Here is a 57,671-nt window from a genome sequence, read left to right as displayed (position 1 = left end):
GCAACGCATTCCGGCAGTTTGCCGAGAGCAAGGGATGCCGCTTTCTGAGCATTGCACACCGTGGTGAAAGTTTCGAACTCCCCAACTTGTAGCCCATAATTCGTAAATTAATAATTAAAACACATACTATTATGAAAAATTTGACACAACTTCTTTTTACACTGTTTTGCCTTTGTCTGCCGGCCATGCTGCAGGCGCAGGATAGGGACGACAGTAAATATCTGGCCGGTGCTGTTCCCGAGGTGGACGGCAAAGTGGTATTCACCAAAGAATTCAGCATCCCCGGCATGTCTCAGGATGAAATCTACGAACGTCTGCTCGGCTGGATGGATGCCCGTCTGAAAGAGAATGAAAATACCAGCCGTGTAGTATTCTCAGACAAAGAGAAAGGACAAATTGTAGGTATCGGGGATGAATGGATTGTATTCAGTTCTACGGCTCTGTCATTAGACCGTACCAAAATCCTTTACCAGCTGACTGTGACCTGCCAACCCGAAAAGAGCGTGCTCGAAGTAGAGAAGATACGGTTTAACTACCGCGAAGGAAAAGAAAAATATACCGCCGAAGAGTGGATTGTAGACAAGTATGCCTTGAACAAGGCGAAGACCAAACTGGTACGCGGACTTGCCAAGTGGCGCAGAAAAACCGTAGACTTCGTTGATGACCTTTGCCTGGGAGCAGCAGAAGCATTGAGCGCCACCACTGCCAAAGCTCTGGTAGAAGAAAAGAAGGAAGAAAAGAAAGAGGTGAAGGCTGTCGTCAATTCCGGTCCGACGGTAATCACCCCGAAGAAACAAGTTACCGTGGAACCTGCCCAGGCTGCTGAAAAGGCATCCGAAGGCATCGTGAAAGATGCCCAAGTCATCGAAGTGCCCCAAGTCAAGAAACCTGCCGCACTGGTTCCTGCCCAAAAGAGCCAGCAGCAAGAATACAAAACCATAGCCCCCGAGCAATTGTCAGCCGATGCCATCCAGACCGGAGCAGGCAAATTGGTTATCGTCATCGGCCAAGAGCCTTTCAACATGACCATGATGACAGCAAACTCCGGAGGTTCTTTGGGCAAAGTCAACGGCAAACCAGTTGTATTCAGCATACTGTCGCCCGACCAGCCGTATGAACAAATGGAAAAAGCAGAAAGCTATACCATCCGTTTCTATCCTACGGGACAGACAGAGCCTACGGTCATTCTGGAATGTAAGAAGCTGCCTTCACCGGCAACGATGGAAGGTATGCCACGCACGTATGTAGGCGAAATTCTGAAAGCAATGGTCAAATGACCGCACACGCAGACTGTAAATTGTAAATAATCAAATCAGAAATAAACAAATGGAAATAAAAAGTAAATTCGACCATTTTAATATCAATGTCACCAACTTGGAACGTAGCATCGCATTCTACGAAAAGGCACTGGGGCTGAAAGAACATCATAGGAAAGAGTCGTCCGACGGCTCTTTCACTCTGGTCTATCTGACCGACAGCAGTACCGGCTTCCTGCTGGAACTGACCTGCTTGAAGGAGCATCCACAAGCCTACGAATTAGGGGAGAACGAGAGTCACCTCTGCTTCCGCGTATCCGGTGATTACGACGCCATACGCCAATACCATAAGGAAAACGGATGGGTATGTTTCGAAAACACAGCAATGGGACTGTACTTTATCAATGACCCGGATGACTATTGGATTGAGGTACTGCCGGAGAAATGATATTTTACATCACTAAAACAACGAAATATATGAGTATAGAAGAAGCGATGATGGGTGGTATTGTCTTCAAAGGCAAAAAGGACAAACCTAAAGAAGAAAACAAGATAAAGACCAAAGCCAAGAAGAAAACCTACATTACCGGGCAACACGGTTCCGCCTCAGCCAAAATGAAAGCAGAAATCCGCCGCAAACGCGCTAACAGACATAAGAAATGATAAATACAGCCTTATTGCCTGCCGACAAGGACCCGATGGGCGCAGCCATAGCCGATTACTTTAAACGGCATAAAGCCGACCGCCTACGCGTGTTCTCTTCACAATTCGATGAGGACGAAATTCCCGTCGAAGAGCTATTCCGCACAGAAAAGCAAATGCCCTTGCTGGAGCGTACTGCTCTGCAAATGGCGACCGGAAAGATTCTGGATGTGGGTGCCGGTAGCGGTTGCCATAGCCTTACCCTGCAAGAAGCCGGAAAAGAGGTCCATGCCATCGACATTTCCCCGCTTTCCGTGGAAGTGATGAAGCAGCGAGGTGTGCGTAGCGTATCACAAACCAATCTGTTCAATGAACAGTTTGCCGATGAATACGACACTATCCTGATGCTGATGAACGGTTCCGGCATTATCGGAAAGTTGGAGAATCTGCCTGATTTTTTCCGGAAGATGAAGCTACTGCTCCGGCCTGGAGGCTGTGTTTTAATGGATTCCAGCAACCTGAGCTATCTGTTCGAAGAGGAAGATGGCAGTATTGTTATCAACCTTGCCGGTGATTACTACGGAGAGGTAGACTTCCAGATGCAATACAAGAATGTCAAAGGCGACTCCTTTGACTGGCTCTATATCGACTTTCAGACCCTGAGCATCTATGCTGCCGAAAATGGCTTCAAAGCAGAGCTGGTGAAAGAGGGTACACATTATGACTATCTTGCCAAACTATCCCGACAAGCATAAAAGTGAAGTGCCCCCTAAAAGTTAGACAAAAACTTTTAGGGGGCACTTCCTTTTTTATATCTTGCCTATTCCTACTATTCAGAAAGCATTCCGTCAATCTCCTTCACCAGAGAAGCAAATTCTTCAGGGTTATACAGACGTGTCAGCTTCACAATACGCCCTTCCTTATCAATCAGGACATTGCGTGTGATACCTGCCTTGCGGAGCGCATACTTCGCAAATATATCCGCTCCCGGGTCCAGACCCAAAGGATAGGTCACTCCGGTTGACTTACCAAAAGCAATCACTTTCTCCAACGGCTCGTCACGGTCGATGCCAATCAGCATAAAATCCGGATTCGACTTATGCTTCAGCCATATATCCTTCTCAATGAAAGGCATCTCCTTACGGCATACCCCACACCAGCTCGCGGTAAACTGCAACATGACCACCTTCCCACGAAGTCCCGAAAGGGTAATGCTTTTCCCATCCGTCAGCTTCACTGTAAAATCTGGAGCCATCTCCCCTACCTTAACGATGTAGCCGGTACTGTCCGCCACTACATCCTGCGCCTTGCCTGCCATGCTGCACATAGCAAACAGACAGAAAATCAGAAATCCAACTTTTTTCATTTTATTCAATCTTTAATAAGTAAGCTGTAACTATTCAGCGAATGATATTTTATAGAATGGGCAAACAATTCCCTATAACAAAAAACTCCGAAACACTTTTAAAAAGCAGTTTCGGAGTTTTATTCTTCGAGGTACCTGGCAGATTCGAACTGCCGTACACGGTTTTGCAGACCGCTGACTAAGCCACTCATCCAAGGTACCGGTTCTTACAAGAACTCTTTATTTCTCGTTTGCGGATGCAAAGGTAGCACTTTTTTTGAAACTACCAACTATCCGCAACAACTTTTCTTCTTTTTTTTCGTCACTCCACTGCACTCCGCACGCTTCTTATCATACAAATTCTTTAGTTCACAGCCACTTGCACAACTATCACACGGATTACCATTTTCTTTGACCCGATGAGAAAAAGAATAAATACTCATGCCAATCCGCACAGCGCAGAGCAACAACAATAAGGCTACTACCCACTCCTGCCAACTATTCATCATAAAAACAGACCTCCTATCTGATAAATTGCGAAAGACATCAGCCAGGCCAGCGCAGTAGTATAAAGCCCCGCAAACACGGCCCACTTCCAACTGCCCGACTCCCCTTTAATGGCTGCCAACGTGGCGATGCACGGAAAATAAATCAGCACAAACACCATGTAACCGAAAGCCACCAGGGGCGTTATCGGAATGCGTTCACCCAAGCTTACGGCATCTGCCTCGGCATCGTCGGCATAAAGCACTCCGAGCGTGCTTACCACCAGTTCCTTGGCGCCCACGCCGGAAAGGATGCCGATGCCCAGCTTCCAGTCGAATCCCAACGGTTCAATGACCGGTTCCATGGCTTTACCAATCCGGCCGATGTAGGAATTCTCCTGCTGTTCCGTCACACTTTCATATTCATCGTGGTTGGGATAATATCCCAATGCCCAGATAACGATGGATGCCACCATAATGATGCCTCCCATCTTGCGGAGATACTGCGCCCCCTTCTCCCACGTATGGCGGAAGATGGCCTTGGACGTCGGCATACGATAAGGCGGCAGCTCCATGACAAACGGCGTATCGTCTCCTTTCACCAGAAAGCGGCAGAAAAGACGTGCCATGACCACTGCCAACAGAATGCCGATGGCATAGATTACTAACAGCACAAAGCTCGCATTGTTCGGGAAGAAGGCGCCTACCAGCAATAAATAGATGGGTAGACGAGCGCTGCACGACATCAGCGGATTGATGAGCATCGTCACCAGACGGCTCTTGCGGTTCTCAATGGTACGCGAAGCCATAATGGCGGGCACATTACACCCAAAGCCCATAATCAGCGGAATGAAAGACTTTCCATGCAGCCCCATTTTATGCATAATCTTATCCATAATGAAAGCGGCACGTGCCATATAGCCCGAGTCTTCCATCAAGGAAATAAAGAAATAGAGCAACAGAATATTCGGCAGGAAAACAATGACACCGCCCACACCTCCGATAATACCATCCACTAGAAGGTCCTTCAGCGGTCCTTCGGACATGTTGTTGCATATCAGGTCGCCCAATTCGCCTACCAGCCATTCAATCCCCTGCATAGGATAGTCGCCCAGCACAAAGGTGCCTTCGAACATCAGATAAAGGAAAAGGAAGAAAATGGGATAACCCCATACACGGTGAGTAACGATTGAGTCTATGATTTGAGTAGTGCGCGACGTATCCTGATGATTGTCCACATAGGTCTCGCGCAGGGCACCGGCTATAAAACCATACTTGGCATCGGTGATGGCCTGCTCGCTCTCCTCGTTCACCACCTCGGCAATCCGTGCCTCTTCCCGGTCGCGGACAGCAAGAATCTCCTTTCCATTGGGCAACTCCTCCACAATCTTTTTCAAGTCTTCGTCGTTCTCCAGCAACTTGATGGCAAGGAAACGCGTGGAATATTTGTGACGGATGTTCTCATTGACGCTGATGACGCGCTTCACCTCCTCAATGCTACGTTCCAGCTCGGGACCGTGATTGATGTGGATATGGCGGAAAAAGCCGCGCGGCTGTTCCACCTCTTCTTTATGGCTGCCGAAGTCATGGTCGGGAACATACTCCTGATGCCAGCTGCGAAGGTCACTCAATATCTCGCTGCGCATCCTGCCCTTATGGTCGAGGAAGTCGCCGCCTTCGTAAATATTGATAATCACATGGAACAGCTGTTCAATGCCTTTTCCGCTACGGCTGACCGTAGGCAACATCGGAACTCCGAACAACTGGCTGAGCTTTACATAGTCCAGCGTGTTTCCACTGGCTTCCAGCTCATCGTACATGTTCAGTGCAATCACCATGCGCACATTCATGTCAATCAGCTGGGTGGTGAGATAGAGATTGCGTTCCAGGTTGGAAGAGTCCACAACATTGATAATGATATCCGGCGTTTCATTGATGATGTGCTGGCGGACATAGATTTCTTCAGGGGAGTAGGCCGAGAGGGAATAGGTTCCGGGAAGGTCGACAATACGGAAATGGTAGCCCTGGAAGTCAAAATACCCCTCCTTGGCATCTACCGTAACGCCACTGTAATTGCCCACATGCTCGTGCGAACCGGAAGCGATGTTGAAAAGAGAAGTTTTACCACAGTTGGGATTTCCCACCAAAGCCACATTTATGGTGCGGCGTTTGCCGAGGGCCAGTTGCTTCAGCTCATCTTCGCCCAGATGCATGTTTTCGCCCAACCCCTCGTGGTAATCGGGCTGCACAGCCTGCTCCTTAGCTTCCTGCTCACTGATAATCTCTATCATCTCAGCCTCCTGCCGACGAAGAGAAATCTCATATCCCATTACTTTGTATTTGATAGGGTCGCGTAGTGGGGCATTCAGCAAGACCTCCACTGTTTTACCTTTAATAAATCCCATTTCCACAATCCGTTTGCGGAAACCACCGTGTCCCAGCACTTTTACGATTACACCTTTTTCACCGGTATTCAATTCGGACAAACGCATAGTCTTTCTGCCTTTCTTTTCTATTTTGGGGGCAAAGATAATACTTATGTCCGCAAGGCACAAATAATTTAGAATGTTTTTAAATAAGAAACACTAAACAATAATGCCCAGAAGGCAGAACACTACTTCCAGAGATACTAAATCGTAACTTCACCACACCTTTGTTCTTTTCTTACCACAGCTGTGGTAAGAAAAGAACAAAGGTGTGGTATGCATAAAACACAGCTGTGGTAAGATTAGCTTTTAGCAAATACGACCTTAGCCGATAGAGATTCTGAAAATAGATACTTGCAGATATGGCAATAAAAATCGTTTGCACTATCTTTGCACCACTCTATAGTTGAATATGCAGAAGGTAGTACAATACATCGAGCGCCACAAGCTCTTCTCGCTGGACGACAAGATACTTGTGGCACTGAGCGGCGGGGCGGACTCCGTGGCTTTGCTGCGCCTGCTCCTCAGCCTGGGATACACATGCGAAGCCGCCCATTGCAACTTCCATCTGCGCGGAGCGGAATCCGACCGCGACGAGCACTTTGTACGCCAACTCTGCCTGGAGCACCGGGTGACGCTGCACACCGTCCACTTCAACACGGAGCAGGAAGCAAAGGAACGGCATATCTCCATCGAAATGGCTGCAAGGGAATTGCGCTACGCGTGGTTCGAAAAAACAAGGGAAGCATGCAGTGCAGCTGTCATTGCCGTCGCCCACCATCAAGATGACAGTGTAGAGACATTGCTGCTCAATCTGATTCGCGGTACCGGCATCAACGGATTGCGGGGTATACGCCCCCGAAACGGACATATAGTCCGCCCCTTGCTCTGCCTGGACAGAAAGGAAATCGTCGGTTATCTGGAAAGTATCGGGCAAGCCTACGTGACGGACAGCACCAATCTGCAGGACGAATATACCCGCAACAAAATACGCTTGAACCTGCTTCCCATGATGCAGGAGATAAACCCCTCCGTCAAGGAAAGCATCCTCAAAACGGCAGAGCATCTGGACGATGCCGCCTCTATATATAATATAGGTATAGAAGAAGCCAAACTGCGAGTCAAGACACCGGAAGGCATAAGTATCGGCGCCCTGAGGCAAGAAGCGGCACCGGAAACGGTCTTATTTGAAATTCTGCATCCGCTTGGATTCAACGCCGCACAAGTAAGGGACATCTGCCGGACATTGGACGGACAGCCCGGCAAAGTCTTTGCCACCCCCGGCTGGCGTGTCATCAAAGACCGCGGCTCGTTGTTGATAGAACCCGTACAGGAAGCCGTAAAGCCCTTATTGGAAATAAAAGAACATCCTTATACACCGGATTTCATGATTCCACGCAACAAAGCCACCGCCTGCTTTGATGCCGACAAACTCCAGCATCCCCTCTCGCTACGCCTTTGCAGGCAGGGAGACAGCTTCGTGCCCTTCGGCATGAAAGGCCGGAAGAAGGTAAGCGACTACCTGACCGACCGCAAGTTCTCCCTTCTGCGCAAAGAACGGCAATGGGTGCTTTGCTGCGGAGATGACATCATCTGGCTGGTGGGAGAACGGGTGGACAACCGTTTCAGAATAGACGAAAAAACCCGGAAAGTGCTGGTCGTATCAACCATCGACCAGTAGCCATCACAGAATGATTCTGTCCTCCTTCTGTTTCTTGAAGCAATCGGAAAGCAATACGGCAAACGGCATGTCATACGTGCGCGCCTTCTGCGGACAGCCTTTCACACAAGCACAACATTTGATGCATTTCTCTGCAACCGTATTGCACTCGTCTCCTTTTATAATGGCTCCTGCAGGACAATGCTTCACGCAATATCCGCAATGCGTACAACGTTCCGCATCCACTTGCGGAGTACGGGGCATAGGCACCCCACTCTTACGCAACTTGACGACTCTGCGCAAAAAGCGGAGCAACGGGAAGAAAGGCTGGCGCGGACGCTGGATACGGGTCACATCCACCCCATACAGTTTCTCCATATCTTCGGCCGCCGCAATTTTAGCACGTATTTTTTCACCAAAAAGCTTTGCATACTCCAAGTCGTCCGCATCCGGACGTCCGGCTGCCACCGGATATTTCTCACTGCTATAAGAGTGCTCTCCTACAAACGTAGCACCTGCAATTACCTTGAAGCCCAACTTCGTGACAAAAGCATCCAATTCCACCAAAGCCTTCTCATAGGCCCGGTTGCCGTACACCACCACAACCACGGCAGGTGCACCGTCAGCATGAAGCTCCTTCATCCGCTCCAATGCCAAAGGAGCCACATGGCCGCCATATACGGGCACCGTGATGACCGCCAAAGCATGGGAAGGTACCTCCCTTTTACCCGCCGCCTCCAAGGTGAGGTCCACTTTGGAGACAGACGAAATTCCCGTTCCGTGAACAATTGCCTCTCCCACTTGTTTAGAGGTACAAGTAGGTGAAAAAGTTATCAACTGTACTTCATCTATATTCATAAACCAATCCTTCATGTTGTTGTTAATACAGCAAAGATAAAGTTTTAAATTTAAAAAAAAGATGATTTGTTTATGAAACCAAAAATATTTATTACCTTTGCACCGTTGAAACATTCTGCGACTTCTTGCTGTGGCAAGAATTGTTTATCAGATTTCCGGTTCAATAATAAATATCCCATATAAATCATATATCACAAGGTAAACTTGCCCAAGTTGCTTCCTACAACAACTGCAACTGTGCACTTATGCCTTTCAATAAAAGTAAATTTTAAACCATTCACATATATACTGTATGTATAACATCATTCAACTGAACGACAAAAATTTGTCGGAACTACAAACTATTGCCCAAGAACTGGGTATAAAAAAAACAGACTCACTCAAAAAAGAAGAACTTGTTTACAAGATACTTGACGAACAAGCTATCGCAGGCGCTACCAAGAAAGTTGCCGCCGACAAGCTGAAGGAAGAGCGTAAAGGGGAAAAGCAAAAACGCTCGCGCGTCACTGTAAAGACCGTAAAAAAGGAAGGTGCCGACAAAGTGTTCTCAGCCAATAAAAACGGAGACCTCACCAAAGCCAAAACAGAGGAAGCACCGGCTGCGAAAGAACAACCCAAAACTGTGGAAGCACCCCAAGAACCGACCATAGAAGCTGCAACGCCGGCGCCAGCCAAAGAAGCCGCCGTACCCAAACGCAAACCGGGACGCCCCCGCAAGGTAAAGGAAGAGACTGCTGCACCCCAAGCAACGGAAACCCCGAAGGTTGCCGAACCGGAATTGAACTTCGAGGCTAAAGCTCCGAAAACAGAACCTCAGGCAGAAGCCAAAGCAGAAAAGAATATCGTACCGGACGAAAGCCCTATCCTGGCCGAAGCGGCAGATGACTTCATCCCCATTGAAGACCTCCCTACGGAAAAAATAGAATTGCCATCCGAACTTATCGGCAAATTCGAAGCGACCAAAGCGGAAACTCCCGCCACTCCCACTCCTGCCGCTGCCCCAGCCGAACCGCAACAGCCACAACGCCCGCGCCTCCGCGCCCGCGACAACAACAACCCATACAATAACAACAACAATAACAACCGCAACGGTGGCTATAACCAACAGCGCCCCGTGCAGCAGCGCCCTGCACAACCGTATAACAACGGAGAGAACTATCCCGCCGCTCCGGAACGCAAACCCGTAATAGAACGCGAGAAGACGTACGAATTCGATGACATCCTCACCGGAACCGGTGTACTGGAAATCATGCAGGATGGCTACGGCTTCCTCCGTTCCTCCGATTACAACTATTTGTCCTCGCCGGACGATATTTACGTATCACAATCACAAATCAAATTGTTCGGCCTGAAAACCGGTGATGTGGTAGAAGGCGTAATCCGTCCCCCGAAAGAAGGCGAAAAGTACTTCCCGCTGGTAAAAGTATCCAAAATAAACGGACGTGACCCGGCTTTCGTACGCGACCGCGTACCGTTCGAGCACCTCACCCCCCTCTTCCCGGACGAGAAGTTCAAGCTTTGCAAAGGTGGATACTCCGACTCTATGTCGGCCCGTGTCGTAGACTTGTTTGCCCCCATCGGTAAGGGCCAGCGTGCCTTGATTGTGGCACAGCCCAAAACCGGTAAGACCATCTTGATGAAAGACATTGCCAACGCCATTGCCGCCAATCATCCGGAAGTCTACATGATTATGCTGCTCATCGACGAACGCCCGGAGGAAGTTACCGACATGGCGCGTACCGTCAATGCGGAAGTAATCGCCTCTACCTTCGACGAACCGGCAGAACGCCACGTGAAGATTGCCGGCATCGTCCTTGAAAAAGCAAAACGCATGGTGGAATGCGGACACGATGTTGTCATCTTCCTCGACTCCATCACCCGTCTGGCACGTGCCTACAACACCGTATCCCCGGCTTCCGGCAAAGTGCTTTCCGGTGGTGTGGATGCCAACGCATTGCATAAGCCCAAACGCTTCTTCGGTGCAGCACGTAACATCGAGGGCGGCGGTTCACTGACCATCCTTGCCACTGCCTTGATTGACACCGGCTCGAAGATGGACGAGGTTATCTTCGAAGAATTCAAGGGTACGGGTAATATGGAGTTGCAGCTCGACCGCAACTTGTCCAACAAGCGTATCTTCCCGGCTGTCAACATCGTTGCCTCCAGCACCCGCCGCGACGACCTGCTGCAAGACAAGCAGACACTGGACCGCATGTGGATTCTCCGCAAGTACCTTGCCGACATGAATCCGATAGAAGCCATGGACTTCGTAAAAGACCGTCTGGAGAAGACCAAAGACAACGACGAATTCCTGATGAGCATGAACAGTTAACAGCAACTGCATACAGATATTGTACAAAAGCTTCCATTTACGTTCATAAACGTAGGTGGAAGCTTTTTTTATATCCGTTTTTTCATACATTTGCCACCATACAATAACCTTGAACAAATAAAATCCAAATCTGATGAAAACGATTCACTCTTTTATGGGAATGGCATTGTGCAGCTTTCCGGTAATGGCACAGCAATCGCCCAATTTTCTTATTATCCAATGCGACCATCTGACCCAGCGGGTAGTAGGCGCATACGGTGCCGACCCCAGCTGCACTCCACCTATAGACCGAATTGCCTCCCAAGGTGTAACATTTGCCAACGCATACGTGGGATGCCCCCTCAGCCAACCGTCACGCGCTGCCTTATGGAGCGGACTGATGCCGCATCAAACCAATGTACGTTCCAACTCGGCCGAACACATCAATCCTCCGCTACCCGACAGCATTCCGACCCTGGGAAGCCTCTTCACCGCCAACGGTTATGAGGCCGTCCACTTTGGCAAAACCCATGACATGGGTTCTCTAAGGGGATTCCGCCACAAGGAACCGGTTGCCAAGCCCTTCACCGACCCCGAATTTCCCGTCAACAATGACAGCTTTCTGGATGTAGGAACCTGCGAGGATGCCGTGGCCTATCTCAGCAATCCGCCGCAAGAACCTTTCATCTGCATAGCCGATTTCCAAAACCCGCACAATATCTGCGGATATGTAGGCGAAAATAAAGGGGAGCACATAGATAGCCCCATCAGTACCCCACTCCCGCTACTACCCGAAAACTTTGAAGTGGAAGACTGGGAAAAACTTCCGTTGCCCATTCAGTACATCTGCTGCAGCCACCGGAGGATGATGCAAGCCGCCCACTGGAACGAGGACAATTACCGGCACTACGTCGCCGCCTTCCAGCATTACACGCGGATAGTGGCCAGACAGATAGAGAGTGTACTAGAAGCCCTCTACTCCACTCCCGCCGGCAAAAATACAATTGTCATTGTACTGGCAGACCACGGAGACGGAATGGGGTCACACCGCATGGTAACCAAGCAGGTCAGCTTTTACGAAGAAATGACAAATGTGCCCTTCATCATAGCCGGTCCCGGCATTCATCCCCGTCAAAAACCAGTGGAAGATTTACTGACCCAACCCACTATCGACCTGCTGCCCACTCTCTGTGAACTGGCAGGCATTCCGGTGCCTTCCTCCAAGCCCGGCATCAGCCTTGCCCCTTTTCTGAAAGGCGAGAAGCAAAAGAGACAGCACCCCTATGCAGCCTCCGAATGGCACAGTGAATACGAAGTGACCGTCAGCCCGGGACGGATGATACGCAGTCCCAGATACAAATACACACACTATCTGGAAGGCAACGGGGAAGAACTGTATGATATGCTGAAGGATAAAGGAGAAAGACGAGACCTTGCCCATGACCCCAAATACTCAAAGATTCTGGCCGAGCACCGGGCACTGCTGGACGACTACATCCGCCGCACACAGGACGACTACCGAAGCCTGAAAGTTGAAGCCGACAAGAGATGGCGCAGCCACGCACCGGGATATCCCAACCACGAAGGACCCTGCGCCAGAGACATTATCAATAGAAAGTAAGCAAAAAGAACTAAAAAAAACAGAATAATATAGATGATTATCAGTGCCTTGACCGGCACTTCCATTCTTTTCGCCCATCCCGCTGCAAGTCTTCAATAATATTCTGCTTCAAAAGAAGGCAGTTAAAGGGATTTTTTGTACTTTTGCGCCTCAATAAGAGTAATTTGTAATTTAGTAATTGTAATTAGATACTATGTTCGATAATTTAAGCGAGAGACTTGAAAGGTCGTTTAAAATTTTGAAAGGTGAGGGCAAAATCACCGAAATCAATGTTGCGGAAACCCTGAAAGACGTACGTAAGGCACTTTTGGATGCCGACGTGAACTATAAGGTAGCCAAAAACTTCACCGATACCGTTAAGGAAAAAGCCTTGGGACAAAACGTGCTGACAGCCGTTAAGCCCAGCCAGCTGATGGTAAAAATCGTACACGATGAACTGACCCAGCTCATGGGCGGCGAGACTTCTGAAATAAACCTCGACTCCAAGCCTGCCATTATCCTAATGTCCGGTTTGCAAGGCTCCGGTAAAACAACTTTCTCCGGAAAGCTGGCCCGCATGCTGAAGAGCAAGAAGAACAAAAAGCCGTTATTGGTGGCTTGTGACGTGTACCGTCCTGCCGCTATCGAGCAGTTGCGTGTACTGGCTGAACAGATTGACGTACCGATGTACTCGGAACCGGACAGCAAAAATCCGGTAGCCATTGCCCAAAATGCCATCCAAGAAGCCAAAGCCAAAGGTTACGACCTTGTAATTGTCGATACAGCCGGTCGTCTGGCAGTGGATGAGGAGATGATGAACGAGATTGCCGCCATCAAGAAGGCCATCAATCCGGACGAGATTCTGTTCGTAGTGGATTCAATGACCGGTCAGGATGCAGTGAATACCGCTAAGGAATTCAACGAACGGCTCGACTTCAATGGTGTAGTATTGACCAAACTGGATGGTGATACCCGCGGTGGTGCCGCCCTTTCTATCCGTTCGGTGGTAAACAAGCCCATCAAGTTTGTAGGTACCGGTGAAAAGCTGGATGCCATCGACCAGTTCCATCCCTCACGTATGGCCGACCGTATTCTCGGTATGGGTGACATCGTATCTTTGGTGGAACGTGCGCAGGAACAATATGACGAGGAAGAAGCCAAACGCCTGCAAAAGAAGATTGCCAAGAACCAGTTCGACTTCAACGACTTCCTGAGCCAGATTGCACAAATCAAGAAAATGGGTAACTTGAAGGAACTTGCCTCCATGATACCGGGCGTAGGCAAAGCCATCAAGGATATAGACATTGACGACAATGCCTTCAAGAGCATTGAAGCCATCATCTACTCCATGACTCCGGAAGAACGCAGCAATCCGGCCATTCTGAACGGTTCACGCCGCCAGCGCATTGCCAAAGGTAGCGGTACGAATATTCAGGAAGTAAACCGCCTGCTGAAACAGTTTGACCAGACCCGCAAGATGATGAAGATGGTCACTGGCAGCAAGATGGGTAAGATGATGCCGAAACTTAAAAGATAAGATAACAGCCTATGACACTGATTGATGGAAAAGCAATTTCAGAGCAAGTAAAGCAAGAGATTGCAGCAGAAGTAGCCGAGATAGTGGCTCGTGGGGGTAAACGCCCGCATCTGGCCGCTATTCTTGTAGGACACGATGGAGGTAGCGAAACCTACGTTGCCGCCAAAGTAAAGGCATGCGAAGTTTGCGGATTCAAGTCCTCACTTATCCGCTACGAGGCAGACGTTACCGAAGAGGAGCTGCTTGCCAAGGTACGCGAATTGAACGAGGATGCGGATGTGGACGGTTTCATCGTACAGCTTCCCTTGCCCAAGCATATCTCCGAGCAGAAAGTGATTGAAACCATCGACTACCGCAAGGATGTGGACGGCTTTCATCCCATCAATGTGGGACGGATGTCCATTGGCCTTCCCTGCTATGTATCCGCTACTCCCAACGGTATCCTCGAACTGCTGAAGCGCTATCAGATAGAGACTTCAGGCAAGAAGTGCGTGGTGTTGGGACGCAGCAACATTGTAGGCAAGCCCATGGCTGCCCTGATGATGCAGAAGGCTTATCCCGGCGATGCCACAGTGACCGTATGCCACAGCCGCAGCAAAGACCTGGTAAAGGAATGCCAGGAAGCGGACATCATCATTGCTGCGTTGGGACAACCGAACTTTGTTAAGGCGGAAATGGTCAAGGAAGGTGCTGTCGTTATTGATGTAGGTACTACCCGTGTGCCCGATGCCTCCAAGAAATCCGGGTTCAAGTTGACCGGTGATGTGAAATTCGATGAAGTAGCTCCTAAATGTTCATTCATTACCCCCGTACCAGGAGGCGTAGGTCCGATGACTATCGTTTCCCTTATGAAGAATACATTGCTCGCCGGCAAGAAAGCAATCTACCAATAACAACGTAATGAAAACGCTCGCCGTCTTCATGGCTGTCTTACTGTATAGCGTAACCCTTTCCTCCCAGGAAAGGATTACGCTATTATTTGTCGGTGACCTGATGCAGCACCAGGCACAAATAGACGCAGCACGTGTATCTGAAGGAAAATATGACTACTCCTCCTGCTTCTCCCTCATAAAAGAGCAAATATCCCAGGCAGACCTCGCCATAGGAAATCTGGAAGTCACATTGGGGGGCAGGCCCTATCGGGGCTATCCTATGTTCAGCGCCCCCGATGAATATCTTCAGGCCATAAAGGACGCCGGATTCGATATTTTACTGACAGCCAACAACCACTGTCTGGACCGTGGAAAAAAGGGAATGGAGCGTACCATACAATTACTTGACTCCTCCGGTATTCGTTACGCAGGCACCTACAAGAATCTGTCGGAGCGCAGGCAACGCTATCCCCTGTTCATCAACAGAAACGGCTTTCGCATTGCCCTACTCAACTATACTTACGGCACCAATGGTATCAAGGCTACCTCTCCCAATATCGTAAACTATATTGATAAGAATACCATCCTGCAAGATATCCAAAGTGCCAAGGCACGCCAACCGGATGCCATTATTGCCTGCATGCATTGGGGAGAGGAATATCAGTCCCTTCCCAACCGTGAGCAACGCGAACTGGCCAACTGGTTGCTCCAACAAGGCGTAACACATATTATCGGTTCACACCCTCACGTCATTCAACCGATGGAACTACGTACCAATGGTACCGAACAGCACATCATAGTCTACTCCTTGGGAAACTTCATTTCCAATATGAGCAAGGCCAACACTGACGGCGGCCTCATCTTCACTTTGCAGTTGGAGAAACATCCTCTCCCCCAACCCATCCGTCCCTCTTACACCGGTCAGAGTCAGACGCCTCTACCAGACTCCAATCCTCTGCCTTTTCCATACTGTCGTGTTTCCTATTGTGGATATAATCTGGTCTGGACCGGCCGGCCGGAACTTACTAAAGAAAAAAATTACATTCTTTATCCTGCCAGTTTTCCTACAGAACATTTAACGCCGGAAGCTCGTAAACACCTGGAAATCTTTGTCAAAAGCTCTCGAAAGCTGCTCCAGCAGCACAATATAGGTATCTACGAGAAGAAAAAATAATGCAGAAATCTCAAAAATTTTCGTCTCATTCTTTGCAATATTAAAGATTATCCCTATCTTTGCACCGCATTTAAGAAATGCACTAACATGGTGGCTGTAGTTCAGTTGGTTAGAGCGTCAGATTGTGGTTCTGAATGTCGTGGGTTCGAGTCCCATCTGCCACCCGCAAAGAAGAGGAAATTCGAAAGAATATTCCTCTTCTTTTGTTATTGTCCAAACAATCCCCCAAAGGGAGGCAACGTGGAATCAATGTAAAAAATTGTAGGGATACTCCTCACAGAGTATCCCTACATCATAGGAAGGAATCAATTACCTAAACCAGTCCTTGTACAAAAGAGTTTACTTTCTCAAAATGTTCAAAATAGCTGGAAACTTATTCCGATATTTTGCATTCTGTATCAATCACACTTAATAGTACTTCCTTCCTTACTTTATCAAGCCAGTGATAAGACAACCCGTTATCACCTTATAGAAATAAGAATACAAAAGAAATATTTCATCTTTCAAAGAACATTCTATACCAACACTTTACTATTTTCGATTTCCGTCATGCAAATATAACCCTTTTTGTTTATACGAAAAGCAAAATCAGTTATCTTTGCAAAGATGAAACTCAATTAAACATGAAAATTCTTTGGATAGACCTCAATAGCTCGTATGCACACTCTTCGTTGGCACTCCCTGCACTGCACGCACAAATAGCAAAAAACAATTCCGTAAAATGGGAAATCGTATCTGCCACCATCAATGAAAACGTAGGAATGATTGTCGACGAAATATACCGGCACCAACCCGACATCATTGCCGCAACAACATGGTTGTTCAACCACGAACAACTGTTGCACATAACAGCGAGATTAAAAGCATTGCTTCCCAATAGCTGCTTCATCTTGGGCGGACCTGAATTCTTAGGAAACAATGAAGACTTTCTGCATAAAAACCCTTTCATCGACTGCGTATTCAGGGGAGAGGGAGAAGAAGCATTCCCCCAATGGCTGTCTTGCTGGAACCAGCCGGAAAAATGGAACAGTATTCCGGGACTCTGCTATATGAATCCTCAAAAGCAATATATAGACAACGGCATAGCCCGTGTACTTAACTTTTCCCGGCTCGTACCACCGGAAAACAGCAGTTTCTTCAATTGGAGCAAACCATTCGTACAACTGGAGACTACCCGAGGCTGTTTCAACACATGCGCATTCTGCGTCAGCGGTGAAGAAAAACCGGTGCGCACACTGTCCATTGAAAGTATCCGTGAACGCCTTCAAATTATCCACAGTCATGGAATAAAAAACGTACGCGTCCTCGACCGGACCTTTAATTATAATCCGCGCCGTGCTAAAGAATTACTGCAACTTTTCCTGGAATTCAACCCGGACATATGCTTTCACTTAGAAATACACCCTGCACTATTATCCGAAGAGCTGAAAAATGAATTGAAAAAGCTACCTAAAGGATTGCTCCATCTCGAGGCCGGTATTCAAAGCCTGCGCGAACCGGTCCTCCAGAAAAGCCGTCGGATGGGAAGCCTGGAGGACTCACTGCAAGGTCTTCGTTTCCTATGTTCCCTACCCAATATGGAAACACACGCCGACCTCATTGCCGGCTTGCCTCTATACCGCCTATCCGAAATATTTGAAGATGTGCGTACACTTGCCGGATACAATGCCGGCGAGATACAGCTTGAATCCCTGAAGTTACTTCCCGGCACAGAAATGAGAAGAAGGGCGGAAGAACTAGGCATCCGATATTCTCCTCTCCCCCCTTATGAAGTGCTTCAAACAAATGAAATCAGTGTCAACGAGCTTCAAACAGCCCGGCAACTGTCACGTCTTCTGGATGGATTCTATAACACAACTGCTTGGCAAGCCATCACCCGCAAGCTGATTCTGGATGACAACGACTTCCTACGTCGCTTTCTGGAATTTTTAATCGATAAAAATCTTATAGACCAGCCCATGAGCCTGGAAAAGCGAGGCCTCGTACTCTATGAATTCTGCAGTATGCATTATCCGGCCTATAAAATCATGGTCACCATTGCCTGGATAGAGGCAGGCATGTCATTAAAGAAAAAACCAGCAGAGAAAGTCAAGACCAAGCGCCAGATGCCACCGGAATATTGGGAAGTCATCTATGGAAACTACAAAGAAAGCCTCCGCTTATGTTTTCTACCCATTGACGACAATACCCAAAATGGTTATTGGTTCGGCTTCGAATCGGAAATACAAAAAGCAGAACCAGTATTCAAAGCCAAAGAAATAATGGAGAGGTGTCAAAATACACAATCACCGCAGATTAACACAGATAAAAGTTCTTGATTATCAGAAATTCTATAGCAATCTGTGTAACCTGCGGTGAGTTATGCCCTCATTTCTTCTCCTATCCGCAGTGGAAATACTTCTCGACCAGTTTCAGCATCTCCTCCGGACTGTCTTGTATCTCTGCACGCAAGGTTCTATCCTCGTAAGAACGCAGTTTGGAAATAACCCCATCAACCATTGCAGGACTGAACACATGATATTGCTCAAAGACAGCACGCTGTCTTTCCAAACAATCGGCAGAAGCGGCACAACTATCAGGAAGCTGTTCCAGTTGTTTCAACTTATCTTCATTTTCTTTCTTGTGGATATTTACATTGACATATGTTTTTTCTGCAATTCCTAAAGCATCGTCTATCTCAAATCCATAACGGCAAGCTACAGCAAGTCCGGCAATCAATTGATACAAATCGGCCGAACCGTCAGGCGAACGCATTTCCACCGTCTGTTTCTGTGTAGTATCATAATGACTTGGGGTCTCCAACGGATTTGCCAACATGCACATATCCGTTTTTGCCGACCAGCCCAACGGAACGCGTACCAATACCGAACGGTTGCGGTCGCCCCAGCAAATGTTGGTCGGTGCTTCCTGATGAGGAACCAGACGAAAATAGGAAGTAGGATTTGTATTACCGAAAGCTGTAATGGAAGAAGCCAGCTTCATCATGCCCGCAATGGCCTTACGGGCTGTTTCAGAAAGTGCCCCATCTTTCAGCATCTGGTTCTGCCCGTCCTTCATGATACGCATATGTATATGTAATCCGGAACCGGCTTTTCCTGCCGTGATTTTCGGTGCAAAAGTAATGTTATATCCATACTGGCTAGCCAGATTACGAATAACCCATTTTGCTATCACCAGTTGGTCAGCAGCCTCCTCGGCACGCACCGGCAGGAATTCTATTTCATTCTGCTCATAAATCTTATCGTCCAGCGTAAAATTACCGACTTCAGAATGCCCATACTTTATCTGTCCGCCTGCCTGCGCAATATATGACATACATTCCGTACGGAAATCATTGAACTTGGCATAAGGGGCCGATTCGTGATAACCACGCTGGTCGGTAGCCGGGAACAATCCGTCATTTTCAGAAATGACATAATATTCCAATTCTCCCATAGCCTGAAATTCCATCCCCGTAACCGTAGTGAATGCCTGACATGCCTTACGCAGGGTATATTCCGGAGAACTTTCCAGCGGTTCACCATCCTTATTGAAATAAGAACAGAGCATTGACAGTGTGGGCAATTCAGAAAAAGGGTCTATAAAAGCGGTCCGGAAACGCGGCACTACATACAAATCACTGCTACCGGCCTCTATAAACGGAAACAAGCTGGAACCATCTACGCGTTCACCACATGTAAGTATGGCATCAAGGTATGCTTCATTATTGATGACAAAGTTCAGTGTCTTCAGTCTCCCGTCTGCCGCAGGATACATGAAGTTCACCATACGAATGTCGTTCTCCTTTATATAGGAAACAATGTCTGCTTTCGTAAATTCGGAAGCCGGTTTTTGAAGGGCAGCCACCAATAGATTGGGGCTCATGGATAATTCCTGGTTCATAATACGCTGATTGTTTTTAGTTTTCTATATGGTTAACAAAACACATGCAATTTTCTGTCACAATAAAAAACTGCTGTTTCGCAAAGATACTAAAAGTTGTATCAGAAAAAAAACAAACAACCTAAATCTTATCAGAGAGCCTCAACCTTTTCCGTCGTATCCCCACTTCACGTAAATAGCCCCCCAAGCAAATCCTGCTCCGAATGCTGTAAAAATCAGTTTATCCCCCTTTTTCAGCTTATCCTCGAAATCCCATACACACAATGGAAGCGTGCCGGCACTTGTATTTCCATACCGTTCTATATTGACCATTACCTTTTCAGGAGATACTCCCAAGCGTTGCGAAACAGCAGTAATTATACGCATGTTTGCCTGATGGGGAATCACCCAGTCAATGTCCTCCTTCGCCAAGTGATTCCTCTCCATGACCGCCTCACAAGCATCCGCCATATTGGCCACAGCATATTTAAAGACTGTACGTCCTTCCTGATAAATATAATGCATCCGATTGTCCAGTGTATAGTAAGATGGAGCACATACGGAGCCTCCCGCTTTGATATGTAAAAAGGGCAGACCTTTCCCGTCTGTTCTCAATACGGCATCCATTACTCCCATATCCTCCCGGGTGGGTTCCAGCATGAAAGCGGCAGCACCGTCACCAAAAATAGGACAGGTAGCGCGGTCTGTATAATCAATCACCGATGACATCTTATCAGCTCCTACTATGACAACCTTCTTATATTTTCCGGAACGTATGAAATTCGCCCCTGCCTCCATTGCATACAGAAATCCACTGCAAACAGCCTGCATATCAAAAGCAAAAGCATTGTTCAGGCCCAATTTGTCACATAAGATGGATGCGGTAGAAGGAAAGTGATAATCGGGAGTAGTAGTAGCTACGATAACCAAGTCAATGTCATTCGGGCTGGTCTTTGTGCGCTGCATCAGTTGTTTCACAGCCTTACGAGCCATATATGAAGTTCCAAGCCCCTCCTCATGCAAAATGCGTCTTTCCTTTATACCAATGCGCCCCATAATCCATTCATCATTGGTATCCACCATTTTAGATATTTCATCATTAGTCAAGACATAGTCCGGAACATATCCTCCAACTCCCGTAATCACTGCATTCAAATTCTCCATTAATCCTATCCAGTTTAGTGTAAAATCAGGAATAACCCTATTTAAATATGTTATCAGAATATCACACTTTTTTCAGAACAGTCGTGTGACAATCTTTAATTAATGGGCGCAAATATACGAAAAGAGAATAGAAATCAATGAATCTGACAACAAAAAGACATTAACTGTCTACAAATAATAACACTTTAAAACACAACGGGATTCACTACTATCCGAACCCTGCAGGAGTACTTCCGTATAACCTTTCTGCAAACAAGAAGAATGAATACGTCTTTCCTTATTCTTTGATGCATATACAATAAACAAAGCTATAAAGAACAAAAAATCCGCTGCCTGCAACGATGGCGCACGATTGGCCGCACAACCGGCCACATTTCCTTTTCCAGCGAATGGAGCATCGCAGGATGCGGTTTATGCATTATATACGATTTCTTTTTCATCTGAACTAACAAACTCACCCCCTACCCCAATTCCTCCCTCTCCCTCTTGAAGTAGCCCAGCACCGTGGCTAGCGTGAGACGGCAGCGTTCCACGCTTTTCAGGTGGCCCTAAAAGGTGTAGCGAGAGCACAGCACGAGGTAGAACCTATAGTTCAAGCTACGGTGCAAGCGGTGCTGAAGGCAGGCTCTGACATCTTCGGCGGAGAGTTTCATTCCTTTGTTTGGGGTTACTTTCATTGTAATGGTTATTTTAGAATTGACTGTTGATGTGACGGATTTGCAAAACGCATCATCCATCTGTGCCGGATGCATGATGCACACCGAGCAAACGGATGATGCGTTGGGAGCAAATGCACGATGCGTTTTCGCTGATAAAGCCTTAATGACCATTAAGGGTTGTTATATAATATGATATTAATCGCTGCCGGTTTGGAGGTTAGCGGAAAACATGTACATTTGCAATGTGTTTTTCATAGTATTAGATTTAAGGTTAACAAAAGATTGGCTGTCTGGGATAGATAGCCTTTTTTTATGTTGTTTTCTGACCTGCTTCGTGGAATTAAGTTTTTAATAGAAAATACTTTAAGACAGACACAAGGGGATAAAAAAAACATAAATCATTGAATTTGTGGGACTTGTCTGCTTACTGTTCGGTTTTGTCCGGTTAGTTCAGCGGAAAGGGAGGGTATTGAGTCCAGACATCTAACCGCCTATAAATCAACTTTTTATTTTCCAAAATTTCAAATAGGTAACGAAACAGTAACGATTTTTGCAGGGTTATTTGTCCGGCTTTGTCCACTGTTTGTCTGCCTATCTCACGGGTTCAAAGATACAACACATTTTTTTAATTACGCAAATCTCTGTATATAAATGTTTCAGTGACTTGTCCTAAAATAGCTTTACACAGTAATAACTATAAAAAGTGTACAAGTTATGATTAGACGAGAAAGGAAATTCTATTCAGAAGAATTCCGTGAGCGTGTTTTGACTGCTTACTACAACAGTAATGAATCAGTCGACATGATAGCCCGACGCTTTCAGGTAAAGAGAGATACGGTCAGTAGTTGGGTTCATCGTAAAAGAGTTGCTTCCAATCCCAAAGAAAGTAGTAAATTCGTGGTATCAAGTATAATACCTATGAAAGAAGAAAAGCTACCTATTGAAGCAATGGAAGAACGTATCCGTGAACTAGAGCAACAACTGGCGAAAGAAAAAATGCGTTCCACTTGTTTAGATACTATGATTGATATTGCGGAACGTGAGCTAAAGGTTGATATAAGAAAAAAATCTGGTGCCAAACAGTCCAAGAAGTAAGGCAAAAGCATCCATCATATAAGATAGATGTTTTATGCCGGCTGTTTGGCAAAACCCGTCAGGCTTACTATGAAAAGTCTCATTATGTTGCCAATAAGAATGTGGAAGAAGATGTAATCTTGTCTCTGGTACACAATGCTCGAAAAGATTTTCCACGTATGGGTGCGAAGAAGTTATTAATCTATCTTCAACCTACATTCCAAGTGATGGGTATACACATAGGTCGAGATGCTTTCATTGAATTACTGTATCGTAATTATTTATTGGTCAGAAGGGTGAGAAATAAGAGGAAAACGACTTTTTCCAATCATTGGATGCGTAAATACCCCAATTTGATAAGGGATTATATACCAACGGCTCCCAATCAATTATGGGTAAGCGACATTACTTATATTGAGATGGCAGGGCGTTTTGCTTATCTAGCACTTGTAACAGATGCCTATTCTCATAAGATCGTTGGTTGGGAGCTTGCTCCATCACTTCGTGCTTGCAATGCTCTTGCTGCCTTGAAAATGGCTTTAAATAGTTTACCGGAAGGATATTCCGGGCTTATTCATCATTCAGACAGAGGAAGCCAATATTGCAGCGCCAGTTATGTTAATTTGCTAACGCAGCATAAGGTACAAATTAGCATGACGGAAAGTGGCGATCCACTTGAAAATGCAATAGCAGAAAGAATAAATGGCATTCTGAAAACAGAATGGATATACGATGTTAAGCTAAAATCATGGCAGGAAACTATTAACTTCATTAGTCGAATTATTGATTTATATAATAATCAAAGACCACATCAGAGTATCAGTTATATGGTTCCTGCCTTGGTTCATCAAGCAAATATTAAAACAGAACGTAGATGGAAGAATTATTATCGAAAGAAGAATGTACTTAATGAAGAAGTTCCTATCTTTGGTCCGAAGTGTAAAGGCATAGCAGGACTAAAACACTCAATTCCTGATAATGTCAAGCTAAGATAGGACAAAGTAATATAATCTGTAAAGTTTTTCTAGGACAAGATAAAGATACAGCTTAGGTGCAAGGTGCAAGCTATATATATAGATATATACTTGCACCTTGCACCTATCCGAAAAAAATATGCCATAAAATTTGGCTACTAAAAATAATGTTCGTAGTTTTGCGAACAACAAATAAGAAAGGAGAATTGAAGTGAAAGAGAAACAGTACACAACAGAGCAGGAACAGATTGCTCGTTTTGCCAAAGCAATGGGGCATCCGGCACGGATGGCTATTCTTGCTTTCTTGGCAAAACAAGATAGTTGTTTCTTCGGTGATATTCACGAAGAACTGCCTATCGCTAAAGCAACCGTTTCGCAGCATTTGAAAGAACTGAAAGAAGCAGGGTTAATTCAGGGGGAAATAGAAACGCCAAAAGTCCGGTATTGTATAAACCGTGAGAATTGGGAACTTGCCCGAAAATTGTTTGCAGCTTTTTTAGGGGACTGTAAATGTAAAGGTACATCGTGCTGTAAATAGCAGTACCTTTTTTTGGAATAATTGTTCGTAGTTCTACGAACTACGATTATTATATTAACTTTAAAGTAGAATGACAATGGAAATTAAAGTATTAGGAACTGGGTGTTCAAGCTGTAAAGCCTTGTACGAAACTACCAAACAAGCTATTTCAGAATTAGGTTGCGATGCAACCCTTATCAAAGAGGAAGATTTATTGAAAATCATGGAGTATAACATTTTAGGGCTTCCGGCTTTGGTGATTGACGAGAAAGTCGTATCAGCCGGGAAAAAGTTATCCCTTGCAGAAGTGAAAGAGTTGATAACCCAATAAAAATGAACTATGAGAAAATTATTTTATCTACTGATTGCAACGCTGGTCTTAGTTTCCTGTGGTAATGGTTCAAAGAAAAAGACCGGAGAAAACCAAGCGGAAGAAATACAGTCTAACCGCATAGAGGTTCTTTATTTTCATGGAGCGCAACGGTGTATCACTTGCCGGGCGATAGAAACAAATACAGTAGCCCTTTTGGATAGCCTTTATTCAAAGGAAAAAGCAGACGGTAAAATTATCTACAAAATGATAGATATTTCAAAGAAAGAAAATGAAGCAATTGCAGACAGGTACGAAGTTACATGGTCGTCTTTGTTTGTGAATGGTTGGAAAGACGGCAAAGAGAATGTAAACAACATGACAGAGTTTAGTTTTTCCAATGCGAAAAATGCACCGGACAAGTTTAAAGAGGGAATTAAAAGCAAGATTGACGAATTGTTAAAACAGTTGTAAGATGGATTTTCTTCAATCGCTATTAGATAACAGTTCTATTCCTGCTATTACAGCTTTTATCTTGGGGATTTTAACAGCGGTCAGCCCGTGTCCGTTAGCGACCAACATAACGGCAATAGGATTTATTAGTAAGGACATAGAAAACCATCACCGAATATTTATAAACGGATTGCTATATACTTTCGGCAGAATAGTAAGCTATACGGTTCTTGGCTTTATCCTTATCCCTATTCTCCGTGAGGGGGCAAGTATGTTTATGGTTCAAAAAGCCGTAAGCAAGTACGGGGAAATGCTGATTGCTCCGGCGTTAATCATCATTGGAATATTTATACTTGATATGATAAAACTCAATCTGCCGAAAATCAATATCAGCGATGAAAGTTTGAAAAAGAGGACGAAAGGCGGTTTGGGGGCTATGCTATTGGGTATTTTATTCGCCCTTGCTTTTTGTCCTACCAGTGGAGTATTTTATTTCGGTATGCTTATGCCTTTGTCAGCAGCAGAAACGGGCGGGTATCTCTTACCTGTAATTTACGCTATTGCTACGGGATTGCCCGTAATCCTTGTTGCATGGATTTTAGCGTACAGTGTTGCCGGACTGGGTAAGTTTTATAACCGGATGCAAATATTCGAGAAATGGTTTCGTAAAATAGTTGCCATCCTCTTTATTGCGGTAGGAATTTATTATGCAGTAGTCTTTTATCTATAAATAAACATAGAGTATCATTTTAAATAAAAACAGTATGAAAAAGATAGAAATTTTCGACCCGGCAATGTGTTGCCCTACGGGTCTTTGTGGAACAAATATTGACCCTGAATTAATGCGTATTGCGGTTGTTATTGAAACATTGAAGAAACAGGGTGTCATCGTTACCCGTCACAATTTACGTGACGAACCGCAAGTGTATGTAAGTAATAAAACTGTAAATGAGCATCTGCAAAAACATGGGGCGGATGCACTGCCTATTACTTTAGTGGACGGTGAAATCGCTGTTTCAAAAACCTATCCTACCACCAGACAAATGAGTGAATGGACAGGTGTCAATTTGGATTTTATGCCAGTAAAATGAGTATTCATCAGCTAATTATATAAAAATGAAGACATTCAATTTATCAGATATAGATTTGACGAAATACCTTTTCTTCACCGGAAAGGGCGGTGTAGGAAAAACTTCGATTGCCTGTGCTACTGCGGTAGGCTTGGCAGATAATGGAAAGAAAATACTTCTTATCAGTACAGACCCGGCTTCAAACCTGCAAGATGTGTTTAATCAAACACTGAACGGACACGGCACGGATATTCAAGAAGTACCCGGCTTAACGGTCGTTAATCTCGACCCGGAACAAGCCGCAGCCGAATACAGGGAAAGCGTTATTGCCCCTTTCCGGGGACAACTGCCCGAAAGTGTTATTCAGAATATGGAAGAACAACTTTCAGGCTCTTGTACGGTAGAAATCGCGGCTTTCAACCAGTTTTCCGATTTTATCACGGATGCCGATAAAGCAAAAGAATACGACCATATTATCTTTGATACAGCCCCCACGGGACACACGTTACGAATGTTACAACTACCATCAGCGTGGAGTACATTTATTAGTGAGAGTACGCACGGGGCATCTTGCTTAGGTCAATTATCCGGTTTGGAAGAACGGAAAGGTATCTATAAGCAGGCAGTTGAAACACTTTCGGATGTAAACGCAACTCGCTTAGTATTGGTTAGCCGTCCTGAAATCGCACCATTAAAAGAAGCCTCCCGTTCTTCACATGAATTACAACTACTGGGAATTAAAAACCAGCTATTGGTAATCAACGGGCTTTTGCTGCAATTAGATGAAGTCGACAGCGTATCGAAACAGATATATGACAGGCAGCAAAATGCCCTGAAACAGACTCCTGCGGAACTGCTGGAATATCCGTCTTATTATGTTCCTTTACGGTCATACAATTTATCTAATATTGCGAATATCCGCCGGATGCTTTACAATGATAATTTAACAAATGATGCGAACTATCAGCGGATTACCGATGCCAAAGGGATGGATGAACTGGTAAACGACCTCTATCAATCAGGAAAAAGGGTTGTTTTTACTATGGGAAAAGGCGGCGTGGGAAAAACCACTTTAGCTACTGAAATAGCCCTGAAATTAACAAAACAGGGTGCAAAGGTGCATCTTACCACCACTGACCCGGCAAACCATCTGAATTATAACCTTGCTGTTCAGGCTGGTATTACGGTAAGCCGGATTGATGAAGCGGAAGTATTGGAAGCCTATAAAAACGAGGTTCGCAGTAAGGCTGCGGAAACAATGACTGCCGAAGATATGGAATATATAGAGGAAGATTTACGTTCACCGTGTACGCAGGAAATCGCAGTATTCCGGGCTTTTGCTGAAATTGTCGATAAAGCGGAAAATGAAGTCGTAGTAATTGATACCGCACCCACCGGACACACTTTGTTATTGCTGGATGCAACGGAAAGTTACCATAAAGAAGTGCAACGCACACATGGCGATACCCCCGCTTCGGTAAGAAAGCTGTTGCCACGTTTGAGAAACCAGCAGGAAACAGAAGTCGTTATTGTGACCCTGCCCGAAGCAACACCCGTATTTGAAGCCGAACGTTTACAAATGGATTTACAACGTGCCGGGATTAATAATAAATGGTGGGTCGTGAATGCTTGCTTGTCATTAACTGACACCGAAAATTCTTTCTTGCGAGCAAAGGCGCAAAATGAATTGGTTTGGATTAAGAAAGTAGAAGAATTGTCAAGGGGAAATGCTGCCCTGATAGCTTGGAAAAATAACTAAAAACATGAAGATTTTAATTCTTTGTACAGGGAATAGCTGCCGCAGCCAAATGGCACATGGCTTTCTACAATCATTTGACAATAAACTGGATGTCTTTTCAGCAGGAACAAAACCTGCTGAAAAGGTCAATCCGATGGCGGTAAAGGTTATGGATGAAATGGGTATAGATTTAACCCACCATACCCCTGAAAGTGTAAATCTATATATAGGGCAGGAATGGGACTATGTTATTACGGTCTGCAGTGGGGCAAACAAAAGCTGCCCGATGTTTACGGGTGAAGTAAGAAACAGGCTGCATATAGGATTTGACGACCCCTCGGAAGCAACCGGAACGCCGGAGTTTATAAACAGTGAATTTCATCGGGTACGGGATGAAATAAAAGCCCGTTTCTATGACTTCTACCTGAACGAATTAAAACCACAATTAAGCTAAATAGTTGTTGTTATGGAAAAGAAACAAGGAATTGGATTTTTTGAAAAATACCTGACTATCTGGGTTGCCTTGTGCATCATTATTGGAATTGCTGTGGGACAATGGCTTCCGGCAATTCCGCAAACATTAAGCAAATTTGAATATGCCAACGTGTCTATACCCGTGGCAATCCTGATTTGGTTAATGATTTATCCGATGATGCTAAAAGTGGATTTTCAAAGTGTTAAGAATGTAGGCAAGCGTCCGAAAGGAATAATAGTCACTTGCGTTACAAATTGGCTGATAAAGCCGTTTACCATGTTCGGAATAGCTTATTTGTTCTTCTATGTGGTTTTCAAAGCCTTTATACCTGCCGGATTAGCCGAAGAATATTTAGCCGGGGCGGTATTATTGGGGGCTGCACCTTGTACAGCTATGGTGTTCGTGTGGAGTTACCTTACTAAAGGGGATGCCGCTTATACATTGGTACAAGTGGCAGTGAACGATTTAATCATATTGGTAGCGTTTGCCCCTATCGTTGCTTTCCTGCTGGGAGTTGGCGGCGTATCTATCCCGTGGGACACTCTGTTGCTATCCGTAGGGCTGTTTGTTGTGATACCACTTGCTGCCGGGGTCATTACCCGAATAATGGTTATCCGCCGCAAAGGTGTGGAATATTTCAATAACGTATTTATTAAGAAATTTAATAATTATACGGTAGGTGGGTTGCTATTGACGCTTATTATCCTGTTTTCATTTCAAGGAGAAACGATACTGAACAATCCCTTGCATATCTTATTGATTGCAGTTCCGCTTGTGTTGCAAACGGTTCTGATATTCTTCATTGCTTACGGTTGGGCGAAATGGTGGAAATTACCCCATGATGTTGCCGCACCTGCCGGAATGATTGGGGCAAGTAATTTCTTTGAATTGGCGGTTGCTGTGGCTATTTCTCTTTTTGGTTTACAATCCGGGGCTGCATTGGCTACGGTGGTGGGTGTGCTGGTCGAAGTTCCGGTGATGTTGATGTTAGTAAGGATTGCCAATAACACACGAAGCTGGTTTCCGGCTACAAAATAACAATAGGGCAAAAGTCCTAATCTAACTTTATCGTAAAAAGGCTTGGTGCTGGAAATGTTTGTTCCTAACGTTTCCGGCATTCTGCCTTTTACAAAAGTCAGAATAAAGATACATTTTTCGGCATTAAGACGACCGTAATAATATGAACAATGAAATTAATTTTGAAGAATTTATAAAAAACATAGACTGTACTATCTATGAAAAAATAGATGTTGATAACTGGAATATTTCAATAAAGGTAGTTCTCGATGTCGTAGAGTTTCTGCAACGGTCACTCGAAGATATGAGAACTTGTATTGTCAATCATCCTTTCAGTAACAAGGAAGAAGAAATTTATTTCTTCAAACGCTCCAACTTTGCGGCGAATCAATTAGTTAGCAATATGGAGATAATAACATTCGAGTCAAAAGCCTACAAGGAATTAGACAACAAAATTACCGCTATTGTGGATTATATTTTCAACCACATGGAAGCGGAAAGCACTAATGAGGATGAAATTGGGGTGGACAGTTACGAAGTCTGCACTTTCCTGAAAATCAGCGAAGTAAAACGGATGCTGGAAGAACGCCTGATAAGAAGTAACAAAGAGAACATTCAAGACCTGATAACCAACCATCAACTACATGTTAAGGAAAGAAGAAATCTTAGAAAGAACAAATAACGGGCTGGCATTGAAGACAATCAGGTACACCGAATAGTACACCGAAAGAATGCTTTGATATGCTTATTTTTGCTATGCACCAAAAACAAAAAATCCCCGTAAAGTATTAATTTACAGGGATTTTCTTTGTTTTGCAATTCTTTCCAGCGGAGAGACAGGGATTCGAACCCCGGGTGCCTCGCAGCACAACGGTTTTCAAGACCGCCGCAATCGACCACTCTGCCACCTCTCCAAAACTTCTTTTTCAGAAGTGCTTTTCTTTTAAAGCGGTGCAAAGATACAAATCATTTTTTATTCTACAAACTTTTCTGCACAAAAACAGAGCAATTATACCAAAATTCTTGTTTATACCCACTACGGAACGAACATAACGGCATTTAGGCTATTTGTTGAAATTTATCAAGGGCAAGACAGAGTTTTATAACTTACTGGCTATCAGTATATTTACAAAGAGCCACATTCAGTATACGATTGAACCCTATTCAGTATACGACTGAATGGCATTCACTATACGACTGAATTAGGTTCAGAATACGACTGTTCCTTAAACCTACATCATTTGTAAATAATGCAGATTATTATTCGGTTCTTGTTTCAATTCATAAACCACATATAAAGAAAGTATTAACATCTCTACTCCCCCGGACATTCACTACCTAATAATAGTTATTTTATGCTGTTCAACATAAAAAGAGAAGTATCTCTTATAAAATTACGGAATTTATTCAGTATTTTTGCGCGCTCTAAAGGATAACATTATCTAACCTACTAACAAAAACAAATTTTATGGAATTGAACAAAACCTTTACCAATGGGCTTTGGAATAAAGAAATCAATGTCAGTGATTTCGTCAGTAAAAACATCGCACCCTATACCGGGGATGCATCTTTCTTGCAGGGACCTACCGAACGTACCAAACGTATCTGGGACATCTGTCTGAAGGCTCTCGAAGAAGAAAGGAACAACAATGGCGTCCGTTCACTGGACAATACCACCGTATCTACCATCACTTCTCATAAAGCCGGGTATATTGATAAGGACAATGAACTTATTGTCGGTTTGCAGACTGATGAACTGTTGAAACGATCCATCAAACCTTTCGGAGGCATCAACGTGGTAGCAAAAGCATGCCGTGAAAACGGAGTGGAAGTGGACGATAAAGTAAAAGACATCTTCACCCATTACCGCAAAACACATAACGACGGCGTATTCGATGTATATACCGAAGAAATCCGTTCCTTCCGCTCACTGGGATTCCTTACCGGATTGCCCGACAACTATGCCCGCGGACGTATCATCGGCGACTACCGCCGATTGGCTCTCTACGGCATCGACCGTCTGATTGAAGCCAAGCAGGAGGACTTGCGCAACCTCACCGGCCCGATGACCGAAGCACGCATCCGTCTACGCGAAGAAGTGGCGGAACAAATCAAAGCTTTGAAGGACATCAAGGTTATGGGCGAATATTACGGACTCGACCTCAGCCATCCGGCTACATCAGCTCAAGAGGCCGTGCAATGGGTATACATGGCATATCTTGCTGCCATCAAAGAGCAGGACGGAGCAGCCATGTCACTGGGTAACGTATCTTCGTTCCTCGACATTTTCATCGAATACGATTTGGCTCACGGCAAGATTGACGAGACGTTTGCACAGGAACTGATAGACCAGTTCGTCATCAAACTACGTATGGTACGCCATCTGCGCATGCAGTCGTACAATGATATCTTTGCCGGCGACCCGACTTGGGTGACCGAAGCCATCGGCGGACGCTTCAACGACGGACGCGTGAAGGTCACCAAGACTTCTTTCCGCTTCTTGCAGACGCTATACAACCTCGGTCCTTCTCCGGAACCAAACTTGACCGTACTGTGGAGTCCCGAACTGCCGGAAGGCTTCAAAGACTTCTGCGCCAAGGTTTCCGTAGATACCAGCTCCATTCAGTACGAAAACGACAACCTGATGCGCGAAGTGCGCAACTGCGACGATTACGGCATTGCCTGCTGTGTATCCTACCAAGCCATCGGCAAGCAAATCCAGTTCTTCGGCGCACGTGCCAACCTTGCCAAGGCCCTGCTGCTTGCCATCAACGGTGGCCGTTGCGAAAACACCGGAACTGTCATGGTGAAAGGTATTCCCGTATTGACCGGCGAGACACTGAAGTTTGAGGAAGTTATGGCCAACTACAAGAAGGTACTGACTGAAATAGCCCGTGTCTACAACGAGGCCATGAATATCATCCACTACATGCATGATAAGTATTATTATGAGAAAGCCCAGATGGCATTCATCGATACCGACCCACGCATCAATCTGGCATACGGTGTTGCCGGCCTTTCCATCGCCATAGACTCACTGTCTGCCATCAAATATGCCAAAGTCACTGCACGCCGCAACGAAATCGGCCTGACCGAAGGTTTCGACACCGAAGGCTCATTCCCCTGCTTCGGCAATAATGACGACCGTGTGGACCACCTGGGAGTAGACCTCGTTTACTATTTCAGCGAAGAACTGAAAAAGCTGCCTGTCTACAAGAATGCCCGTCCCACCCTTTCCTTGCTGACTATCACCTCCAACGTGATGTACGGCAAGAAGACCGGTGCCACTCCGGACGGACGCGCCAAAGGTGTTGCCTTTGCTCCGGGTGCCAACCCAATGCACGGACGTGACAAGAACGGTGCCATCGCTTCCTTGAGCTCCGTAGCCAAATTGCGCTACCGCGACTCGCAGGACGGCATCAGCAATACGTTCTCCATTGTTCCCAAATCACTGGGCCCGACACCGGAAGAACGTGTAGAGAACCTGGTAACCATGATGGACGGCTACTTCACCAAAGGTGCCCACCATTTGAACGTAAACGTACTGAACCGCGAAATGCTGGAAGATGCCATGGAACATCCTGAAAAGTATCCGCAACTCACCATCCGCGTTTCCGGCTATGCCGTGAACTTCGTGAAGTTGAGCCGCGAGCATCAGTTGGAAGTCATCAGCCGTTCATTCCACGAAAGAATGTAATATGATAAATGTACACTCCTACGAAAGTATGGGAACATTCGACGGGCCGGGTCTCCGGCTCGTCGTTTTCCTGCAAGGATGTCCGTTCCGTTGTCTGTATTGTGCCAATCCGGATACGATTGATGTAAAAGGAGGCACCCCCACCCCCCCGGAAGAAATCCTGCACATGGCTGTCAGCCAAAAAGTATTCTTCGGAAAAAAAGGAGGCATTACCTTCTCCGGCGGCGAGCCTACCCTGCAAGCAGAAGCGCTGATTCCTCTTTTCAAGGAGCTGAAGGCGAACGGCATCCATATCTGCCTGGACAGTAACGGAGGCATCTGGAATGAAAAGGTGGAAGAGCTCTTCAGCCTGACTGACCTCGTGCTGCTGGACATCAAGCAATTCAATCCCGAACGCCACCGTACGCTGACGGGACGGAGCAACGAACAGACACTCCGCACCGCTGCCTGGCTCGAAGAACATGAACACCCCTTCTGGCTGCGCTATGTACTGGTCCCCGGTTACAGCGATTCGGAAGAAGACATCCGCCTGCTGGGTGAAAGTCTCGGCAAATACCGGCAGATACAACGGGTGGAAATACTTCCTTACCACCGTCTGGGTGTTCACAAATACGAAGCCATGGGATGGGATTACAAATTGAAAGAAGTGAAGGAAAATGCTCCGGAACAACTGGAACGGGCAGAAAAACTGTTCAAAGAGTATTTCACGAATGTGATAACCAACTAAAACAGAAAAGCAAGGCTGTCCGGAATCATATCCGGACAGCCTTGCTTTTCATTTATAGGACAAGAATCCTATTCTTTCAAGTTATAGGTAATCTGCTGTACATCATCACTACTGCCACCCACCATAAAGACGAAATCACCAGGTTCTACCATATAATTCATCTCATTGTCATAGAATCCCAGTGCATCGTCAGTTATCTGAAAAGCTACAGTTTTGCTTTCACCCACATTCAGATGAATTTTCCTAAAGCCCTTCAATTCCTTTATCGGACGCGTAACAGAGGCTACCTTATCCTGCACATACAATTGAACTACTTCCTCTCCTGCACACTTACCGGTATTAGTCACTTTTACCGACACCTCCGTATGGACGCCTGCAGCCTTGCCCGGCAGCAGTTTCAAATCAGAATATCCAAAATCCGTGTACGAAAGCCCATATCCGAAAGGATAGGCAGGCTCAGTGGAAGCATCGATATAAGATGCCTTATAGGTCTGTTTCAATGCGGTAGGGCGGCCGGTGCTCTTATTCTGATAATAAATGGGAATCTGTCCTACGTGTGCAGGAAATGTCATGGGCAATTTAGCCGAAGGATTATACTCTCCCCACAGCACATTGCATATGGCATTGCCGGCCTCACTTCCCAGCCACCAAGTACACAGTACCGCATCAGCATGTTCCCTTATCTCATTGAAGATTACCGGACGCCCACACATGACAAGAGCAATGACAGGTTTTCCAGTCTTTGCCAGTTCCGACACCAGCTTCTGCTGCCCCTCGGGTATGGCTATATTCACTTTGGAAGCCTTCTCGCCACTCTGACCGAATCTCTCGCCTACCGCCACAACAATGACATCCGAAGCCTCAGCAGCCTGTAATGCTTCCTGCAATCCGGTCAACTGATTGCTATTCATATCATAGCCTTCAGCATAGCTCACCTCCAGTCCTTTCCGGACCAATGCATCATATAAGGTCACCACTTTGTTCCGGTCCGTAGTGGCAGCCCAAGCACCTGCCATATCGTACTGGGATTTTGAGAGTCCTCCTATCAAGGCTATCTTCCTCGTCTGTGCCGTCAACGGAAGCACAGATTCCCTATTCTCCAGCAATACAACGGAACGCTCGGCCATACGGAGCGAAGCATTACGGACTTCGGGCGCATTGAGTATTCTGGCCGCTCTTTCCGGATTACAGTAGCGAAAAGGGTCCTCAAACAATCCCAACTCATATTTCTTCTCCAATATACGCCGTACTGCATCATCAAGCACACTCTCCTTTACTTTCCCTTCTTGAACAAGCTCCTTCAGATAAGTCAAGTAGCAGGTACTTACCATCTCCATGTCCAGACCAGCATTCAGCGCTTTGGCTGCGGCATCTTTCTTGTCAGCAGCATAACGGTGGTTCACCAATTCCTCTACCGAATTATAATCGGACACAACAAATCCCTTAAATCCCCACTGCTCTCTCAATAGCCGGTTGAGCAAGAAATCATTGGCAGTACAAGGAATATTATTAAAATCATTGAAAGCACTCATCACGGTAGCTGCTCCTGCCTTTATGGCCGCCTTATAGGGAGGCATATAAAAATTGGCAAAGTGGCCCATTGACATATCCACACTATTATACTCCTTTCCTGCTATCGGTGCACCATATCCGGCAAAATGTTTCATACATGCCATGACAGTCGTCGTGTCTGCCAAATCGTCTCCTTGCAAGCCTCTGACACGCGCCTCCGCTACCCGAGAACCATAATAAGGGTCCTCACCGGCCCCTTCCATGACGCGTCCCCAACGTGCGTCCCACGAAATATCCACCATCGGGGCAAAAACCCAGTTCAAACCATCGGCGGCACTTTCCAAAGCATTGTAGCGTGCAGCTTCCTCAATCATGGCCAAATCGAAACTTGCAGCCTCGGCAAGCGGAAGCGGAAATCCGGTACGATAGCCGTGGATAACATCCAGTCCGAAAATTAAAGGAATGCGCAAACGCGATTGCAAAGCAAGCTCTTGATAACGGCGTATATCCTTTACTCCTATCACATTCAGCATAGAGCCTATTCTGCCTTGCCGGACATACTCTTCTTTAGGAATATTTCCACCGTCGGGTCCGGTAAAATTCCCCCGGTAGGTGCATTGTGCAAGCTGGCCTATCTTTTCATCCAGCGTCATCTGCTTCATCAAGCTTGAGATGAATTTCTCCTTCTCCGTAGTTTGTGCCGAGGTAAAGGTGTTACCAAGTCCCCACAGACAAACCATCAGTATTATTATCTTTTTCATACTGCCATTCTTGTTTTGATATTTATTTTATCATAAAACAACAGTTGCCTTCAATGGTAAATCAGCTGAAGAAGGACCTGCCAGAATCTCAAAAGTCCCCTTTTCCACTACAAACCGATGTGATTCCACATCATAGTAGGCAAAGGCTTCCTCATCCAGCAATATCCGAACGCGCTTGGTTTCACCCTTCTTCAAGTAAACCTTATCGTAGCCTTTCAACTCCTTCAATGGACGCGGAACAGAACATTCCACATCCCGCACATATACCTGAGCCGCTTCCGCAGCATCCATCTTTCCGGTATTCTTGATGTCAAAGCTTACCGTAACCCGGCTTCCACCCGTCTTCTCAACACTCAGATTACTATATTCAAAACTACTGTATGACAGTCCATACCCGAAAGGATAGAGCGGCTGCTTTCCGTTCCGGTCATATCCCCTATAACCTACGAAAACACCTTCGGCATACTGCACCCGTTTATGAGGTACATTGCGATTGTCATAATAATTACCATATACCGGATTATCTTCCCATTTTTCCTCGATGCTGACTGGTAGTTTGCCACTTGGCGAAAGCTTGCCCGTAATGATTTCGGCAAGGGCCTTTCCACCCTCCTGCCCCGGATACCATGCCATCAAAATAGCTTGTACATTCTGCCCCCAATTGCGGAAATCTATTCCACCTCCGGTATTCACCACCACAGTCACATTATCATGAAGTGAAGCCACTTTATTAATGAGATATTCCTGCCCGTATGACAATGCAAACGGACGGTCGAACCCTTCACCTTCTGTACTGCTGTTGAACCCGGCACATACAATAACATTCCTGGCATGCTTCAGTGAAGAGGCCAAACGCTCCTCATCCATCATTCCTGCCTGGAAACTGACAGTCGCCTCACCCACATTATCAAAATATTCAATACGCAGCCGGTATATCTCCCCTGCACTGACCTGCATAAATGCACTACGGGTACTGAATGAATGATTCCCCCAATCTCCGGTAATCAGTTTATCGTTTACAAACAGACGGTATCCGTCATCGCCAGCCAGCTGGAACTTGACAGTTCCATCCTTGTCAGCCTTGTAAACTCCCGTCCAACGGGCAGAAAACTGATCTACCGGCATGCCGTCGAACGGTGCACCGTATTTCCAGGCATAGTCTATGGCAGGCTCTATGGCAGCCTGAAAGAGCTCTCCGGTAAGATTACGAGTATTATAATATTCGCTCTTAAAACCGTTTTGCGTAAAACTGTCATCCGTATAAATCTGTTGGGACATATCCTTATAAAGAAGGCTGTCAGACAGCAGCTCTATCTGTCTGCCGCCCTTCAACTGAACCATACCGTCATAGAGCGACACTACCGAATAAGGAGTGACAAATCCGCTTCCTCCTCCTGTGGGAATAATATCGGCATTAGGCCCGATTACCAATGTTCTACCGTTCCGGTAAGGCAACGTACTGTTGTCATTTTTCAATAACACTACTCCTTCTCTCGCCAAGTCAAGTGCAATTTCCTTAGACTGTGCATTGTCTTTATCGATAGATTTATCTTCTCTCGGAGTATCAAGTGCTCCAAAAGCAATCAATGTCTGGAGTATATGCCGGACTTTGGCGTCAATGGTCTCTTCCTTCACGATACCATTCTCTATTGCCGGAATAAGAATTTCCCTGGTCATGAATTTACCGACGGGCATTTCCAAATCCAACCCTCCATTAGCGGCTCCCACACCGGAATATACAGATGTCCAGTCAGACATCAGGATACCTTTAAATCCCCACTGTTTGCGCAGTACATCAATGTTCAGCCAGCTGTTTTCGGTGGCATGTACCCCGTTCAGCGGATTATAGCTATCCATAACCGCCCCTACTCCTGCTTCCTGCACAGCTTTTCGGAACGCGGGAAAATAAATTTCCTGCAGCGTGCGTTCATCCACATCTGAGCTGGCATGATGTCTGCTCCACTCCTGGTTATTGGCCGCAAAATGCTTCACCGTAGCCATAACTCCCTCTTCCTGCACTCCCAAGATATATTCTTTAGCAGTTTCGCCCGTCAAATAAGGGTCTTCACCAAAATACTCATAGTTTCGCCCGCATAGAGGAGAGCGGTAGATATTGACTCCAGGCCCCAACAGAATACTTACCCCACGGGCCTTTGCATCCCGGGCCAAACCATGTCCCAGCTCTCTAGCCAACTTACGGTTCCATGTCGAAGCCGACAAGATGCCACAAGGATACAAGGTACTTTGAGTATTGTTACGTATGCCTTGCGGACCATCGGCCATCCTGATTTCGGGTATGCCAAGCCGGGGTACAGCCCGGATATAAAAAGATTTGGGACCGGAAATGTAATCGATTTTTTCTTCCAGCGTCATTTGAGAAACCAACTCCCTGGCACGCTGCTCCACCTGGGGAGTAATACACACTTGTGCTTTTGCCGTGATTGCACAACAAAGCAATAGCCCGCTTAAGGCTACTTTCTTTTTAATCTTCATTTTGTCTATTTTACTACGTGTTTGTTATATTGCCGGGCATGTCCCGACCTACTTTCTTTCTTCTCAATCAATAAAAAACCGTGTCCCTTCATCCACCAACGAAGAAACACGGCCGAAAGTTATTAAGAAAATTCTGAATCTACAAGAAAGTGGACAAAAACATGTCTGTCCTGCTATCAATAAGTAAGACGTATACCGGCCTGCAACGTAAAGTTACACGGGTTCTCCTTGCGTATAGTCTGTATCGACGAACCGTCATCAAAGAAATAAGATACTCCCGGTTCCACATACAGGCCCACCCTATTGCTTATGTTATACTGGGCACCGACAGCACCCATGACAGAAAGCTGTACCGGTTTCACAGTCTCACTCTCAGTACCAATCTTGCCATACACACATTTTTCAATGGCACCCCCCGCCGAAACGTACATCGTAAAGTTCTTTGCATCCACAAAGTTCCAGTTGGCCCGTACCGGAATGCCAATATAATGCAGCTTCTGGCTTATCTTTTCCGAGCTGCCCTCATACCTTACGTCAGAAGCAAGATAGGTATACGTCAGCCCGCTTTCCACAGAGAAACCCTTCGCCAAGTTTTTCCGCACCGAAACACCGAAACTGAGCGGTTGTTTATGGTCTATATCCGCAATTTTCTTTTCGCGTCTTTGCAGATAGGGCATACCATCCTTAAAAACCAGTTCCTGCCCGTCGGGAATAGTAACAATGCCATTGGCCGTAGAGGATAAATCTACGTTACCGCCATAAATAGGACTTCCAGGCATGTAGTCCGACATCACATTCGCTTCCCCTTCATTCGCCAATGAAAAACCTCCCGTATTTCCTACGGACAAGCCAACCGCCCATCCTTTAGCATCCCTACCAGAACTGTTTTTTTCCGGAAGATGCAGTTTGTCCCGGCCTGACGGACGATAGCGGTCTTCCCTTGTCTCCGGTTCCTCGGCCTGCATTGTAGTTTCATGGTCCGTATCTTCCACTACCGGTTCTTCCGCCTGCTGTCCAATACCGACAACCTCATCTGCAGTTTCAACCGGCAGCATTTCCTCCTGCTGTTCTTCGCCAACCGATATTCTGATATGTTGTGCAACCAAAGGGTGACTTGCCTCCTTATTGGGCGCCGATGCATTTCCATGTGCCCGATAAGCAGGCTCTATGGAATTAGTCCGTATGGCAGGTACTGTCTGTTCCGGCAAGACGTCCGGAGCCACAGCCAAAGCGGGCACTGACGTATGCCGCATTTCATTCCCTACCGGACTCTGCAACAGCCACAGACTGACGGACGAAACCGCCACCAGCAACACAGCTGCCGCGGCCACCGCCCAGCGACGGAAAGGTATCATCCTATGCGGTCCGGTTATCGGAGCTCCGGAAACGGACAATTCCTTCTCCAACCGCTCCCATCCGGCAACCGGCAGCGGTTCGGAATAGTCTTCCAGCTTGTCCTTTATCTTTTTCAACCACAATTCATCTTCCATACGTTCCTTCATTTAATCATTTCTTTTCATCCACTCACGTACTTTTGCCGCTAAAGTCGCTTTAGCACGCGTCAACTGCGAGGCAGAGGATTTTTCATTAATTCCCAATAGTCGAGCAATCTCCTTATGGGATTTCTCTTCAAAAATATATAAGTTGAATACGGTACGATAGCCGGCAGGCAATTCACTGATAAACTGCATCAGTACCTTTTGAGGAATGACATCTATTGACGAACCTTCCGGTTCCTCATAAGCTTCGGGTGCATTCTCCAAGGCCGATGACTGATTCATCACATCATTTTTCCGCAAATACTGCAACACCGTATTCACCATTACGCGTTCCATCCATGCCCGCAGAGAACCCTCTCCCCGCCAAGTGAACTTATCGAAAGAATCAAAAAGTTTCAGAAAACCGTCATGCATCAGGTCTTGGGCAGTCTCCCGGTCACCTGCATAACGGAGGCATACGCTGAGCATGCGTCCCGCATAGCGCTCATACAGTTCTTTGCGGGCAAGATTGTCTCCTTGCCTACAGCGTTCTGCCAATTCCTGTTCTTCCATTCTCTCTTTTAACACGTGTTTACCCTATAAATGCAATCGGCGCAAAAATACTGCATCAGGCAGAGAAGAAAATCATACTTTCATTTCTTTAACAGTATACTACGCAGTATTTAGCTTTTCACCGCATTTTCTGAATACAAAAATAAGTTTTAAACAGAAAAGAGCTAAAACCTACCACTTATGAAGAAACTGAGAATGACATTGGCAGCATCCATGCTTTTATTCCTGACTGCCATTGTATTGCAATCATGCCTGGACGATTGGGATGACAAATATGACACTTTGTTCGCCGTAGGTACGGTAAAGGTCATCGAAGGAAAAGACTACTATTTCTCACTGGACGAAGGCAGTAAACTATATCCCAGTGACACAACCTATGTTCACGACTATGCCGTAATAGACGGCCAGAGGGCTTTCATCTACTTCCGCGAACTGGAAGAGAAACTTCCAGGCTACGAATACAATGCCCAAATAAAGCACATCGAAAACATTCTGACCAAAGACATCTACTCCATGCCTGCCGAAAAGGCAGACAGTATCGGAGACGACAACATCAACGCCACGGATTTATGGATTACGGGCGAGTATCTGAACATCAAATATCAATTCTACCACAGCAACAACGAAGACAAGAAGCACATGCTGAACCTGGTCATCAATGAAGCATCCACCGGCGAAAACGACAAACCGGATTACGTCAATCTCGAATTCCGCCACAATGCCTACAATGACAGCCAGCTCACGCTGGGCACCGGACTGGCCTCCTTCAAGCTGGACAATATAGCGGAACAGCTGAAAGAGAAAAAAGGACTGAACATCCGTGTCAAAAGTCTATATGACGGTGAACGGTTCATGACCATAGACATTAAAAAAGAAAACAACTAAATCTCCTGAAAACACATCTTTCAACATCTCAATGAGAAGCGGAGTGACATTGCAATATGTTGCTCCGCTTTATTTTTCCATATCCCGCTTAAATTCATCTTTTTCTTTGTCTATCCACCGGGAAACCCCTACATTTGTAAGAATTTTCACAATAGCAAACATTAAAAACGGTCCAAAGGATATGAAATACATACTGGGAGCGGTAATTGCAATACTCTGCTCGTTCACCTGCACAGACACCCTATATGGAAAATCTCTCGCAACAGACGTCGACGATATTCTGATAATCAACACTTATACAGAAGCCAATCCCTGGAGTAATGATTTCATCACCTCCATTGTGAACATGGCATCACAGAACAGCCACATCGGAGTATACACCGCACACATGAAAATGCTGACACTTGACGAGGAAAATAAACTGGAGACATTCAAAGAGAGCTTGTTCAAGAGTTACAAGAACCCTAAACTTATCGTGCTTATCGGATGCGGAAGTTTCATCATGTGCGATGAACTGAACCGGCAGTGGCCCGATATCCCCATGATATTATGTGGTGAGAGGGATTATACCGGTCCTAAGGAAACAATGATACGCGAGCACGCCCTGCCCCGCACAGAGCGTATTCCCATCAGTGACCTACAGAAGAAGTACAATCTGACCTTAATGCAATCCAGTGTATACCTGAACGAGAACCTGCAACTCATGAAGCAACTCATCCCCAAAATGGATAAGGTCATGTATATAGGGGATGAAACATACATCTGCCAGCAGAACGACTATGACTTGTCCGAGATTATCCGTGAAAAGTACCCGGAGTTGGATTACCAGTTCTTGAGTGCGAAGGACATCCGGACGGACAGCCTTTTCAATATACTGAACCACGTGAGTCCCCATACTACCGGAGTCATCTTTTCATCCTGGCTGTACAAGAGCTCTCCCCATGACAATATCATGAGGAGTAACTCCCACCGGGTCATCTCTACCGCCCCCATCCCTTTGTTTTCGCTAAGGGCCATCGGTATTGAAGAAGAAGGGGGGATTGTAGGCGGATACATTTACAACAAAGAGAATTATAATGCCCGGCTACTGGAAACCATCCACAAGATATTGAACGGTACCCCGGCACGCAACATCCCGTTATACTATCCCGACGACGGAGCCCCCGTATTCAACTATAAATCCCTTCTGCAGCGTGACCTGAATCCGAAGCTATGCCCCAAGGGTACCATATTCTACAACATGCCTCCCACCTTCTGGGAGAAGTACGAATATGTCATTATCAGTATCACTGCCGCAATCATAACTCTGCTGTTCTTTTTCCAATATCTCCGCCTACAGTCACTGAGTAGAATCAAAAGATTACAACAGCAACAACTGGACAGCAATCTCAAATACCGAAATCTGATAAACAACATGCCCATCCTATACATGTATGAGAAACTTATAAAAGATGAAAAAGGGCGCATTACTGACACCTTATATATAGATGTCAACAATTTCTTCGAAGACAGATTTATCATGCGCAAAGAGGCTGTCGGCAAGCGGGGAAGCGAATTATTTCCCGAATCCATGAACGAGTTCCTCCATTTCATGAATATTGCATTGAAGGAGAAACGTTCCGTAACTTTCCCCTATTATTACAAGAAGATAGACACTTTCTACGACATTGTAGTCAAGGCAAGCGACAATGGCGAATACATGCACGTCTTCTGCGTTGACAGCACCGAGTTGCACCACACCCAAATACAGTTGAGGTCGACAAACCGGAAACTTTCCATGGCACTCGACGTTGCCAACATCGTACCATGGAAATGGAACCTCCGGACACACACCATACTCTGCGATGTCAACAAGCCGATAGAGCTCAGCAATAATGCCGGTATCATGGACGATGAACAGCTGTCCGTACCCGACAGCCAGTATTTCTCCAAAATACACAAGGAAGACCTGGAAAAAGTGAAACAAGCCTATACAGACCTGATTGAGGGACGTATCCAGAAAGTCAAGGAGGAATACCGCGTCATCAATCATGCCGACGGACACAAACACTTCGACTGGGTGGAGGCCCAGGCCGCCGTAGAAACCTACGACGAGAACAATAAGCCGCTGACCCTGGTGGGCTCTTCGCTGGTTATCACCGAACGGAAAAAGATGGAGACGGAACTGGTTTCCGCCAAGAACCGTGCGGAAGAGTCGAATAAACTGAAATCCGCATTCCTCGCCAACATGAGCCATGAAATCCGTACGCCGCTCAATGCCATTGTGGGATTCTCCGGAATATTGGCTTCCACCGAAGAGGAGGAAGAAAAACAAGAATACGTCAGCATCATTGAGAACAACAATACTTTGCTGCTGCAACTCATCAGTGACATTCTGGACTTGTCAAAGATAGAAGCAGGCACAATGGAATTCATTGATACGGATTTTGAATTGAACAAAGTGATGAGAGAGCTGGAAAGTTCGCTCTGCCTGAAGCTATCGCCCGAAAAGAATGTCACCCTCTCCTTTGAGCCCGGACTGCCCGAATGCCACATTCATTCCGAGCGTAACCGCTTGTCTCAACTCGTCATCAATCTGGTGACCAATGCCATCAAGTTTACCCAAGAAGGCAGTATCCGTTTTGGCTACAAGCTGCAAGACGACAAGATGCTTTATTTCTACGTATCCGATACGGGATGCGGTATCCCCGAAGGCAAACAAGAGAGCATATTCGGCCGCTTTGTCAAGCTCAACAATTTTGCCCAAGGCACCGGACTGGGATTATCCATCTGCCAGATGTTGGTACAGCACATGGGAGGCAATATCGGACTGACTTCCAAGCCCGGCGAAGGCTCTACCTTCTGGTTCACCCTCCCCTATGTGCCGGCAAGCCGCATCCGGCAGGCAGAAAGCAAGACCGAACCTATAAAAGTAAAAAAGCAGAAAATCACCGTCTTGGTTGCCGAAGACCATGACAGCAACTTCCGGTTGATTGAGTCCATCCTACGAAAAGACTACAATCTGATACATGCGTGGAATGGTCAGGAAGCCGTGAATATGTTCAGGGAATACGACCCGCAGCTTATTTTGATGGACATCAACATGCCGGTGATGAATGGTTACGAAGCGACCAGGGAAATACGCAAATACTCTACACAAGTCCCCATCATAGCCGTCACCGCCTTTGCCTATGCTTCTGATGAACAGCAGGTCATGGAAAACGGCTTCGACGCATATATGGCTAAACCTATCAATGCCAATCAGCTGAGGACACAAATATCAGCTATACTGAAGCAGCATATTATCTTTATGTAAAAAACATCCGGACGGAAGAAGCATGCCAACGTCCGGATGGCGAGTATCAGAATTCATTGTTCAGGCAAGTCAGCCTCAACGAACCGTTGAACGCTTCGGCAGACAATCGCGTCCTGACCTGCACCTGCACGCTGCTCTTCGGCTGGACATCAAAATAATTGTCGCTATACACACTTTCATTGTCAGCAACGGACAAGCATACAGCACGGGCAAACTTGTCTGCCGATACCGTCACTTCATATCCGCCTTCAATGGAACGGACTTCAGTCTGCAAATCCACCTTCGGATAATCCATATCCTTCTGCTTGCCCAGACAGTAGTTATTATGGTACACCCTGCCCGATTTGTCCGTATAGTCTACGCGGACATATACTGTTCCTCTATTCGCCCCCTCCAGCAGCTTGGCAAGCGGTGCGGAAAAACAGACACGGCTGTCATTACCGGAGATGCCGACAGACTTGCCCCAGTGATGAACCACGGTTCCGTCGAACTGGCAGACCTGGAGTTGCAGCCGGCCGGAAGTATTCTCCAAGCGGTCGGACACTGCATATACTTTCAAATCATCCCCCTCCACTACCGGAGAAATCAAGATGTCATCATAGGCCTTGCGGACATAATAGTGCTGCGCCTTCCAGCGTCCGTAATAGTCACGGCTCGCCCAGGAAGCTACGGGCCAACAGTCATTGTGCTGCCAGAAAAGTGTCCCCATATTATACGGCATCTGGCGGCGGTGCGACTCGATGGCCGTCTTGATGGCATCTCCCTGCAGCACATGATTCATATAAAGGAATGCCCGGAAATCACGCGGTTTTTTATATTCATTCAACAGGTAAGTCTCAATCAGCCCGTTGGCATGGTCGCCACCACGCTGATGGGACATCATCACCTCGGAACGTATATCCCAGTCTTCGGGGTAAGGAGCATAGCGCTTGACGGACTCGAACTCTGGAAAAGACTGAAAGCCGTACTCGCTGAAAAAGCGGGATTTCTCGCTGTCATAATCAGAAATGGGTGCTTTACCATGCCAGACACTCCAATAGTGACGGTCCCCGTCAGTAGTACCGGACATCTCTCCCTCGAATGCGAACGGAGAAGAAGGCCAATAGAAGGTTCCGGGTGCATACTCCCTGACCACCCCGGGTAAGGTGACATGATACTGCTGCCGGTACTGTGCCCAAATCTTGTCGGCATATTCCTTGTTCTGCCGTTCTATCTCACGCTTCCAGCCCCAGCCCAGCCAGGCATCCTGGCATTCATTATTTCCACACCACAAAGCAATGCAAGCATGATTGCGCAAACGTTTCACATTGTCCACCGCCTCCTGATGGATATTATCGAGCAGGGCGCCTTCTGCCGGATACATGCTGCAGGCAAACATAAAGTCCTGCCAAATCATAATTCCATGCTCATCACACAAATCATAGAAGACATCGTTCTCATAGATACCTCCGCCCCAGACACGCAACATATTCATGTTTACACCGGCGGCATCGAGAATCGTCCTTTTATAATTCTCGGGAGTGACGCGCGGCAGGAAGTTATCCAAAGGGATGTAATTGGCTCCTTTGGCAAAAACCGGACGCCCGTTCAGCTCTATATAGAAAGTATGCCCGTCCTTATCCGGCTGATGCACCACCTTCAAAGAGCGTATGCCCACCCTTTCGGTTTTAGAGTCCAACAATTCCCCGCCTGCAATGATATCCGTACGGAAACGGTAAAGGAAAGGCTCCCCCAGTCCATTACTCCACCACAGCTTCGGCTTGTGAAGGACAAAATCAACGGTCACCCGATTGGTGCCTCGCTTCAAATCCGCTTGCCACTCGCCAAGCACTCTTCCGGTAGCCTCGTCTGTTATCGTGACCAGCACTCCGTCCATATCCTTATCGGCATCCAGCTCCACATGTCCGGCAATCACGGCCCTGCCTGCACCGACTTCCTTCTGCTCGATAAACACATCGTTGATTCTCAAATCGCTCCAAGCCCTGATATACACCGGACGCCAGATGCCGGAGGTAACCAGACGCGGCCCCCAGTCCCAGCCATAATGATAACCTGCCTTACGGGCAAAAATGCTTATCTTCTTGTTGAACAAGCCCCCGTTTTCAGACTGGTCATTGGATGCCGGATACTGGTAGGGAAGTGCATCCCATTTGGGGACGTCTATCTTTACCGGCGAATGGAAGTACACCTTCAATATATTATTCTCCTCCCTGATGTACTGCCTGACGGGGATAGACCAGCGGCGAAACATATTGTTCGCTTTCAGTATACATTCATCATTCAAATAAACGTCAGCGTAAGTATCCAGCCCCTCGAACACAAGCTCCATATTCTCTTTCCGCATCATGTCGGCAGCAAGAGTAAAGCAAGTTTCATAAACCCAGTCTTCCTTGTCAATCCATTGCAATCCCCGTTCGTTCAACCGGAAAAACGGGTCTTCAATAATCTTGTTCTGCAGTAAGTCCGTGTGGACTACTCCCGGAACTGTAGCCGGATACCAATTGGTCAGTCTCGCCTGCCGGAATTTCCAGCCTTCATGAAGGTTCTTTACCGCTGTTTTTAGTTTCATACGAGTGTGTTTCATAGTTTTCTTTGACTACTCTAAATTACGGATAGACAAAAATACGACATTCAAAGGATACTTTATAATATCTTCTTAACGAAACATGATACAATCCCGTACACACCTACCGGGTCAGCGTCGCTGCACATCTGCTGCAGTGTGACTGCAAACGTGTTGCAGCGCTACTGCATATATGCTGCAGTGACACTGCATATGTGTTGCAGCGCCACTGCAAAGCTGAATGCAGTAGCACTGCAAAAAGCATGCACTTGCTTTGCAGTGGCAATGCATTATCCCATCGCCTTATTATGAAAGGAGATGTCATCCAGCTTTCATTATCTATAATTAATTTACAAAGACATAGTTTCCAAGTCTTTCAAAGCAAACGGAGTACAAGCAAAAAAGGTCTACAAATCATAGATTTGTAGACCTTTACCCGCTAGTTTTCCATCTTATTCAGAACTGTTGCGGAGAGAGGGGGATTCGAACCCCCGATACCCTTTAGGGGTATACACGCTTTCCAGGCGTGCCTCTTCAACCACTCGAGCACCTCTCCTTGTTCGGGGCGCAAAAGTAAGGGAAGTTTTTGGAATTACCAAATGTTCGGGCAAATAATATTAAAAGTCCGTTCAAGCAACCAATGCCGGAACGGACTTTCAACACTCAATAAAACATACTTATCATTACCGTGATCTGACTTCCCGTCTCATAAATATGACATACGAAAGAGCAAAACAGATGACAGTAGCTGCAATCAGTCCGGTGAGCTGCGGCCACACCACCAAAAGACTCTGTCCCAATGGCAGCGGACTGGGAATGGCCCCCTGAACCTGCTCCATAGTAAGCGGCCCCAAACTTCTGACGGAAGGCATCAGCAGCGTTGTGGTCGCCTCATTGAACAGTTCGCTAGGTGCCAGACGCATCAGACCGAGAATAAATTTCTGGTAACTGACTATCTGATAAGGAGATGCCAGCTGCGAAGGGCTCAATGCCTTGGCAACCAGATTGACAATCATCGTATAGAACACGCTGAAAAACAACCATACCGCCACCGAAGCCAATGCCGAGGTGGCCGCCTGACGGAAGCAAAGCGAAAACAGAATGGCCAGATTCAGCCAGAATGCCACATAGAACACACTGATTATGAGAAAGAATACAATCCTCCAAAATTCTTCTGCTGTGGGAGGAATGCCTATCGCTATCAACCCGCAGCCCATTACGAGGAATCCCAGTACAAACAGCATGATACCTATCACAATCAATGCAGCCACGAACTTGGCATTGATAATGCAATCACGATGAACAGGCTGTGACAGCATACGGCTCAACGTCCCCTTGTTCTGTTCCGAATTTATAGCATCGAATCCCAGCGCAATCCCCAACAACGGCCCCAGAAAGTTGATAAACTGCACAAAAGAAGGCAATGTGCCATCCGAGGCTGTGAACAACTTCAAGAAAAGGAACGAACCGTCCGGGTCATTGGGCTTGATGGCGGCACCTATGTTGGTAAGCGAGGTATAGAGTGAGCCCATGCACGTAAGCAAAATGATTCCCATCAAGATAATGAACCGCCAACTTTTCACATGGTCGGATATTTCCTTGTTGACGACTACCCGAAAAGGATAATTGACTTTATTCATGCCTTTCTCCTCCTTCCTCCATATAATGGTTATAAATATCAGATAATTCCTGATGCTTGTCCTTCAAATCAGACATATCAATCAAGGTGACCAGCTTCCCACTGTTGAACAGTCCCACGCGGTCGCAAACTTTCTGCACCTGGTCCAGGTGGTGGGAAGAGAACAAGACGGTCAGTCCCTCCTTCCGGCTCAACTGCCTAATGAGCTCGATGAACTCCTGAACACCGGCAGGGTCTATTCCCGAAGTAGGTTCATCCAGGATTATAATTTCCGGATTTTTGATAAGCACGTCTGCCAGCCCCAATCGCTGGCGCATACCGCGCGAATATTTCCCGGTCTTCTTTTTCATCTGTCCGGCAAGCCCCACATGCTCCATCAGCTCCAGCGCCTTGACTTTCGCTTCGGCATCCGAAATGCCATTGAGACGCGCAGTATATATAAGGTTTTCCGGACCGGTCATGTCATCATAAAACCCCACATCTTCGGGCAGATAGCCTATTTTCCGCTTTACCTCGATAGGATGCCTGGTAGAGTCGATACCGCAAATCTCCACAGAGCCGGAAGTGGGTTCCGTCAGTCCCAGCATCATCAGGATGGTAGTTGACTTGCCGGCGCCGTTTGGCCCCAATAATCCGAAAATCTCCCCTTTACGGATAGTCAGGCAAATGCGGTCTACGGCAGTGAAGCGCCCATACTGCTTGGTCAAGTCTGTCAATGCAATCACTCGCTCGTCCATGCTCACCTCCTTCCATATTTACGGAACAGATAGCATACGGCACCTATGGCAACGATTATTATCAAAACGCCCACCCATCCCCATATCATCGGGGTTTTCACGGCAATGCGGAATTGGGCGTCTGTATTCACTTCAGGAGTTTTGGCCGTCATGGTAGCCACATAATCTCCGGGCAATGCCTTTTTGGATGCTTTCATGGTAGCTACGACATTGGCCGTTTCCCCCGCCTTCAGCATATCAATCTTCGAAGGCTCAAAAGACACTTCCCAGTCCACGGGCTTATTGGCAGAAAGCTGGATATCTTTCAACAATGAAGAACCGGTATTCCGGACCACCAACTCGATACGCTTCACATCTCCTGCTGTGATTTCGGTACTCAACAATCCTCTGGGCGTGGACAATTCCATCTCGTAGGAACCCGTGACAACAACTTCCAGCTCCAAGTCGGCAGAAGTCGTACCAGTAGCCGCACGTACCGGAATCTTGTAATTGCCGGCTTCCACATTGGCGGGAGGGACAATCTCTATACTCACATTCTGGCTGCTGTTCGCTTCCACCTGGGCAGAAGTGGCCTGCTTATAGTTAGGCTTGAACACGACACTCCAGCCTCTGGGGGCATTGGCCATCAGCGCATACAGCTGCTGGTCGGCCGTCTGGTTTTTCAAAGTGGCATTGAAGGTAAAGGTGGACTTGGAATTGCCCTGCATATTGGGCTGGTCGGTAGTGAACTCGGTCTGGTAAGTTCCTTTCTGGGCCACGATCACCTCCAGCGGCAGTTTGGTTTCTCCGGCAAATACTGTGAAATGATAACTTCCTTTATTTACTTTTAGAGGAACTTCCACTTTCAAATTGAACGTTTTCTTTTCCTTGGACAGTACAGAAAGCTGGCTGAGGGTCCAGCCGCCTGACTTGATTTCATGCTTCCAACTGCCCGGCAATCCGCTGACCGAGAGATTTGCATTTGTAACCCCGTCCGTGTTGTTAATCAAATCAATGCTGTAATCAATGGACGCTCCGGGCGTCACGGAAATTTTTGTGTAAGGAGTGTACAGAATTATGCTTCCAGATTCATCGGCATGTACACGATTTAAGGGAAAGGCTCCCAACAAAATAACTAACAATAAAATACAATTTGTTCTCATAGTCATAAAAAAGTTCTTATGGTTGTTTAATTATGAATATTTTCCAAATTTGTGTGTTGCAAAAATAAAAGATAGCTATATTAGTAGCTGTTAAAAGAAACAAAAGAATATAATTGCGGACACGATATACCCTGCGATGACCTGCTTTTCTTATCTTTGCGATTCCTATTGATACAAACGAATACCATACCGACATGAGAATCCCTGAAATACGCTTACAGAACCAGCAACTGTCCACTCCACTCTTCGGCCACCCGAAAGAACTGGTCTCCTGGATGGGCGCCATGCAGGCACAAGACTATACAATGGTGAAATGGGCCGTAGGTATGCGGCTGAAGTCACCGGGAATTCAAGCCGTGGAAAAAGCCCTGCATCAAGGGGAAATACTGAGAACCCACGTAATGCGTCCCACATGGCACCTGGTAGCAGCAGAAGACATTCGTTGGATGCTGAAACTCTCTGCACAACGCATCAAATCTGCCAATGATTCTTATGCAAAAGGACATGGTCTGGAAATCACGGAACAGCAATATGACAGAAGCTACACCATACTTGGGAATATCCTCAGCGGGAAGCGAAGCCTGACGAAACAAGAGATTGCGGAACATTTTGAACGTTCGGGACTGCTTGCAGACAACTACCACATGACCCGCTTTATGTCGCGTGCCGAAGTCGAAGGAATTGTGTGCAGCGGAGAATGCCATGGACGGCAACACACCTATGCCCTTCTGGACGAAAGAGTTCCACCTACCCCCGAACTGACGAAAGAAGAAGCGCTGGCCCGCCTGGCTACAGCCTATTTCCGCAGCCATGCCCCTGCTACCCTGCAAGACTTCTCCTGGTGGTCTGGTTTGCCTTTAACGGAAGCAAGGCAAGCCATTTCTCTGATAGAACCGGAACTGATGTCCGAACAATGGAACAGCCAGACATGGTACATCCATGACTCCTGCCGGACATCTGGAAAGGCGACCGGTAACCTGCACCTTCTTCCCTCCTACGATGAATACCTGATAGGATACAAGGACCGGACGGACGTCCTACCCAAAGAGGACTATTCCAAAGCTTTCACCAACAACGGATTGTTCTTTCCGGTACTTCTCTATAAGGGGCATGTAGTAGGAAATTGGAACAAGGCGTCCAAGAAAAAAGAAATCTTCCCGGAGCATTCGCTTTTCCGGAAAGACATCTGCCTGAAAGAGGAGTTGCTGAACCAGGCTAAAGAAAAGTACGTCCGGTTCCTAACACATTAAAGGCGGTCATCGAAGATTTTCATTGAAGAATCTCTCTATTTTGCCGAATGGAATTACCTCTATATTGTCATACAAGTCTACATGGTTTGCACCGGGAATAATCAGCAGTTCCTTATTATCACCCTGCAACTTTTTAAAAGCATCTTCACTGAAATAACGTGAATGGGCCTTCTCACCGTGCAGCATCAACACTGCACTACGGATTTCATCACTATATGAAAGGATAGGCATATTGATGAACGAAAGCGGTGAAGTCTTGTTCCATCCGTGGTTAGAGTTGAGTGACCGCTTATGATAGCCGCGCGGTGTTTTATAATAGGCATGGTAGTCCTTCACAAATTGTGGAGCATCGGCAGGCAACGGGTCTACTACACCTCCTCCAAGAGCAAATGTACCGTTTCTATAATCCTCCGTACGCTGAGCATTAAGCTGGCGCCGCAATTCATGCCGTGCATCGGCATTCATAGAATCGAAATAACCGTTAGCATTGACCCGGCTCATGTCGTACATGGTTGCCGTAACTGTAGCCTTGATGCGAGTATCGATAGCCGCTGCATTAAGCGCCATGCCTCCCCATCCACAAATACCGAGAATGCCGATGCGCTCTGCATCTACATCGTCACGGGTGGAAAGATAATCGACCGCTGCACTGAAATCTTCCGTATTGATGTCCGGCGAAGCCACATAACGGGGCTGGCCGCTACTTTCTCCCGTATAGGATGGATCGAAAGCAATCGTCAGGAATCCACGTTCTGCCAATGTCTGCGCATACAAGCCCGAAGCTTGTTCCTTCACGGCACCAAATGGGCCACTGATGGCAATGGCAGGCAATTTACCCGTCACATTCTTGGGTACATACAAATCGGCGGCAAGTGTAATGCCGTAACGGTTGTGGAAAGTTATCTTTTTATGGTCTACTTTATCACTCTGTGGGAATGTCTTGTCCCACTCTTGAGTCAGATTCAAATTCTCTTCCATAAATTTATTATCATTATTAGGATTATTTTCTGTTGCAGACAAATGTCCTGCAGCACAAAGGCTAATAACCATCGCCGCACATATGTTTTTTACCATGTTCTTCATCTCTACTTCTTTAAGTTTCGGTTGGAAATTCATTTCTTAATCCATTGCTTGACAGTTTCCCGGCTCGCTCCATTCAGCAGCCTGCCTTTTCCCCAGTTTATGCCGGGGTAATTCGTCTGCAATTCCTTTTCTGCATTAGAAATACTGCTGCTTCCCGAAGTGGCGAATGGAATAACCGTTTTACCTGCAAAATCACCGCTTTCTATAAATGTATTGATGATTCTTGGAGCCAAATTCCACCAAATAGGAAAACCTATATAAATGGTATCATACTCCGCGAGACTTCCCAATTTAGAATACAATGCAGGACGTGATTTGGAATCCGACATCTCCACACTGCTGCGCGAAGCTTTGTCGTGCCAGTCCAAATCAGCAGCCGTGTACTTTTTCGCAGGCTGTATTTCGTAGAGGGTCCCATCAACAGCTTCTGCCACCAACTTGGCAGCCCTTGCCGTTGTTCCCGTTGCCGAGAAATAAGCTACCAGTGTCTTACCACCTTTTTTCTGTGCGTTAACAGTAATAGACAACAGCATAACTGCCATCATAAACAACACCAATCTTTTCATACGATATATTATTTAGTTGAAACATATAAATCCAATTGTTATAGCGATACAAAAGTAGCGGGTATTATTATTACATAGGTATCCAGATTACTGATTATATAACCCGAATTACTGATAGATGTCCGAGAAGAGAAATAAAAAATCCCGTAAAATCAAGGTTTTACGGGATTTGTCATACTTTGAATCCTTTTTGTCTTTGGAGCTCTGCGGAGAGACAGGGAACGATTAACTTTTATTTCCCCTACTCATTATCAGCATCTTACCAAAAGCCTCTACTCCTATGACACCGAATAATTCACCGCAAATATGCTGCAACTTTCTTCCTGTTACACTCTTCCTTTTACAAAGGTAGTAAAAAAATGGCATAAATACAAATCAAACGCTTGATTTAACGAACATAACTTTTATAATTTTCTTCCAATAACAATTGCAATTTTAGAAAGAGGATAAAGAAACTTACCACCTATAACAGTATAAGCTATCCCCTTTTCATCACGTAACTTTTGCAAAGTTCTGCTTGATATATGCAACACGCCACATACCTGTTCACCAGTCATATAAACCTCATTGGCGATAGGAACAGGCAAATCTTGAAATTCAAGTACCTCTTTAGAACATTTCTTAAGTATCCTCATCATCATTATGTACTCTTCTGACTGCTTTGTGATTACTCCATCCATATGTTATCTTGCTTTTTGAGTTAATACTCTGACCAAATCACTCTCTTTATACATATATTTGCCACCTATAAAAGAACACGGAATAATTCCGTATTCCCTATAGCTTTGCAAAGTTCGTTTGGAGATATTCAAAGCCAAGCAAACCTCCTGGGCATCCATTCATTTTTCCTTTTCAACAATTCCAAATTTCTTTTTAACAGCTTCAATCTGTGTGAATAAATCCTCAACCTGCTGTTTTAACCGTAAATACGCATTTTTCTCAATTACAACTAACTCCATAATAAATTTGATTTATGATTTTACTATTTGTGAAGCAAAGTAAAGCACATTTCCACATCCGACAAAACTTCCGGAATCAAAGTCACCCATTGGCGTACATTGTCCCCTAAAACATACCCTGAAATATTGTCATGTCATTTCTTTCCCCATATTTACTCAAAGTAAAAACTTTCAGAATCCCGATATAAAGGTGAAAGGCACATCACCGACATCCGCCGGCAATGCGCCTTCCAACCCTCACTTGTTTTCCGTTATCCCTTATATCCTTATACTTTTACTGTTCCGTAAAACTACTTTTTCCTTTATCTCCACCTTCTGCCGTGTATCGGAAAATTGCTCGCGCAACAGTTTTCCGACCAGTTTCTTTGCTCTGTCCTGCATCTCGTCATAAACATTCCATCTGTTCCGGCCCAGTAATGCTCTTTCTATCCTTTCAAATTTCTCATAGAAACTGAAATTATCAGGATACTCATCCATCAGTCCGTCCCTCGGATAACCCTTGTCCATGATATGAAGCAAGGTCATCCGGTCATAGTTATCCACGCTCTGGAACAGGCCAAGCCCCTTCTCATTGTCCGGCAGCCGGGCATAATTCTCCCACGTGAGTGAAAGGTCATACACCTCTGTCTGTACGCTTTTAAGAGCCGATTTATCAAGGAAGGCATCCGGTGGAATCTTCTCCAATAGTAACAGGGTATCGTTATCATCATAACAGAGGTTTATCTTCCCCGCCATCAGCGAAGGCCATCCCCGAAGTTCATACACGGTCAGCGACTTTCCTTCAAAGTCCGGCTCAAAGAAACATCTCTCGATATTCTCCTCCATAAAGGCCCCATATTGGTGGTTCCCTTCATAGTTCCGGCTGAAAAGAAGCCCCCCTTATCCGTTTCAACGCCCGTATAGAACTTGTTCCCGTGCCTCAAATCATCCAGCATATCAGCCACCACTACGGGTGATAACTTTATTTCCTCCCACATTTCCGGAGTGAGCCGGCGGGTATAGGTATCATCCTTCGAGAACGGTTCTGTTTCATTTCACAGGCAATACACCACTTCCGACAGACGCTGGAATCTCTGTAACATAATCCCATGACTACATATACACTGCCGTCTTTTAGCGTTCCATTCTGTTCATTTTCCATATATCAAAGAGTTAAATGTTCATACTCTGTTTTTTCTTTTTAAACGGTATCCTCGTCTTCACTTCCGGCGGCGGAAACCGGGCATTATCCGGTCGCGCAACCGGCGGCGAGACAATCCATCGCTCATTGAGAAGCGGCGCACAGACCAGTCGCAAGTCTCCCAGCCTGTTGAACTTTCTCAGTGTGGGTGCCATGTCGCACCGCTTCGTGCAAATCCCGTATCGGAATATATCCGGTGAGGCGGTCTTGCAGTCCCCGATTTCCGCCCGAAATTTCGCGTCCAACGGTGCCACCTCATGGAGTCTTAATTCCTTTGGTTTTCGTTTCTCGTCCAAAAAGTGTACGGTCAAATCGTTCAAAAACTCTTCATGCGTTCCGACAGCCAACATATCAGCAAGCGGCTACGGCTGCATATCATGTGTGAAATCCACGAGGCTATCTGCCGCCTTCGCTATGGCGGCGAGCCCGTGGACTGACCTGCCAACCCCACACCTGAATATCCATCTTAAAAAAGTCGGGCAATCCCTATGCGGCTGCCCGGATTTTCAATATTTTTCCATACCTCTTTCACTCAATATGATTGTCTATTCATGCCAGTTCTACACATAGTCCAACACGATGGTCGAGGAAGAGAGGCTGCTCCGCATGACCATCTTATCCACCGTGATCGGAGTAATCACGTAATCATATTGACAATAGTGTGGAACCCACCCTAAGCATTCACCCTACCTGATGTAACGACCAGTATCAAGTCGATAGTACTCTCTCTGTTTTTTATCAACTCATCAACGGCTTCCCACACTTCCTCCCCCATGGCACCGATAATCGGATAGGCTTTCTTTCGGATGCGTTCCCATTGCTACTTTGCGGTATTCACTAGGGCTTACACCATAATGTTTCCTGAATACTTCCCTAAAATATTTTGCATCACTGAATCCGGTTGCATCCGCAACTTCTATTATCGTGCACCTTTCCTGGATTAGCAGGTTTGCCGCATGTTGCAGGCGGATGGAACGGATGTAGTCGGCCGGTGCGTATCCTGTCAATGTCTTGAGCTTGTTGAAGAAACTCGAACGGCTCATGTGCTGGATTTCACAGAGGGTGTCCACGTTGAAATCAGGACTGGTAATATGTTCCATAACACATTCTCTCACGGTGGCAATGAATTTCCAGTCCAATGCGTTACTGCATCCTTCAGGTAACGGGCCGGTACCAGATTTTAGTCCGGCATATGTTTTTCGGAGCAATATCCGGTTGCGCAGTATGCTCCTGATGTTCGCCTTGAGCACATTCACACTGAACGGCTTGGTTATATATGCATCGGCTCCCTTGTCCAACCCCTTGAGCATATTTTTCTCATCGCTGAGTGCCGTTAGCAGGATAACCGGAATATGGGAGGTTTCAATGTCCGACTTGATGGCTGCACATAGTTCATCACCGCCCATCTCCGGCATCATGACATCCGAAAGGATCAGGTCCGGGTTATATTCCCTTGCCACGACCAACGCGTCGCGTCCGTTTGTGCAGATTGGACGTGGTAGTCCTGTCCCAAGAGTCTCTCAATGTATCCCCGCAAGTCATCGTTGTCCTCCACTACAAGAATACGTGATGAACTTTTGCCATTTTTCATCGTTTCCATGCGCAGTTCGACAGAACACGTTTCCGGTTGTGGCGGGGCTGCATCTTCCGTCT

47 protein-coding genes, 4 tRNA genes and 2 pseudogenes (2 of these 53 only partly in view) are annotated in these 57,671 nt (G+C 46.2%); 29 read left to right on the top strand and 24 right to left on the bottom strand.

The genetic code is table 11. The annotated features are described in order from the left end of the window. The 5 genes in view from DW096_RS07185 to DW096_RS07165 are tightly spaced (at most 49 nt apart) and all read left to right on the top strand, a layout consistent with a single transcriptional unit that may run on beyond the window. Nucleotides 1–92 carry the end of an MBL fold metallo-hydrolase gene (locus DW096_RS07185; RefSeq protein ID WP_005831526.1) on the top strand. The gene continues 643 nt to the left of window position 1, outside the view, so only the last 92 of its 735 coding nucleotides appear in the window; its start codon lies beyond the left edge, outside the window; its stop codon occupies nucleotides 90–92. Between the two features lie 39 nt (nucleotides 93–131). Continuing rightward, nucleotides 132–1,277, top strand: coding sequence for a DUF4468 domain-containing protein (locus DW096_RS07180; RefSeq protein ID WP_005831527.1), 1,146 nt, complete (start codon nucleotides 132–134; stop codon nucleotides 1,275–1,277). 49 nt (nucleotides 1,278–1,326) lie between these two features. Next, complete coding sequence (locus DW096_RS07175) at nucleotides 1,327–1,704, top strand: VOC family protein (protein WP_005831529.1); 378 nt, start codon at nucleotides 1,327–1,329, stop codon at nucleotides 1,702–1,704. Between the two features lie 29 nt (nucleotides 1,705–1,733). Then, nucleotides 1,734–1,919, top strand: a complete 186-nt coding sequence (locus tag DW096_RS07170; protein WP_008664928.1) for a hypothetical protein — start codon at nucleotides 1,734–1,736, stop codon at nucleotides 1,917–1,919. Next, a complete protein-coding gene (locus DW096_RS07165) occupies nucleotides 1,916–2,653 on the top strand; it encodes a bifunctional 2-polyprenyl-6-hydroxyphenol methylase/3-demethylubiquinol 3-O-methyltransferase UbiG (protein ID WP_005831533.1) in 738 nt (245 codons plus the stop codon). Before DW096_RS07170 ends, DW096_RS07165 begins: the two co-directional genes overlap by 4 nt. A 74-nt stretch (nucleotides 2,654–2,727) precedes the next feature. Here the strand turns inward: DW096_RS07165 and DW096_RS07160 are convergent, their stop codons facing one another. From DW096_RS07160 to feoB, 4 genes are all read right to left on the bottom strand, one after another. Further along, nucleotides 2,728–3,264 carry a TlpA disulfide reductase family protein gene (locus DW096_RS07160; protein ID WP_005831535.1) on the bottom strand — a complete coding sequence of 179 codons (537 nt, stop codon included), beginning with the start codon at nucleotides 3,262–3,264 and terminating at the stop codon, nucleotides 2,728–2,730. A gap of 129 nt (nucleotides 3,265–3,393) precedes the next feature. Continuing rightward, a tRNA-Cys gene (locus tag DW096_RS07155) sits at nucleotides 3,394–3,465 on the bottom strand. 68 nt (nucleotides 3,466–3,533) lie between these two features. After that, nucleotides 3,534–3,749 (bottom strand): hypothetical protein, encoded by a 216-nt coding sequence (locus DW096_RS19555; protein WP_369739527.1) that lies wholly within the window; start codon nucleotides 3,747–3,749, stop codon nucleotides 3,534–3,536. Then, complete coding sequence (feoB, locus tag DW096_RS07145; RefSeq protein WP_009038183.1) at nucleotides 3,749–6,220, bottom strand: ferrous iron transport protein B; 2,472 nt, start codon at nucleotides 6,218–6,220, stop codon at nucleotides 3,749–3,751. The genes DW096_RS19555 and feoB overlap by 1 nt, the downstream gene beginning before the upstream one ends. 346 nt (nucleotides 6,221–6,566) lie before the next feature. On the opposite strand from feoB, the gene tilS reads away from it, so the two are divergent. Further along, nucleotides 6,567–7,835, top strand: coding sequence for a tRNA lysidine(34) synthetase TilS (gene tilS, locus DW096_RS07140; RefSeq protein WP_034529597.1), 1,269 nt, complete (start codon nucleotides 6,567–6,569; stop codon nucleotides 7,833–7,835). Between the two features lie 3 nt (nucleotides 7,836–7,838). On the opposite strand, the gene DW096_RS07135 is transcribed toward tilS, so the two are convergent. Beyond that, nucleotides 7,839–8,672, bottom strand: a complete 834-nt coding sequence (locus tag DW096_RS07135) for a 4Fe-4S binding protein (RefSeq protein ID WP_034529684.1) — start codon at nucleotides 8,670–8,672, stop codon at nucleotides 7,839–7,841. Between the two features lie 292 nt (nucleotides 8,673–8,964). Here DW096_RS07135 and rho point away from each other — a divergent pair, with 292 nt between their 5' ends. From rho to DW096_RS07100, 7 genes are all read left to right on the top strand, one after another. After that, the gene (gene rho, locus DW096_RS07130) at nucleotides 8,965–11,004 is read left to right on the top strand and encodes a transcription termination factor Rho (protein ID WP_005832474.1); all 2,040 of its coding nucleotides are present in this window, start codon (nucleotides 8,965–8,967) and stop codon (nucleotides 11,002–11,004) included. A 133-nt stretch (nucleotides 11,005–11,137) separates the two neighbouring features. Continuing rightward, nucleotides 11,138–12,604, top strand: a complete 1,467-nt coding sequence (locus tag DW096_RS07125) for a sulfatase (RefSeq protein ID WP_165859490.1) — start codon at nucleotides 11,138–11,140, stop codon at nucleotides 12,602–12,604. Between the two features lie 193 nt (nucleotides 12,605–12,797). After that, a complete protein-coding gene (gene ffh / locus DW096_RS07120; RefSeq protein ID WP_005831559.1) occupies nucleotides 12,798–14,120 on the top strand; it encodes a signal recognition particle protein in 1,323 nt (440 codons plus the stop codon). A gap of 11 nt (nucleotides 14,121–14,131) precedes the next feature. Next, nucleotides 14,132–15,013: a bifunctional methylenetetrahydrofolate dehydrogenase/methenyltetrahydrofolate cyclohydrolase FolD gene (folD, locus tag DW096_RS07115; RefSeq protein ID WP_009038180.1), complete on the top strand. Its 882-nt coding sequence runs from the start codon at nucleotides 14,132–14,134 to the stop codon at nucleotides 15,011–15,013. A 7-nt stretch (nucleotides 15,014–15,020) separates the two neighbouring features. Then, the gene (locus tag DW096_RS07110; protein WP_009038179.1) at nucleotides 15,021–16,166 is read left to right on the top strand and encodes a CapA family protein; all 1,146 of its coding nucleotides are present in this window, start codon (nucleotides 15,021–15,023) and stop codon (nucleotides 16,164–16,166) included. A gap of 90 nt (nucleotides 16,167–16,256) precedes the next feature. Next, nucleotides 16,257–16,330, top strand: a tRNA-His gene (locus DW096_RS07105). A 459-nt stretch (nucleotides 16,331–16,789) separates the two neighbouring features. Beyond that, nucleotides 16,790–18,484 (top strand): B12-binding domain-containing radical SAM protein, encoded by a 1,695-nt coding sequence (locus DW096_RS07100; protein ID WP_008664938.1) that lies wholly within the window; start codon nucleotides 16,790–16,792, stop codon nucleotides 18,482–18,484. Nucleotides 18,485–18,545: 61 nt separating this feature from the next. Here DW096_RS07100 and DW096_RS07095 read toward each other — a convergent pair whose 3' ends face one another. The 3 genes from DW096_RS07095 to DW096_RS19655 all read right to left on the bottom strand — a co-directional run bounded on the left by DW096_RS07095 (nucleotide 18,546) and on the right by DW096_RS19655 (nucleotide 21,868). Further along, nucleotides 18,546–20,048 carry a glutamine synthetase family protein gene (locus DW096_RS07095; RefSeq protein WP_005832480.1) on the bottom strand — a complete coding sequence of 501 codons (1,503 nt, stop codon included), beginning with the start codon at nucleotides 20,046–20,048 and terminating at the stop codon, nucleotides 18,546–18,548. A gap of 141 nt (nucleotides 20,049–20,189) precedes the next feature. Continuing rightward, nucleotides 20,190–21,191, bottom strand: coding sequence for a beta-ketoacyl-ACP synthase III (locus tag DW096_RS07090; protein WP_016274272.1), 1,002 nt, complete (start codon nucleotides 21,189–21,191; stop codon nucleotides 20,190–20,192). 548 nt (nucleotides 21,192–21,739) lie between these two features. Next, entirely contained in the window at nucleotides 21,740–21,868 is a 129-nt protein-coding gene (locus DW096_RS19655) for a hypothetical protein (protein ID WP_255421208.1), read from the bottom strand. A 696-nt stretch (nucleotides 21,869–22,564) separates the two neighbouring features. Here DW096_RS19655 and DW096_RS07085 point away from each other — a divergent pair. The 11 genes from DW096_RS07085 (at nucleotide 22,565) to DW096_RS07030 (ending at nucleotide 30,160) form a co-directional block, all read left to right on the top strand. After that, nucleotides 22,565–22,945: a transposase gene (locus DW096_RS07085; RefSeq protein ID WP_004327320.1), complete on the top strand. Its 381-nt coding sequence runs from the start codon at nucleotides 22,565–22,567 to the stop codon at nucleotides 22,943–22,945. Further along, entirely contained in the window at nucleotides 22,918–23,919 is a 1,002-nt protein-coding gene (locus tag DW096_RS07080) for an IS3 family transposase (RefSeq protein ID WP_117681411.1), read from the top strand. Before DW096_RS07085 ends, DW096_RS07080 begins: the two co-directional genes overlap by 28 nt. Before the next feature lie 190 nt (nucleotides 23,920–24,109). Further along, complete coding sequence (locus tag DW096_RS07075; RefSeq protein ID WP_117681412.1) at nucleotides 24,110–24,436, top strand: helix-turn-helix transcriptional regulator; 327 nt, start codon at nucleotides 24,110–24,112, stop codon at nucleotides 24,434–24,436. A gap of 76 nt (nucleotides 24,437–24,512) precedes the next feature. Beyond that, complete coding sequence (locus DW096_RS07070) at nucleotides 24,513–24,746, top strand: thioredoxin family protein (RefSeq protein WP_117681413.1); 234 nt, start codon at nucleotides 24,513–24,515, stop codon at nucleotides 24,744–24,746. A 9-nt stretch (nucleotides 24,747–24,755) separates the two neighbouring features. Continuing rightward, on the top strand, nucleotides 24,756–25,199 hold the full coding sequence (locus tag DW096_RS07065) for a nitrophenyl compound nitroreductase subunit ArsF family protein (protein WP_117681414.1): 444 nt from the start codon (nucleotides 24,756–24,758) through the stop codon (nucleotides 25,197–25,199). 1 nt (nucleotide 25,200) lies between these two features. Continuing rightward, a complete protein-coding gene (locus tag DW096_RS07060) occupies nucleotides 25,201–25,908 on the top strand; it encodes an aromatic aminobenezylarsenical efflux permease ArsG family transporter (protein ID WP_118931249.1) in 708 nt (235 codons plus the stop codon). A gap of 34 nt (nucleotides 25,909–25,942) precedes the next feature. Next, nucleotides 25,943–26,269, top strand: a complete 327-nt coding sequence (gene arsD, locus DW096_RS07055) for an arsenite efflux transporter metallochaperone ArsD (RefSeq protein WP_117680866.1) — start codon at nucleotides 25,943–25,945, stop codon at nucleotides 26,267–26,269. Nucleotides 26,270–26,294: 25 nt separating this feature from the next. After that, complete coding sequence (gene arsA, locus DW096_RS07050; RefSeq protein WP_117680867.1) at nucleotides 26,295–28,007, top strand: arsenical pump-driving ATPase; 1,713 nt, start codon at nucleotides 26,295–26,297, stop codon at nucleotides 28,005–28,007. Between the two features lie 4 nt (nucleotides 28,008–28,011). Further along, a complete protein-coding gene (locus DW096_RS07045) occupies nucleotides 28,012–28,440 on the top strand; it encodes an arsenate reductase ArsC (protein WP_117680868.1) in 429 nt (142 codons plus the stop codon). A gap of 12 nt (nucleotides 28,441–28,452) precedes the next feature. Further along, entirely contained in the window at nucleotides 28,453–29,499 is a 1,047-nt protein-coding gene (gene arsB, locus DW096_RS07040; RefSeq protein ID WP_117680869.1) for an ACR3 family arsenite efflux transporter, read from the top strand. Nucleotides 29,500–29,881: 382 nt separating this feature from the next. Then, nucleotides 29,882–30,160, top strand: coding sequence for a DNA-binding protein (locus DW096_RS07030; RefSeq protein ID WP_117680911.1), 279 nt, complete (start codon nucleotides 29,882–29,884; stop codon nucleotides 30,158–30,160). Between the two features lie 147 nt (nucleotides 30,161–30,307). Here DW096_RS07030 and DW096_RS07025 read toward each other — a convergent pair. Further along, nucleotides 30,308–30,392, bottom strand: a tRNA-Ser gene (locus tag DW096_RS07025). A gap of 554 nt (nucleotides 30,393–30,946) precedes the next feature. Between DW096_RS07025 and pflB the strand changes: the two genes are divergently transcribed. Next, nucleotides 30,947–33,175 (top strand): formate C-acetyltransferase, encoded by a 2,229-nt coding sequence (gene pflB, locus DW096_RS07020; protein WP_005832491.1) that lies wholly within the window; start codon nucleotides 30,947–30,949, stop codon nucleotides 33,173–33,175. A 1-nt stretch (nucleotide 33,176) separates the two neighbouring features. Beyond that, nucleotides 33,177–33,902, top strand: a complete 726-nt coding sequence (gene pflA / locus DW096_RS07015) for a pyruvate formate-lyase-activating protein (protein WP_117680870.1) — start codon at nucleotides 33,177–33,179, stop codon at nucleotides 33,900–33,902. 68 nt (nucleotides 33,903–33,970) lie between these two features. Here the strand turns inward: pflA and bglX are convergent, their stop codons facing one another. The 4 genes from bglX to DW096_RS06995 form a co-directional block, all read right to left on the bottom strand. After that, on the bottom strand, nucleotides 33,971–36,175 hold the full coding sequence (gene bglX / locus DW096_RS07010; RefSeq protein WP_117680871.1) for a beta-glucosidase BglX: 2,205 nt from the start codon (nucleotides 36,173–36,175) through the stop codon (nucleotides 33,971–33,973). Between the two features lie 30 nt (nucleotides 36,176–36,205). After that, complete coding sequence (locus DW096_RS07005; RefSeq protein ID WP_118930862.1) at nucleotides 36,206–38,668, bottom strand: glycoside hydrolase family 3 protein; 2,463 nt, start codon at nucleotides 38,666–38,668, stop codon at nucleotides 36,206–36,208. 176 nt (nucleotides 38,669–38,844) lie between these two features. Next, entirely contained in the window at nucleotides 38,845–40,170 is a 1,326-nt protein-coding gene (locus DW096_RS07000; protein WP_035448882.1) for a porin family protein, read from the bottom strand. Further along, complete coding sequence (locus DW096_RS06995) at nucleotides 40,171–40,719, bottom strand: RNA polymerase sigma factor (RefSeq protein ID WP_005831669.1); 549 nt, start codon at nucleotides 40,717–40,719, stop codon at nucleotides 40,171–40,173. 180 nt (nucleotides 40,720–40,899) lie between these two features. Between DW096_RS06995 and DW096_RS06990 the strand changes: the two genes are divergently transcribed. After that, nucleotides 40,900–41,604, top strand: a complete 705-nt coding sequence (locus DW096_RS06990) for a NigD-like protein (RefSeq protein WP_005832500.1) — start codon at nucleotides 40,900–40,902, stop codon at nucleotides 41,602–41,604. A gap of 181 nt (nucleotides 41,605–41,785) precedes the next feature. Next, entirely contained in the window at nucleotides 41,786–44,899 is a 3,114-nt protein-coding gene (locus DW096_RS06985) for an ATP-binding protein (protein WP_117588490.1), read from the top strand. A gap of 46 nt (nucleotides 44,900–44,945) precedes the next feature. Here the strand turns inward: DW096_RS06985 and DW096_RS06980 are convergent, their stop codons facing one another. The 5 genes from DW096_RS06980 to DW096_RS06960 all read right to left on the bottom strand — a co-directional run bounded on the left by DW096_RS06980 (nucleotide 44,946) and on the right by DW096_RS06960 (nucleotide 50,986). Further along, the gene (locus tag DW096_RS06980; RefSeq protein ID WP_057281715.1) at nucleotides 44,946–47,483 is read right to left on the bottom strand and encodes a glycoside hydrolase family 2 protein; all 2,538 of its coding nucleotides are present in this window, start codon (nucleotides 47,481–47,483) and stop codon (nucleotides 44,946–44,948) included. A gap of 447 nt (nucleotides 47,484–47,930) precedes the next feature. After that, nucleotides 47,931–48,018, bottom strand: a tRNA-Ser gene (locus tag DW096_RS06975). A 127-nt stretch (nucleotides 48,019–48,145) separates the two neighbouring features. Then, nucleotides 48,146–49,102, bottom strand: coding sequence for an ABC transporter permease (locus tag DW096_RS06970; RefSeq protein WP_005831677.1), 957 nt, complete (start codon nucleotides 49,100–49,102; stop codon nucleotides 48,146–48,148). Then, a complete protein-coding gene (locus tag DW096_RS06965; protein WP_035457716.1) occupies nucleotides 49,095–49,838 on the bottom strand; it encodes an ABC transporter ATP-binding protein in 744 nt (247 codons plus the stop codon). Before DW096_RS06965 ends, DW096_RS06970 begins: the two co-directional genes overlap by 8 nt. 2 nt (nucleotides 49,839–49,840) lie before the next feature. Further along, the gene (locus DW096_RS06960) at nucleotides 49,841–50,986 is read right to left on the bottom strand and encodes an NEW3 domain-containing protein (protein ID WP_016272729.1); all 1,146 of its coding nucleotides are present in this window, start codon (nucleotides 50,984–50,986) and stop codon (nucleotides 49,841–49,843) included. 188 nt (nucleotides 50,987–51,174) lie between these two features. Between DW096_RS06960 and DW096_RS06950 the strand changes: the two genes are divergently transcribed. Beyond that, nucleotides 51,175–52,230, top strand: a complete 1,056-nt coding sequence (locus DW096_RS06950) for a winged helix DNA-binding domain-containing protein (RefSeq protein WP_057089084.1) — start codon at nucleotides 51,175–51,177, stop codon at nucleotides 52,228–52,230. Between the two features lie 6 nt (nucleotides 52,231–52,236). Here DW096_RS06950 and DW096_RS06945 read toward each other — a convergent pair whose 3' ends face one another. The 6 genes and pseudogenes from DW096_RS06945 to DW096_RS06910 all read right to left on the bottom strand — a co-directional run. Continuing rightward, the gene (locus DW096_RS06945; protein WP_035457791.1) at nucleotides 52,237–53,313 is read right to left on the bottom strand and encodes an alpha/beta hydrolase; all 1,077 of its coding nucleotides are present in this window, start codon (nucleotides 53,311–53,313) and stop codon (nucleotides 52,237–52,239) included. Nucleotides 53,314–53,342: 29 nt separating this feature from the next. Next, a complete protein-coding gene (locus DW096_RS06940) occupies nucleotides 53,343–53,879 on the bottom strand; it encodes a flavodoxin (RefSeq protein ID WP_016272732.1) in 537 nt (178 codons plus the stop codon). 404 nt (nucleotides 53,880–54,283) lie between these two features. Beyond that, on the bottom strand, nucleotides 54,284–54,559 hold the full coding sequence (locus DW096_RS06935) for a helix-turn-helix domain-containing protein (protein ID WP_227212685.1): 276 nt from the start codon (nucleotides 54,557–54,559) through the stop codon (nucleotides 54,284–54,286). Nucleotides 54,560–54,562: 3 nt separating this feature from the next. Further along, the gene (locus DW096_RS06930) at nucleotides 54,563–54,718 is read right to left on the bottom strand and encodes a helix-turn-helix domain-containing protein (RefSeq protein WP_016272734.1); all 156 of its coding nucleotides are present in this window, start codon (nucleotides 54,716–54,718) and stop codon (nucleotides 54,563–54,565) included. A 378-nt stretch (nucleotides 54,719–55,096) separates the two neighbouring features. Further along, nucleotides 55,097–55,815: pseudogene (locus DW096_RS06925) on the bottom strand (DUF6047 family protein). Nucleotides 55,816–56,764: 949 nt separating this feature from the next. Further along, nucleotides 56,765–57,671: pseudogene (locus DW096_RS06910) on the bottom strand (ATP-binding protein); it runs 3,142 nt beyond the window's last position.

It is taken from the genome of Bacteroides sp. AM07-18 (assembly GCF_003602695.1).
Lineage (GTDB): Bacteria > Bacteroidota > Bacteroidia > Bacteroidales > Bacteroidaceae > Bacteroides > Bacteroides uniformis.
This window is presented reverse-complemented; position numbering and strand designations above follow the sequence as displayed.

Excerpts from the sequence above, each read along its gene's own strand:
- DW096_RS07180 (WP_005831527.1), top strand. The coding sequence starts at position 132 with ATGAAAAATTTGACACAACTTCTTTTTACACTGTTTTGCCTTTGTCTG.
- DW096_RS07175 (WP_005831529.1), top strand. The coding sequence starts at position 1,327 with ATGGAAATAAAAAGTAAATTCGACCATTTTAATATCAATGTCACCAAC.
- DW096_RS07170 (WP_008664928.1), top strand. The coding sequence starts at position 1,734 with ATGAGTATAGAAGAAGCGATGATGGGTGGTATTGTCTTCAAAGGCAAA.
- DW096_RS07165 (WP_005831533.1), top strand. The coding sequence starts at position 1,916 with ATGATAAATACAGCCTTATTGCCTGCCGACAAGGACCCGATGGGCGCA.
- DW096_RS07160 (WP_005831535.1), bottom strand. The coding sequence starts at position 3,264 with ATGAAAAAAGTTGGATTTCTGATTTTCTGTCTGTTTGCTATGTGCAGC.
- DW096_RS19555 (WP_369739527.1), bottom strand. The coding sequence starts at position 3,749 with ATGAATAGTTGGCAGGAGTGGGTAGTAGCCTTATTGTTGTTGCTCTGC.
- feoB (WP_009038183.1), bottom strand. The coding sequence starts at position 6,220 with ATGCGTTTGTCCGAATTGAATACCGGTGAAAAAGGTGTAATCGTAAAA.
- tilS (WP_034529597.1), top strand. The coding sequence starts at position 6,567 with ATGCAGAAGGTAGTACAATACATCGAGCGCCACAAGCTCTTCTCGCTG.
- DW096_RS07135 (WP_034529684.1), bottom strand. The coding sequence starts at position 8,672 with ATGAATATAGATGAAGTACAGTTGATAACTTTTTCACCTACTTGTACC.
- rho (WP_005832474.1), top strand. The coding sequence starts at position 8,965 with ATGTATAACATCATTCAACTGAACGACAAAAATTTGTCGGAACTACAA.
- DW096_RS07125 (WP_165859490.1), top strand. The coding sequence starts at position 11,138 with ATGAAAACGATTCACTCTTTTATGGGAATGGCATTGTGCAGCTTTCCG.
- ffh (WP_005831559.1), top strand. The coding sequence starts at position 12,798 with ATGTTCGATAATTTAAGCGAGAGACTTGAAAGGTCGTTTAAAATTTTG.
- folD (WP_009038180.1), top strand. The coding sequence starts at position 14,132 with ATGACACTGATTGATGGAAAAGCAATTTCAGAGCAAGTAAAGCAAGAG.
- DW096_RS07110 (WP_009038179.1), top strand. The coding sequence starts at position 15,021 with ATGAAAACGCTCGCCGTCTTCATGGCTGTCTTACTGTATAGCGTAACC.
- DW096_RS07100 (WP_008664938.1), top strand. The coding sequence starts at position 16,790 with ATGAAAATTCTTTGGATAGACCTCAATAGCTCGTATGCACACTCTTCG.
- DW096_RS07095 (WP_005832480.1), bottom strand. The coding sequence starts at position 20,048 with ATGAACCAGGAATTATCCATGAGCCCCAATCTATTGGTGGCTGCCCTT.
- DW096_RS07090 (WP_016274272.1), bottom strand. The coding sequence starts at position 21,191 with ATGGAGAATTTGAATGCAGTGATTACGGGAGTTGGAGGATATGTTCCG.
- DW096_RS19655 (WP_255421208.1), bottom strand. The coding sequence starts at position 21,868 with ATGAAAGTAACCCCAAACAAAGGAATGAAACTCTCCGCCGAAGATGTC.
- DW096_RS07085 (WP_004327320.1), top strand. The coding sequence starts at position 22,565 with ATGATTAGACGAGAAAGGAAATTCTATTCAGAAGAATTCCGTGAGCGT.
- DW096_RS07070 (WP_117681413.1), top strand. The coding sequence starts at position 24,513 with ATGGAAATTAAAGTATTAGGAACTGGGTGTTCAAGCTGTAAAGCCTTG.
- DW096_RS07065 (WP_117681414.1), top strand. The coding sequence starts at position 24,756 with ATGAGAAAATTATTTTATCTACTGATTGCAACGCTGGTCTTAGTTTCC.
- DW096_RS07060 (WP_118931249.1), top strand. The coding sequence starts at position 25,201 with ATGGATTTTCTTCAATCGCTATTAGATAACAGTTCTATTCCTGCTATT.
- arsD (WP_117680866.1), top strand. The coding sequence starts at position 25,943 with ATGAAAAAGATAGAAATTTTCGACCCGGCAATGTGTTGCCCTACGGGT.
- arsA (WP_117680867.1), top strand. The coding sequence starts at position 26,295 with ATGAAGACATTCAATTTATCAGATATAGATTTGACGAAATACCTTTTC.
- DW096_RS07045 (WP_117680868.1), top strand. The coding sequence starts at position 28,012 with ATGAAGATTTTAATTCTTTGTACAGGGAATAGCTGCCGCAGCCAAATG.
- arsB (WP_117680869.1), top strand. The coding sequence starts at position 28,453 with ATGGAAAAGAAACAAGGAATTGGATTTTTTGAAAAATACCTGACTATC.
- DW096_RS07030 (WP_117680911.1), top strand. The coding sequence starts at position 29,882 with ATGGAGATAATAACATTCGAGTCAAAAGCCTACAAGGAATTAGACAAC.
- pflB (WP_005832491.1), top strand. The coding sequence starts at position 30,947 with ATGGAATTGAACAAAACCTTTACCAATGGGCTTTGGAATAAAGAAATC.
- pflA (WP_117680870.1), top strand. The coding sequence starts at position 33,177 with ATGATAAATGTACACTCCTACGAAAGTATGGGAACATTCGACGGGCCG.
- bglX (WP_117680871.1), bottom strand. The coding sequence starts at position 36,175 with ATGAAAAAGATAATAATACTGATGGTTTGTCTGTGGGGACTTGGTAAC.
- DW096_RS07005 (WP_118930862.1), bottom strand. The coding sequence starts at position 38,668 with ATGAAGATTAAAAAGAAAGTAGCCTTAAGCGGGCTATTGCTTTGTTGT.
- DW096_RS07000 (WP_035448882.1), bottom strand. The coding sequence starts at position 40,170 with ATGAAGGAACGTATGGAAGATGAATTGTGGTTGAAAAAGATAAAGGAC.
- DW096_RS06995 (WP_005831669.1), bottom strand. The coding sequence starts at position 40,719 with ATGGAAGAACAGGAATTGGCAGAACGCTGTAGGCAAGGAGACAATCTT.
- DW096_RS06990 (WP_005832500.1), top strand. The coding sequence starts at position 40,900 with ATGAAGAAACTGAGAATGACATTGGCAGCATCCATGCTTTTATTCCTG.
- DW096_RS06985 (WP_117588490.1), top strand. The coding sequence starts at position 41,786 with ATGAAATACATACTGGGAGCGGTAATTGCAATACTCTGCTCGTTCACC.
- DW096_RS06980 (WP_057281715.1), bottom strand. The coding sequence starts at position 47,483 with ATGAAACACACTCGTATGAAACTAAAAACAGCGGTAAAGAACCTTCAT.
- DW096_RS06970 (WP_005831677.1), bottom strand. The coding sequence starts at position 49,102 with ATGAATAAAGTCAATTATCCTTTTCGGGTAGTCGTCAACAAGGAAATA.
- DW096_RS06965 (WP_035457716.1), bottom strand. The coding sequence starts at position 49,838 with ATGGACGAGCGAGTGATTGCATTGACAGACTTGACCAAGCAGTATGGG.
- DW096_RS06960 (WP_016272729.1), bottom strand. The coding sequence starts at position 50,986 with ATGACTATGAGAACAAATTGTATTTTATTGTTAGTTATTTTGTTGGGA.
- DW096_RS06950 (WP_057089084.1), top strand. The coding sequence starts at position 51,175 with ATGAGAATCCCTGAAATACGCTTACAGAACCAGCAACTGTCCACTCCA.
- DW096_RS06945 (WP_035457791.1), bottom strand. The coding sequence starts at position 53,313 with ATGAAGAACATGGTAAAAAACATATGTGCGGCGATGGTTATTAGCCTT.
- DW096_RS06940 (WP_016272732.1), bottom strand. The coding sequence starts at position 53,879 with ATGAAAAGATTGGTGTTGTTTATGATGGCAGTTATGCTGTTGTCTATT.
- DW096_RS06935 (WP_227212685.1), bottom strand. The coding sequence starts at position 54,559 with ATGGATGGAGTAATCACAAAGCAGTCAGAAGAGTACATAATGATGATG.
- DW096_RS06930 (WP_016272734.1), bottom strand. The coding sequence starts at position 54,718 with ATGGATGCCCAGGAGGTTTGCTTGGCTTTGAATATCTCCAAACGAACT.